Annotated in this window: 52 protein-coding genes, 1 tRNA gene and 2 other annotated features (2 of these 55 cut by a window edge); of the genes, 13 read left to right on the forward strand and 40 right to left on the reverse strand. The window is 27.3% G+C overall.

Features of this window, described 5'->3' with window-relative positions; all coding sequences use genetic code 11:
• Positions 1 to 279 carry the start of a 16S rRNA (cytosine(1402)-N(4))-methyltransferase RsmH gene (rsmH, locus tag CLTHE_RS07640; protein ID WP_080022722.1) on the reverse strand. Its footprint begins 654 nt before the window's first position, so 279 of the gene's 933 nt are visible here — the first part of the coding sequence; it begins with the start codon at positions 277 to 279; the stop codon falls past the left edge of the window.
• A gap of 14 nt (positions 280 to 293) precedes the next feature.
• Positions 294 to 722, reverse strand: coding sequence for a division/cell wall cluster transcriptional repressor MraZ (gene mraZ / locus CLTHE_RS07645; protein ID WP_080022723.1), 429 nt, complete (start codon positions 720 to 722; stop codon positions 294 to 296).
• A gap of 185 nt (positions 723 to 907) precedes the next feature.
• Between mraZ and CLTHE_RS07650 the strand changes: the two genes are divergently transcribed.
• Positions 908 to 1004: transfer RNA gene (locus tag CLTHE_RS07650), tRNA-Sec, on the forward strand.
• Between the two features lie 32 nt (positions 1005 to 1036).
• Here CLTHE_RS07650 and ychF read toward each other — a convergent pair.
• On the reverse strand, positions 1037 to 2134 hold the full coding sequence (gene ychF, locus CLTHE_RS07655; RefSeq protein WP_002597677.1) for a redox-regulated ATPase YchF: 1098 nt from the start codon (positions 2132 to 2134) through the stop codon (positions 1037 to 1039).
• 157 nt (positions 2135 to 2291) lie between these two features.
• Between ychF and pdaA the strand changes: the two genes are divergently transcribed.
• Positions 2292 to 3065, forward strand: coding sequence for a delta-lactam-biosynthetic de-N-acetylase (gene pdaA / locus CLTHE_RS07660; protein ID WP_080022724.1), 774 nt, complete (start codon positions 2292 to 2294; stop codon positions 3063 to 3065).
• A 34-nt stretch (positions 3066 to 3099) separates the two neighbouring features.
• Here pdaA and CLTHE_RS07665 read toward each other — a convergent pair whose 3' ends face one another.
• From CLTHE_RS07665 to ytxC, 18 genes are all read right to left on the reverse strand, one after another.
• On the reverse strand, positions 3100 to 3729 hold the full coding sequence (locus CLTHE_RS07665) for a cyclodeaminase/cyclohydrolase family protein (protein WP_080022725.1): 630 nt from the start codon (positions 3727 to 3729) through the stop codon (positions 3100 to 3102).
• 186 nt (positions 3730 to 3915) lie between these two features.
• The gene (locus CLTHE_RS07670; RefSeq protein WP_002597674.1) at positions 3916 to 5007 is read right to left on the reverse strand and encodes a tetratricopeptide repeat protein; all 1092 of its coding nucleotides are present in this window, start codon (positions 5005 to 5007) and stop codon (positions 3916 to 3918) included.
• Positions 5008 to 5065: 58 nt separating this feature from the next.
• On the reverse strand, positions 5066 to 6793 hold the full coding sequence (locus CLTHE_RS07675) for a phospho-sugar mutase (RefSeq protein WP_080022726.1): 1728 nt from the start codon (positions 6791 to 6793) through the stop codon (positions 5066 to 5068).
• Positions 6794 to 6930: 137 nt separating this feature from the next.
• Positions 6931 to 7527 (reverse strand): 50S ribosomal protein L25, encoded by a 597-nt coding sequence (locus tag CLTHE_RS07680; RefSeq protein ID WP_080022727.1) that lies wholly within the window; start codon positions 7525 to 7527, stop codon positions 6931 to 6933.
• 99 nt (positions 7528 to 7626) lie between these two features.
• On the reverse strand, positions 7627 to 8064 hold the full coding sequence (locus tag CLTHE_RS07685; protein ID WP_080022728.1) for a 2-thiouracil desulfurase family protein: 438 nt from the start codon (positions 8062 to 8064) through the stop codon (positions 7627 to 7629).
• Positions 8065 to 8147: 83 nt separating this feature from the next.
• Positions 8148 to 9098, reverse strand: a complete 951-nt coding sequence (locus CLTHE_RS07690) for a carbohydrate kinase family protein (protein WP_080022729.1) — start codon at positions 9096 to 9098, stop codon at positions 8148 to 8150.
• 440 nt (positions 9099 to 9538) lie between these two features.
• Positions 9539 to 11896 carry an endonuclease MutS2 gene (locus tag CLTHE_RS07695; protein ID WP_080022730.1) on the reverse strand — a complete coding sequence of 786 codons (2358 nt, stop codon included), beginning with the start codon at positions 11894 to 11896 and terminating at the stop codon, positions 9539 to 9541.
• A 3-nt stretch (positions 11897 to 11899) separates the two neighbouring features.
• On the reverse strand, positions 11900 to 14242 hold the full coding sequence (locus tag CLTHE_RS07700; RefSeq protein ID WP_080022731.1) for a U32 family peptidase: 2343 nt from the start codon (positions 14240 to 14242) through the stop codon (positions 11900 to 11902).
• A gap of 102 nt (positions 14243 to 14344) precedes the next feature.
• Positions 14345 to 16084, reverse strand: coding sequence for a cell division protein ZapA (gene zapA, locus CLTHE_RS07705; RefSeq protein WP_080022732.1), 1740 nt, complete (start codon positions 16082 to 16084; stop codon positions 14345 to 14347).
• A gap of 141 nt (positions 16085 to 16225) precedes the next feature.
• Positions 16226 to 18607 carry a phenylalanine--tRNA ligase subunit beta gene (pheT, locus tag CLTHE_RS07710; RefSeq protein ID WP_080022733.1) on the reverse strand — a complete coding sequence of 794 codons (2382 nt, stop codon included), beginning with the start codon at positions 18605 to 18607 and terminating at the stop codon, positions 16226 to 16228.
• Between the two features lie 23 nt (positions 18608 to 18630).
• Positions 18631 to 19650, reverse strand: coding sequence for a phenylalanine--tRNA ligase subunit alpha (gene pheS / locus CLTHE_RS07715; protein WP_080022734.1), 1020 nt, complete (start codon positions 19648 to 19650; stop codon positions 18631 to 18633).
• 60 nt (positions 19651 to 19710) lie between these two features.
• Positions 19711 to 19936: a binding site (T-box leader), on the reverse strand.
• Between the two features lie 58 nt (positions 19937 to 19994).
• Positions 19995 to 20777: a TrmH family RNA methyltransferase gene (locus CLTHE_RS07720; protein WP_080022735.1), complete on the reverse strand. Its 783-nt coding sequence runs from the start codon at positions 20775 to 20777 to the stop codon at positions 19995 to 19997.
• 13 nt (positions 20778 to 20790) lie between these two features.
• Positions 20791 to 21459: a potassium channel family protein gene (locus CLTHE_RS07725; protein ID WP_080022736.1), complete on the reverse strand. Its 669-nt coding sequence runs from the start codon at positions 21457 to 21459 to the stop codon at positions 20791 to 20793.
• Positions 21460 to 21474: 15 nt separating this feature from the next.
• Entirely contained in the window at positions 21475 to 22821 is a 1347-nt protein-coding gene (locus CLTHE_RS07730) for a TrkH family potassium uptake protein (protein ID WP_080022737.1), read from the reverse strand.
• A gap of 126 nt (positions 22822 to 22947) precedes the next feature.
• Positions 22948 to 23307, reverse strand: a complete 360-nt coding sequence (gene rplT, locus CLTHE_RS07735) for a 50S ribosomal protein L20 (protein ID WP_002597661.1) — start codon at positions 23305 to 23307, stop codon at positions 22948 to 22950.
• A 28-nt stretch (positions 23308 to 23335) separates the two neighbouring features.
• Entirely contained in the window at positions 23336 to 23533 is a 198-nt protein-coding gene (gene rpmI / locus CLTHE_RS07740; RefSeq protein ID WP_002597660.1) for a 50S ribosomal protein L35, read from the reverse strand.
• 22 nt (positions 23534 to 23555) lie between these two features.
• Positions 23556 to 24077: a translation initiation factor IF-3 gene (gene infC, locus CLTHE_RS07745; protein WP_002597659.1), complete on the reverse strand. Its 522-nt coding sequence runs from the start codon at positions 24075 to 24077 to the stop codon at positions 23556 to 23558.
• 192 nt (positions 24078 to 24269) lie between these two features.
• On the reverse strand, positions 24270 to 25118 hold the full coding sequence (gene ytxC, locus CLTHE_RS07750) for a putative sporulation protein YtxC (protein ID WP_080022738.1): 849 nt from the start codon (positions 25116 to 25118) through the stop codon (positions 24270 to 24272).
• A gap of 162 nt (positions 25119 to 25280) precedes the next feature.
• On the opposite strand from ytxC, the gene CLTHE_RS07755 reads away from it, so the two are divergent.
• Complete coding sequence (locus CLTHE_RS07755; RefSeq protein WP_080022739.1) at positions 25281 to 25982, forward strand: DUF6873 family GME fold protein; 702 nt, start codon at positions 25281 to 25283, stop codon at positions 25980 to 25982.
• A 198-nt stretch (positions 25983 to 26180) separates the two neighbouring features.
• On the opposite strand, the gene hslO is transcribed toward CLTHE_RS07755, so the two are convergent.
• The 3 genes from hslO to CLTHE_RS07770 form a co-directional block, all read right to left on the reverse strand.
• Positions 26181 to 27068: an Hsp33 family molecular chaperone HslO gene (gene hslO, locus CLTHE_RS07760; RefSeq protein WP_080022740.1), complete on the reverse strand. Its 888-nt coding sequence runs from the start codon at positions 27066 to 27068 to the stop codon at positions 26181 to 26183.
• A 3-nt stretch (positions 27069 to 27071) separates the two neighbouring features.
• Positions 27072 to 27815 carry a class I SAM-dependent DNA methyltransferase gene (locus tag CLTHE_RS07765; RefSeq protein WP_080022741.1) on the reverse strand — a complete coding sequence of 248 codons (744 nt, stop codon included), beginning with the start codon at positions 27813 to 27815 and terminating at the stop codon, positions 27072 to 27074.
• Positions 27816 to 27887: 72 nt separating this feature from the next.
• Positions 27888 to 28145: an alpha/beta-type small acid-soluble spore protein gene (locus tag CLTHE_RS07770; protein WP_002597654.1), complete on the reverse strand. Its 258-nt coding sequence runs from the start codon at positions 28143 to 28145 to the stop codon at positions 27888 to 27890.
• Between the two features lie 184 nt (positions 28146 to 28329).
• Here CLTHE_RS07770 and CLTHE_RS07775 point away from each other — a divergent pair, with 184 nt between their 5' ends.
• Genes CLTHE_RS07775 through dapB form a run of 3 tightly spaced genes read left to right on the forward strand, consistent with a single transcriptional unit; the run spans position 28330 to position 30978 of the window.
• Positions 28330 to 29316, forward strand: coding sequence for an aspartate-semialdehyde dehydrogenase (locus CLTHE_RS07775; protein ID WP_080022742.1), 987 nt, complete (start codon positions 28330 to 28332; stop codon positions 29314 to 29316).
• Positions 29317 to 29332: 16 nt separating this feature from the next.
• Positions 29333 to 30211 (forward strand): 4-hydroxy-tetrahydrodipicolinate synthase, encoded by an 879-nt coding sequence (gene dapA, locus CLTHE_RS07780; protein WP_080022743.1) that lies wholly within the window; start codon positions 29333 to 29335, stop codon positions 30209 to 30211.
• Positions 30212 to 30222: 11 nt separating this feature from the next.
• On the forward strand, positions 30223 to 30978 hold the full coding sequence (gene dapB, locus CLTHE_RS07785) for a 4-hydroxy-tetrahydrodipicolinate reductase (protein WP_080022744.1): 756 nt from the start codon (positions 30223 to 30225) through the stop codon (positions 30976 to 30978).
• Between the two features lie 47 nt (positions 30979 to 31025).
• Here the strand turns inward: dapB and CLTHE_RS07790 are convergent, their stop codons facing one another.
• From CLTHE_RS07790 to CLTHE_RS07820, 7 genes are all read right to left on the reverse strand, one after another.
• Positions 31026 to 32696 (reverse strand): peptide ABC transporter substrate-binding protein, encoded by a 1671-nt coding sequence (locus CLTHE_RS07790; RefSeq protein WP_080022745.1) that lies wholly within the window; start codon positions 32694 to 32696, stop codon positions 31026 to 31028.
• A gap of 59 nt (positions 32697 to 32755) precedes the next feature.
• Positions 32756 to 33733, reverse strand: a complete 978-nt coding sequence (locus CLTHE_RS07795; protein WP_080022746.1) for an ABC transporter ATP-binding protein — start codon at positions 33731 to 33733, stop codon at positions 32756 to 32758.
• 1 nt (position 33734) lies between these two features.
• Positions 33735 to 34757, reverse strand: a complete 1023-nt coding sequence (locus CLTHE_RS07800; RefSeq protein ID WP_080022747.1) for an ABC transporter ATP-binding protein — start codon at positions 34755 to 34757, stop codon at positions 33735 to 33737.
• 12 nt (positions 34758 to 34769) lie between these two features.
• Entirely contained in the window at positions 34770 to 35711 is a 942-nt protein-coding gene (locus CLTHE_RS07805) for an ABC transporter permease (RefSeq protein ID WP_080022748.1), read from the reverse strand.
• Between the two features lie 12 nt (positions 35712 to 35723).
• On the reverse strand, positions 35724 to 36653 hold the full coding sequence (locus tag CLTHE_RS07810; protein ID WP_080022749.1) for an ABC transporter permease: 930 nt from the start codon (positions 36651 to 36653) through the stop codon (positions 35724 to 35726).
• A 417-nt stretch (positions 36654 to 37070) separates the two neighbouring features.
• Positions 37071 to 38204: a pyridoxal phosphate-dependent aminotransferase gene (locus tag CLTHE_RS07815; RefSeq protein WP_080022750.1), complete on the reverse strand. Its 1134-nt coding sequence runs from the start codon at positions 38202 to 38204 to the stop codon at positions 37071 to 37073.
• Positions 38204 to 38740 (reverse strand): cob(I)yrinic acid a,c-diamide adenosyltransferase, encoded by a 537-nt coding sequence (locus tag CLTHE_RS07820; protein WP_002597644.1) that lies wholly within the window; start codon positions 38738 to 38740, stop codon positions 38204 to 38206. The genes CLTHE_RS07815 and CLTHE_RS07820 overlap by 1 nt, the downstream gene beginning before the upstream one ends.
• A gap of 147 nt (positions 38741 to 38887) precedes the next feature.
• Here CLTHE_RS07820 and dapD point away from each other — a divergent pair, with 147 nt between their 5' ends.
• Entirely contained in the window at positions 38888 to 39598 is a 711-nt protein-coding gene (gene dapD / locus CLTHE_RS07825; protein WP_002597643.1) for a 2,3,4,5-tetrahydropyridine-2,6-dicarboxylate N-acetyltransferase, read from the forward strand.
• 35 nt (positions 39599 to 39633) lie between these two features.
• On the opposite strand, the gene CLTHE_RS07830 is transcribed toward dapD, so the two are convergent.
• Positions 39634 to 40305, reverse strand: a complete 672-nt coding sequence (locus CLTHE_RS07830; protein ID WP_080022751.1) for a single-stranded DNA-binding protein — start codon at positions 40303 to 40305, stop codon at positions 39634 to 39636.
• A 137-nt stretch (positions 40306 to 40442) separates the two neighbouring features.
• Positions 40443 to 41159: a polysaccharide deacetylase family protein gene (locus CLTHE_RS07835; RefSeq protein WP_080022752.1), complete on the reverse strand. Its 717-nt coding sequence runs from the start codon at positions 41157 to 41159 to the stop codon at positions 40443 to 40445.
• A gap of 127 nt (positions 41160 to 41286) precedes the next feature.
• Between CLTHE_RS07835 and CLTHE_RS07840 the strand changes: the two genes are divergently transcribed.
• Positions 41287 to 41823, forward strand: coding sequence for a DUF4364 family protein (locus CLTHE_RS07840; RefSeq protein ID WP_002597640.1), 537 nt, complete (start codon positions 41287 to 41289; stop codon positions 41821 to 41823).
• A 19-nt stretch (positions 41824 to 41842) separates the two neighbouring features.
• On the opposite strand, the gene CLTHE_RS07845 is transcribed toward CLTHE_RS07840, so the two are convergent.
• The gene (locus CLTHE_RS07845; RefSeq protein ID WP_080022753.1) at positions 41843 to 42694 is read right to left on the reverse strand and encodes a YncE family protein; all 852 of its coding nucleotides are present in this window, start codon (positions 42692 to 42694) and stop codon (positions 41843 to 41845) included.
• Positions 42695 to 42846: 152 nt separating this feature from the next.
• Here CLTHE_RS07845 and CLTHE_RS07850 point away from each other — a divergent pair, with 152 nt between their 5' ends.
• On the forward strand, positions 42847 to 43092 hold the full coding sequence (locus CLTHE_RS07850) for a TIGR03905 family TSCPD domain-containing protein (protein WP_080022754.1): 246 nt from the start codon (positions 42847 to 42849) through the stop codon (positions 43090 to 43092).
• Positions 43093 to 43137: 45 nt separating this feature from the next.
• Here the strand turns inward: CLTHE_RS07850 and CLTHE_RS07855 are convergent, their stop codons facing one another.
• On the reverse strand, positions 43138 to 44445 hold the full coding sequence (locus CLTHE_RS07855) for a bifunctional folylpolyglutamate synthase/dihydrofolate synthase (protein WP_080022755.1): 1308 nt from the start codon (positions 44443 to 44445) through the stop codon (positions 43138 to 43140).
• A gap of 255 nt (positions 44446 to 44700) precedes the next feature.
• Here CLTHE_RS07855 and CLTHE_RS07860 point away from each other — a divergent pair, with 255 nt between their 5' ends.
• A complete protein-coding gene (locus CLTHE_RS07860; protein ID WP_080022756.1) occupies positions 44701 to 45915 on the forward strand; it encodes an FprA family A-type flavoprotein in 1215 nt (404 codons plus the stop codon).
• A gap of 38 nt (positions 45916 to 45953) precedes the next feature.
• Here the strand turns inward: CLTHE_RS07860 and CLTHE_RS07865 are convergent, their stop codons facing one another.
• Together CLTHE_RS07865 and CLTHE_RS07870 are read right to left on the reverse strand one after the other, a co-directional pair.
• On the reverse strand, positions 45954 to 48599 hold the full coding sequence (locus CLTHE_RS07865; protein ID WP_080022757.1) for a valine--tRNA ligase: 2646 nt from the start codon (positions 48597 to 48599) through the stop codon (positions 45954 to 45956).
• 45 nt (positions 48600 to 48644) lie between these two features.
• Positions 48645 to 48863: a binding site (T-box leader), on the reverse strand.
• 77 nt (positions 48864 to 48940) lie between these two features.
• Positions 48941 to 53170: a 2-hydroxyacyl-CoA dehydratase gene (locus CLTHE_RS07870; RefSeq protein WP_080022758.1), complete on the reverse strand. Its 4230-nt coding sequence runs from the start codon at positions 53168 to 53170 to the stop codon at positions 48941 to 48943.
• Positions 53171 to 53363: 193 nt separating this feature from the next.
• Here CLTHE_RS07870 and CLTHE_RS07875 point away from each other — a divergent pair, with 193 nt between their 5' ends.
• Complete coding sequence (locus CLTHE_RS07875; protein ID WP_002597633.1) at positions 53364 to 53717, forward strand: tetratricopeptide repeat protein; 354 nt, start codon at positions 53364 to 53366, stop codon at positions 53715 to 53717.
• A 33-nt stretch (positions 53718 to 53750) separates the two neighbouring features.
• Here CLTHE_RS07875 and CLTHE_RS07880 read toward each other — a convergent pair whose 3' ends face one another.
• The 3 genes from CLTHE_RS07880 to CLTHE_RS07890 are packed head-to-tail and all read right to left on the reverse strand — an operon-like array spanning position 53751 to position 56712.
• The gene (locus CLTHE_RS07880; RefSeq protein WP_080022759.1) at positions 53751 to 54812 is read right to left on the reverse strand and encodes a transglutaminase domain-containing protein; all 1062 of its coding nucleotides are present in this window, start codon (positions 54810 to 54812) and stop codon (positions 53751 to 53753) included.
• Positions 54813 to 54824: 12 nt separating this feature from the next.
• A complete protein-coding gene (gene recX / locus CLTHE_RS07885; RefSeq protein ID WP_080022760.1) occupies positions 54825 to 55460 on the reverse strand; it encodes a recombination regulator RecX in 636 nt (211 codons plus the stop codon).
• 4 nt (positions 55461 to 55464) lie between these two features.
• Complete coding sequence (locus CLTHE_RS07890) at positions 55465 to 56712, reverse strand: M16 family metallopeptidase (RefSeq protein ID WP_080022761.1); 1248 nt, start codon at positions 56710 to 56712, stop codon at positions 55465 to 55467.
• Between the two features lie 167 nt (positions 56713 to 56879).
• Here CLTHE_RS07890 and CLTHE_RS07895 point away from each other — a divergent pair, with 167 nt between their 5' ends.
• Both CLTHE_RS07895 and CLTHE_RS07900 read left to right on the forward strand, forming a co-directional pair.
• Positions 56880 to 57551 carry a response regulator transcription factor gene (locus CLTHE_RS07895; RefSeq protein ID WP_080022762.1) on the forward strand — a complete coding sequence of 224 codons (672 nt, stop codon included), beginning with the start codon at positions 56880 to 56882 and terminating at the stop codon, positions 57549 to 57551.
• On the forward strand, positions 57551 to 57671 hold the 5' end (the start) of the coding sequence (locus CLTHE_RS07900; protein ID WP_080022763.1) for a sensor histidine kinase. 1394 nt of this gene lie beyond the right edge of the window; only the first 121 of its 1515 coding nucleotides appear in the window; its start codon is at positions 57551 to 57553; its stop codon lies off the right edge, out of view. The genes CLTHE_RS07895 and CLTHE_RS07900 overlap by 1 nt, the downstream gene beginning before the upstream one ends.

The raw sequence follows: 57671 nt of genomic DNA on the forward strand, positions 1-57671 counted from the left end.
ACCTTCTATTTCTAATTCTTCTATAACAGACCCTATTCTATAGAAATTACTATGTACTAATTTTTTATTTTCATAGTCTTTTAATCTTTCCCCTGCAGCTTTTAAAGCATCTTTATCTTGATCTATTCCTATAAGAGTTCCATCTTTTGATAATCTTTTTATTATTTCTGATGAATGTCCTGCTCCACCTAATGTACAATCTACATAAATTCCATTTTCTTTTATATTCAATCCTTCTATACATTCGTCTAAAAGAACTGATACATGTTTAAATTCCATTCTTTTGTCTCCTTTTAAATCCCTAGACTACTCATACTTTCTGATATTGAATCAAAATCTATATTAGAATCATTATATTCAATCCAACTTTCTTTGCTCCATATTTCGATTCTAGTTAGTACTCCTATACTTACTATTTCCTTTTCTATTTTAGCATATTCTTTTAGATTTTGTGGAATTAAAGCTCTTCCCTGTTTATCCATTTCTATTTCACATGCTCCTGAAAAAAAGAATCTTACAAAAGCTCTAGCATTTTTATCTGTTAAGGGTAATGTTTTTAATTTTTCTTCTAGTTTGGTCCATTCATTTATAGGATATACGTAAAGACAACCATCTAACCCTTTAGTTATAACAAACTTGCCATTTAATTCTTCTCTTAACTTTGAAGGAATTATCATTCTATTTTTACTATCTAAGGCATGATTGTACTCTCCTATAAACATATTTTTCTCCTTTTATACTTTATCGTGATTTTAATATAGTTTCAACTATTTTTAACCACATCCAACCACTTTTAACCACTTAATATATTTATTCTACCAAAAGTCTCCATTTCCTCTTTTTTTGTTAATTTTTTCTGAACAAGTTTGACTTTTATTTTTTTCTTATGTAAAATTTAAATAGTTATGGGAATAGATAAGTTCTGGTGGGCTTACCGGTCTTCAAAACCGAGTTGTGGTGCTAATACCATCATGGGTAGGTTCAATTCCTACATATTCCCGCCAATAAAAAAAAGGATGCTTATTGCATCCTTTTTTTATACGTTAAATCTGAAGTTTACTACATCTCCATCTTTCATAACATATTCTTTTCCTTCTAATCTGAACTTACCTGCTTCTTTAGCAGCTGCTTCTGATCCACATTCTATTAAATCATCATATGCTACAACTTCTGCTCTTATAAATCCTCTTTCAATATCTGAGTGAATTTTTCCAGCAGCTTGTGGAGCTTTAGTTCCTTCTTTTATTGTCCAAGCTCTAACTTCTTGAACTCCAGCTGTTAAATAACTTATAAGTCCTAATAATTTGTAGCTAGCCTGAATTAATTTATCTAATCCTGATTCTTCTAATCCATATTCGCTTAGCATTTCCATTTTTTCTTCATCTTCAAGACCTGATAATTCTTCTTCAAGTTTTGCACTTACTACAACTGTACCTGAATTTTCATTAGCTGCAAATTCTTTAACTTTCTTAACATATTCATTTTCTAAATTTCCGCTCATCATATCATCTTCTGATATATTACATGCATATAGAACTGGTTTTGAAGTTATTAACATAAAGCTTTTTATAATTTTTTCTTCATCTTCTGTAACTTCTAAAGTTCTTGCAGGTTTATTCTCTTCTAAGTGAGCTTTTAATCTTTCCATTAATGCATATTCTATTTTTGCATTTTTATCTCCTGATCTTGCAAGTTTAGCTCCTTTTTCCATTCTTCTTTCAAGAACGTCAATATCTGCAAATATAAGTTCTAAACTTATTGTTTCAATATCTCTAATTGGGTCTACTGATCCTTCTACGTGAACAACATTTCCATCATCAAAACATCTTACAACATGGACTATAGATGCAACTTCTCTTATATGAGATAAAAATTTATTTCCAAGACCTTCTCCTTTTGAAGCTCCTTTTACTAATCCAGCTATATCATAAAACTCTATTGCAGTATAAACTTTCTTTTTTGTGTTATACATTTTTTCTAATACATCTAATCTTTTATCTGGAACACTTACAACCCCTACATTTGGCTCTATAGTACAGAATGGATAGTTAGCTGATTCTGCTCCTGCTTTTGTTATTGCATTAAATAAAGTACTCTTACCTACATTAGGTAAACCAACGATTCCTAACTTCATCTATGTACATTCCTTTCTTTTTTAAACTATACTTATAAATTATACTCTACTACCCCTTTTATTTCAACAAAGTACATAAACTTTATTTTAAAATAAAATTTTCCATGTTTATTTATCAATTATTTTTTCCATACTAATTTTGAAAGGAGGTTTTTTTATGAGACATAAAAAAATTTTTTTGATAGGATTAGTATTAATAATTTCTATTCTAATGATACCTTTTACAAAAGTTTTTTCTCAATCTAACAGTGAATATAGTTGGTATTTTGTTTCTAGAGGTAAAAACACTACTCCAGAAGCTCCAAAAGAATCAGCTTCATTTTTATCAGAAACCGATTCATATTTTTTAGGGGATACTTCAAAAAAAGAAATCTTTCTAACTTTTGATGAAGGATATGAAAATGGTAATACTGAAAAAATACTAGATATTTTAAAAGAAACTAATGTAAAAGCTACTTTTTTCGTTGTTAAGCCTTATATAACTTCATATCCTAATCTAATTAAAAGAATGGTAGATGAAGGTCATATTGTTGGTAATCACTCTTCTAAACACTTATCAATGCCAACTCTAACAAACGAAGCTTTCAATAAAGAGTTCAAAGATGTAGAAGATGCATATAGAGATGTTACTGGGAAAGAAATCCCTAAATTCTTTAGACCACCAATGGGAAAATACTCTAAAGATTCTCTTATTAAAACTAAAGAACTAGGTTATAAAAGTATTTTTTGGAGCTTTGCTTATAGAGATTGGCTTGTAGATTCTCAGCCTAGTCCAGAAGAAGGTAAAAAGAAAATTTTATCTTCTGTTCATCCAGGATGTATAATGCTTTTACATGCTGTATCTGATACTAACGTTAAAATTCTAAAAGATGTTTTAACTACTCTTCAAAATGAAGGATATACTTTTAAAACTTTAAATGATTTACCTTAAAAAAAATGTTCAGCAAAATTTTTGCTGAACATTTTTATTTTACAGAACTATAAACTAATTTCATTATTTCATTCTTTTTTTCTAATGAAACTTTCATGGTATTTTCAATTTCTTCTTCTATTTCTTTTTTAAAATTTAAATCATTTATATATTTTAAATTTACCATAACATTTAATATTGAACTTTCTATTGTTGAATGAAGTAATATTGCAGAAACGCCTCCATCTGAAACTAGCATTTTATTTCCATATGTTACTCCAAATTTTATGTTTTCATAAAATTTCAAAGCCTCTCTTGACATTTTTAATGGAGCCATAAGAGCTCCTATAGTTAATTTTTGTATTTTTTCTTCTCTATCTTCTTTTTCTTTAGGTATCTTATAACCATTCATTAATTCACTAAAAGCTTTTCTATCCTCTTCCATAAGTTCAATTGATCTTTTTATAAACTTTTCTGATTCTATTTTGAATAATAATAATTCCTCTTTTTTATTTTCATCTAATTTTTCAAAAGATTTTTTCCCAACAGTTAATGAATATACCATTGAATTTAATGCACCTGATAAAGCTCCAACTAAAGCAGCTGTACTCCCTCCACCTGGTGCTGGAGAATCTGATGCTAAATCATTTATAAACTCTTCTATTTTATAATCTTTAAATATCATGCATACACCTCAATTTATTTTTTTATATTATATCATTAGCCCTATATTAAAGAAAGACAATATTTAAAATAAAACTCTGCAAAATTTATTGCAGAGTTTATTTTTTATTCATTATTATATAATTCTCTAAATTTGTTTAAATATACATGACTATTATACATATGTCTATTAATTATATATTTAATATTATTTTTTATCTAAAAATTTTCTTATTTTTATTACTATTTCATCATCTTTATCTAATTTTTCTGCTATTTCTAAATGAGCTTTAGCATCTTCTAATCTTCCTAAGTTTATATAGCACATTATTAAATTTGTACATATTTCAACTTCTCTTGAAGCTTCAAAAGCTTTTCTTAAATATTTTTCTGCTTCTTCGTAAGCTCCTAAACACGCATAATTTATTCCTATTTCATTTACAACTTCTAATATACCACTATCTATTCTTAAACTTTCAAGAAGATATTCAATTGCTTTTTCATGTTTTCCTATTTTTCTATATCCAACTCCTAGATAATAATATATAAGTGGATTTGTATCAAATTTTTCAACTAAATCAAGAAATATTCCTATTGCCTTTTCAGTATCTTTCTCTAAAAGTTCTATTGCTTCTTCATATGAAGTTATGTTTTCTATATCTCTCATTAACATTTCAATTTCAGGTGTTTGTTCCCCACCTCTAATCAAATATTCATTTACTTCTACTCTAGCACCTTGGTAATCTCCTAAATCTCTATAAATTATACTTTTATAAAGATATGGCTCTTTTAATTTTTCAAAATTTTTCTTAGCATATTCTATATCTTCTAATAATATGTCTTCAAAATCTTTATTTTCTTCTCTTATAGACACACCTATAAGAAGTAATTTTTTCATATATTCTTCTTCTTCAAATGAAGTTAATAAACCTTTTAAAATAAGATAAGCATCTACTAATTTATCTTCATTTACTTTTTTAGCAACTAAAGATTTACCACATTCCTCTGCTTCTGGTATTTGCATCATAAGCTTTATATAATCATTTCTAAAACCTATTTCTTTATCTGCACCTAAAGTTAATAAAATTCCTTCTATTATATAATATATTGGAAGATTATTTATTTTTACTTTATCTCCTATATTTTCAGTTAAATATTCAGATGATATAGGTAAAAATAAATCTTCTTTTTCAAATTGTATGTATTCTGGTATTTTAACCATTTTTTTAAATCCTTCTTTTTCTACTTCTAAAAAAAGAAGTTTTCCTAATTTTTCTTTAAAAACACTTCTGTAATCCATTATTTCACCTCATAAAAATTATGCTACTATCTCTAAAAGATAGCAGCAATATATTAAATTATTTTAAGTTTTCATTTATTAGAGCCATTACATTTTCTTTAAAAGATTTCATTTTCATTTCTGCATTTTCGTTATCTGTACCTTTAACAGCAAGATATACTTTCATTTTTGGCTCTGTACCTGAAGGTCTTACAACAAATGATGAACCATCTTCAAGTATAAATTTAAGAACATTTGATTTAGGTAAATCTATTACTTTCTCTTCACCTAATTTGAAATTTTCTTCTTTGCTTAACTTATAATCTAATTTAAGATCTATTTTATTTTCAGATATATTCTTTATATCTTTAACTCTTAAATTATCTATACATGAAGCTATTTGTTCTTGACCTTCTTTTCCTTTTAATTCTATTGATACTAGCTCTTCTTTAAAGAATCCAAATTTATTATAAAGATTATTTAAAGCTTCTGCAAGACTTAATCCTTTTTCTTTATAATAAAGGGTCATTTCTGCTATTAACATACTAGCAATTACAGCATCTTTATCACGAACGAAGTCCCCTGCTAAGTATCCATAACTTTCTTCAAAGCCAAATAAATATTTCTTTTCCCCAGTTTCATTATATTCTCTTATTTTTTCACCTATATATTTGAATCCTGTTAAAACATCCATTATTTCTACTCCATAATGGTTTGCTATTTCTCTAGCTCCTTCTGTAGTAACAATTGTTTTTATAACAAGACCATTTAAAGGAAGTTTTCCAGTTTCTTTTAAACTACTTAAAACATAATCAGTTAATAAAAGGCCTGTTTGATTTCCAGTTAAAACTTTATAATCTCCTGAAGCTTCTTTTACAACTACACCTATTCTGTCACAATCTGGATCAGTTCCAAATATTATATCTGGGTTTTCTTCTTTAGCCATATTTAAAGCAATTTCAAATACTTTTGGATCCTCCGGATTTGGATATGGTGCTGTTGGGAAGTTTCCATTTGGTTTTTCCTGTTCTTTAACTACAATAAGATTTTCATATCCTAACTCTGATAATACTCTTCTTACAGGAATATTTCCACTACCATGTATAGGAGTATATATTATTTTTAAGTCTTTTGCCTTTGATTCTACCAACTGATTTCTTATTGTTAAAGCTTTTACCTTATCTATATATGTTTTTAAAACATCTTCTCCTATATAAACTAGTAAACCTTTTTCTATAGCTTCTTTCTCATCCATATTTTTTATATTACTAAAGTCTTTTACATTATTTACACAGTCTATTATTTTATTTGCTTTTTTATCAGTTACTTGACCACCAAATTCATCATAAACTTTATAACCATTATATTCTTTCGGATTATGAGATGCTGTTATAACAACTCCACCTTTACAATCTAAATGTCTAACTGTATATGATAAAATAGGAGTTGGCTGTAAAGTTTCATATAAATATACCTTTACATTATTTCCTGCAAGTGTTAGCGCTGTAGCTTTTGCAAATTCTTTTGACATGTTTCTTGAATCATATGCTATTGAAACTGAAGGATTTTCAAAATTTTTATTTAAATAATCTGCAAAACCTTGTGTTGCTTGTGATACAGTATAAATATTCATTCTATTAGTTCCTGCACCAATAACACCTCTTAGTCCACCTGTTCCAAATTCTAAAGCTTTATAAAATCTATCTTCTATTTCTTTTTCATCTGTAATTTTTCTTAATTCTAATTTTATTTCTTCAGAAATTATATTTGAATTTAACCACTCATTATATTTTTCTCTATAATCCATTTTTAGACCTCCTACAATTCTTACATTTTTCATTATACTATATATATAAATTAATACAATCATTTTATTAATTGTTATTTTTTTGCAATAAATTTAGGAGACTCATATAATTTGAGTCTCCTAAATTTATATCTTTTCTATTTATCTGAATAGTTAACTACATCAAGTTCATTAATTTGAGATACTGTTTTCTTTTCGTTGCTTATTGAAGCAATTACAGAATCTATATTTTCAATAATTGAAATTTCATTTCCTACTTCTAAATCTGAATATCTATATACAGAACCAGATATTCCTTTAGAAATATCTATTTTAATATTCTTTGGTACATTATCAACTTTACATGATATTTTTACTGAATCTTTTTCTTTTTGAAGAACTACACCTTTACTAATAAGTCTTTTTTCTCCAATATACTGTATTGGTACTTCAGTTTCTATTTCGCCTTGGTTTTTAATTTCTCCAAGGTCAATATGAATTATTTTATGAGTTACTGGATCTCTTTGTACTTCCTTTATAAGTGCTTTCTTTTCTTCATTATCTAAACTAAAATTTAAAACTCCATGCTCTCCTATATTTGAAACTTCTCTATTTAATTCTAATTCTGAAACTTCAAACATAAAATTTCCAATTTCTTTTCCATAAAATACTCCTGGAACTTTACCTTTATGTCTACATTTTTTCCCACTATTTATTATACTGTTATCTCTTTTCTCAATATTTAATCCGCTCACTATTAAAAGCCTCCTTAAATTTTATCTTTTAAAAACTCTTTTTAATTATTCCTCTAACTAGAATTTTTTATTCAATAAAATTTAAAAAGTTAATTTATATTATTTAATTTTATCTTTTAAATCTTCAATTTCATTTTCTGAAAAAATTTTAATTCCATTTTCCTTAAGAAGTTTTGCTGTTAATCCTTCTCCTAATATTTTTGTTCCATTAAAGTTTCCATCATATATAAAATTACTTCCACAAGATGGACTTCCTTCTTTTAGTAAGGCATATTTTGCTTTTGTTAATTGTGCTATTTTTAGAGTTTCTAATGCTCCTTTTTCAAAATGAATTGTTACATCTTTTCCTGAATTATCAATAACTTTATCTTTTATTATTTCAGCTGGATTTCTAGGAGTTGTTAATCCCCCCAATTGCTCAGGACACACAAGCATATAATCATGTTTTTCTAATATTTCTTTTATTTTTTCATTATAATTATTAGCTCCATTATATTTGCAATTTACTCCACATAAACAAGCACTTATTAAAATCATAAACTTTTCTCCTCATTATATAAAATTTTTAATAATATATATTTTAACATAAAAAGAGAGCCACTTAAATTTGTGGCCCTCTTTTATAGTTCTGTTTCTTCCCAAACTATTTTGTCTAAATAATAATCTACATAATCTTCACACATCTTTGGATTAATTGTATCCTCATGAGAGATAGTAACGATTGACATTGCTATTGCATATTTTACTGTTTCTTTTATAGATAATCCTTTCATATAACCATATCCAAGACCAGCTACAAAAGAATCTCCAGCCCCTGTAGTATTCTTTACTTGAACATCTATAGCTTTTATCTTTCCTTCTTCTTTAGCATTAAGATAATAAATTCCATCTGCATCAAGACTTATAAAAACATTAGTTACTCCTTGATCTAAAAAATATCTTCCTGCTTTTTTTAAGTCTTCATCATTTTTAATCTTAAATCCACAAAGAATTTCTGCCTCATATCTATTAGGCTTTATTGTATGAAAATACTTAACTAAATGTGGTAATTTCTCTGCTTTAACTGCTGAAACAGGGTCTAATACAAATTTAGTTTTTCCTTTATATGTAGTTAAAATATATTCTAATAATTCCGCATCATCAGCATCTAAAATTGTATATTCTGCATTTTTTATTTTTTCACCTTTAGAATCTATAAAATCTCTATCCATAGCTCCTAAACTTTCCATATCAACTATTGCTGAAATCATTTCTCCAGTTTCATCTAATATAGCCATATATGTAGGTGTACATCCATTATCTAAAAGAAGTGAATCTTTCATATCATAGCCTATTAATTTAGAATTTTCTAAAATACTTCTTCCATTTTCATCATCTCCAATAATGGAAATAAACTTTGTATTAACTCCAACTCTTGCAAGATTTTCTGCTATATTTCTGCATACACCACCTAAAGAAATTTTTATATTTCCTGGGATAGAATCTTTTTCTGTGTATTTATTTCTACAAAATCCTAAAATATCAACTATTGAAGCTCCCATTACTAGTATGTATGAATCATTATTCGTCATTTTGTATATCGCTCACTTTCATTTCCCAAATTTTAAAAGACATTAATATTATAGTTTAGGTGTTACAAAAAATAAAGTTTTTTTTCATTTTTTTATTTTTTTTTACATTTGTATTTGTAAAATAACAATATCTATATATATTAAAATAAATCTAATTAAACACACAATTAAAAAAATACGAATTTCCATTTAAATTTATAACCATTAGTTCCTATTAATTCATTATAATTTAAAACATTTTTATATACTTCTTTTAAATCTTTTATATTTTTGTGTAAATATCCCTCATAAATAAAAAAACTTGATACGTTCCATCATTTTGTTTTAATAAAATGATTAATCAATAAAAAACCGTACTCCTCTTAAAACAAAGGAATACGGCTTAAAAATAAGTAGTCTCTTTTTAAAATATCTACTTATTCTATTCAATTAATATTTAGTTATTTTAAAGTTACAACAGTAACTCCATCTCCACCTTCTCCATAAACTCCTAATCTGTATTCTTTAACATGAGGATGTCTTTTTAGCATGTCATTTATAGCTTTTCTTAATACTCCAGTTCCTTTACCATGAACTATTGTTACTTCACCTAAATTTCCTCTATATGCATCATCTAAATACTTATCAGCTTTATAACAAGCTTCTTCTGAATCTAATCCTCTTAAATCAACACTAGTTTCTACAGAAGCAATGTTTAATTTTAATTCTCTCTTTTTCTTTTCTTTTTTCGCTTTTTTACCTTCAATCATTCTTAAGTCTTTTGCTTTAACAGATATTTTCATTATACCTGCTTCAACTTGAACTTCCCCTTTACTATCAGGCTGTGATAAAAGAATAACATTTTGATTTAATGATGGAAGATATACTTCCATTCCTAATTTGAAGTCTTTTACTTTTTCCCCTTTTTCTTCTTCCTTCTTATTTATACCTTTTTCTTTCTTTTCTAAGCTATCTTTTAATTTCTTTCTTTCTTCTTCTAGTCTATTACGACCACCACCTGAAATTCCCATCTTCTCTAATTCACGCATAGCTTTAAGAATTTCATCTGCTTCTTCTTTTGCTTCTCTTATTATTTCTTTTGCTTTAACTCTAGCTTCATCATAAGTTTTATCTCTTACAACTTCTACTCTCTTTAACTTTTCTTCATATTTTTTCTTTAATAAAGCAGCTTCATTTCTCATATATTCAGCATCTCTTGCATCTTTTTGAGCTTTTATACTTTTTTCTTGAAGTTCACTTATAAGTTCTTCAAATTTCATATTATCTTCTGATACAAATTGTTTTGCTTTATCTATTATTCTTTCTTCTAATCCTAATCTTCTAGATATTTCAAATGCATTTGATTTACCTGGAATTCCTATAATAAGTCTATATGTAGGTTTTAATGTTTTAACATCAAACTCTACTGAAGCATTTTGAACATCTTCTGTTTCTAATGCATATCCTTTTAATTCACTATAATGTGTTGTAAGAGCTATCTTAACTCTTCTAGCTTTTAATTCTTCTACAATTCCAACAGCTAATGCTGCCCCTTCTACTGGGTCTGTTCCTGCTCCTAATTCATCAAAAAGAACTAATGCACCTTCACTTGCTTCTTCTAATATTTTTACTATATTAGTCATATGTGATGAGAAGGTAGATAAAGATTGCTCAATACTTTGCTCATCTCCTATATCAGCAAATATTTCATCAAACATTCCTATTGATGATCCTTCCATTACAGGAATTAATAATCCACTTAATGCCATTATATGAAGTAATCCTATAGTCTTAAGAGTAACTGTTTTTCCCCCAGTATTTGGACCAGTTATCATTAATGCATTTATTCCTTTTTGAAGATAAATATCAGAAGCTACAACTTCTTTTTTATCTATAAGTGGATGTCTTGCAGAAATAAGATTAAAACTTCTATCTTTATTTATTTTAGGCATAGTTCCATCTATATCAGAAGCATAAGCACCTCTTGCAAAAATAAAATCTAAAATTCCTAAAATTTTATTGTTTGTATTACAAATTCCTTTATTTAAACCTACTTCATTAGAAAGATTAGTTAGTATTTTATTTATTTCAGCTTTTTCTTTTAATGTTAATTCTTTAATTTCATTATTTAAATTAACAATTTCCATAGGCTCAATAAAAACAGTTGCTCCTGTTGAACTTTGATCATGAACTATACCAGGAACTTTGCTTTTAAACTCTGCTCTTACAGGAAGAACATATCTGTCACCTCTCATAGTATAAAGGCTATCTTGAAGATATTCAGATGTTTTCTTTACAAAATAATTTATTTTATCTCTAACTGAATAATTTCTTTCTTTTAATTCTCTTCTTATTTTATAAAGTGTTGTTGATGCTTTATCACTTATCTCATCTTCACCTATAATAGCATTTTCTATTCCTTTTTCTAAATTTGGAATAGGCTTTAAAATAGAAACTAAATCCTCTATTTTTTCATAAGCTTTTTCTTCTTCTTTTCTATAAACATAATCTTTAAAATTTCTAGCACATCTAAGCATTCCACCAATATGCATAAGCTCACCTGGAGTTAATACTCCACCTTTACTTGCTCTTAAAATGCTCTCACGCACATCATGTAATCCTTCAAAAGGAGGTGCTCCTTTTGAAGTTATAATTTCTAAAGCTTCTTTTGTTTCATTTAAAACACTTAAAGCTTCATATTCAGTCTTATATGGTTTCAAATTTTCTATAAGTCTTCTACCACCAACTGTTTTAGAATATTTTTTTAACTCTTCTAAAACTTTATTAAATTCTAAAACTCTACTAGCTTTGCTATTCATTTATTATTCTACACCTCTTCTATAATGCCCTTTAGTGTAGTTTTCTGAAATAACTTCTCTTTTTCCTTCTAATTGATCTAAAATACAATTTACTTCTTCAAAGCTTTCATCTGTAAAATCTAATCTTAAACAGTCAATTCCAAGAGATTTAATATCTTCTTTTTCAGCTATTAAATTTAATGGAAGATTATTTAATATATGACTTCTACAGAATATATCAGTTTTTACATTAAAGGACTCATTCATTCTGTCTATTAATCTATAATTTTCTTTTTCACATGGTCTTGAACATTCACATTTTGAACTTTTACCACCAAATGTACTTCCAATAGGGCAATATTCACTTATCATAAGCTCACTTTTACCATAAATCATATATGCAGTCTTAGCTTTCTTTCCTTTTAAGACTTCTTTAATTTCTTTTCTATTTAACTCTTCACTTATAGTTATAAGATTTATATCTTCTGAATAAAATTTAAGTGATTTTGAGTTAAAGATATTCATCTTATAATCTCCTATAATTTCTAGTTGATCTTTATAAAGATTTATAATTCCTAAGTTAGCAGTTAAAATACCTTTTATATAAGGTTTATATTCCTCTATTTTTTTTACTACAAGATCAAATTCACTTTTAACTATACTTGGTAAAGCTAAGTAAACATTTTTTTCTTTGCTTAATTCTTTTATATTTTCTAATCTTAAGCTATCTCTATTTCTATTAAATACATCAACAGCTATGTTTTCCACTCTATCTTTAACTGCTTCTAATTGATCTATCTTAGCTACTCTAACTAAAGTTTTGATATCTATATCTTTAGGTATTACATTTCTAACTTCTTCTATATTATATCTTCTTCTTCTATATTTTGAACATTCACTTTTTACTATCTTTTGTAATAACTCTCTTCTTAATTCATTTAATTCTCCAATTCTCATAAATCCATCATTAAATTCTTTAAATATAACTTTTTCAATTTTATAAGGATATTCACCTGATTTACATAATGCTTTTTCTATTCTTTCCATATCTAATGGACTTTTTGAAGGAATTTGTACCTCTTCTCCTGAAACTTCATATTCAGTTCCATTAAAAATAGTTTTTAATTTAATATTATCTAAAGCTTTAAAATAAACTTCAACTTCTAAAGGTAATTTTTTATAATAAGGTTTCACAGTTTGGCTTAAATCATCTGTTAGTGTCTTATTAGACATTCTATAGATTTGATCACCTTTTTTATATTGTGTTGGGAAAAGTTTAACCTTATCTCCTTTTTTAGCTTCTTTAACCTCTTCATTATTAAGAAGTATTTTACTTAATGAGAATCCACCATCTGAAACTCTCATTCCATCTCCAAGTTGAATATCCTCTTCTAGAATTATTTCACCATTTTTATCTATCTTTCCTATAAATATTCCTGTGTTTCTAGGGAAAGAAAAACTCATCATATCTCTTCCAACATTTTTATTTAAATAAGCTTTTGAAAAACCACCTCTATTAAATAGTTGTAATAACTCACTCTTTCCTTTTTGAAGGTCATATTCTACTTTTTTAAGTTCTTTATCAACTGCTTTTCTATAATTTCTTACAACACCAGCTACATATTCTGGTCTTTTCATTCTTCCTTCTATTTTTAATGAATATGTACCACTATTTATTATCCCTTTAACATCTTCTAAAGTGCATATATCCTTTGGAGATAAAAGATATCCACTTTTCTCTTCTGGACTTTTATCACCTTTTAAAACATATTCCATTCTACAAGGTTGTGCACATCTTCCTCTGTTCCCACTTCTTCCACCAATCATAGAACTCATAAGACATTGTCCTGAATAAGATACACATAAAGCACCATGAACAAACATTTCAGTTTCTATTTTTAAATCTGTTGAAATATGCTTTATTTCATCCATAGAAAGCTCTCTTGATAAAACTATTCTATGAAATCCTTTATCTTTAAAATAAATAGCTCCTTCTCCATTATGAATACTCATTTGAGTTGATGCATGTATTTCAAAATCTTTATATCTTTCACGTATAAGCTCATAAAGCCCTAAATCTTGAATAATTAAAGCATCTACTCCTATTTCATAAAGATATCCTACATACTTTATTGCTTTTTTTAATTCTTCTTCTTTTAAAAGTGTATTCATTGTTACATATACAAAAACGCCATAACTATGAGCATAATCTACTGCTAATTTCATTTTTTCATTATCAAAGTTTGAGGCATAAGCTCTTGCTGAAAACTTATCTCCTCCTAAATATATAGCATCTGCTCCATTATTTATTGCAGCATACAAACTTTCCATACTTCCTGCTGGCGCTAAAATTTCTACCTTTTTCATATTTCTTTATCTCTCCTAGTTTATATCTACATTCATCCTTAATTCTTTTAATTTTATCATAATTAAAAGCAAAATAAAATACTGGGCTAAAACCCAGCAATTTTATTTTTTCTTTAATAAAACAGGTTGATTTTTACTTTTTTCAACTGCAAGTTCTATATTTTTTTCTTCTAATTTATTTTCTAAATCTATAGTTTTATATTTATAGCTTTGAAGTTTAAGTCTAGTTGCTTTTCCAGCTTCAAATATATTATTTCTATCTTTCTTTAATTTTTCTGTTTCTTTCTTAAGCTCTTCTATTTCTTTTATATTTATTTCAATTTCTGAATTTTTCTTTTCTATTTCCGCTTCTATACTTTTTATTTTTTCATTTTTATCATTTAATTCTCTCTCTAATTCTACTTCTAAAGAATTTATTTTATCACTAAGATTTAAATTTAATTTCTTTTCTTCATTTAATTTATTTATCGTTTTTTCATATTTTTTATTTGTTTCATCAATTTCATAATTTAAAGCTTTTACCTGAACTTTAAGTTTCTCTATATTTTCTTCACACTCTTTTATATAGCCATTAGAAATTTTTATTTCTTCTTTTAATTCATCTCTGTTTTCTTTAAGCATGTCCATTTCATCTTTAAGAGATGCCTTAGAATTATTTAAAACCTCTATTTCATTTTCTAGATTTTGTATTTCTTTTCTACTTTCTAATAATTGTTTATCTAACACATTTATCTTATAATCTTTTTGATCTAATGTATCTTTTAAGTTTTTATTTTTATTATTTAATTCTAATATTTCATTTTTGTACATCTTTTCCATAGAATTAAACTTATTTAGAAGATCTTTTAACTCTTTTTCTTTTTTAGATAAATCTGTATTCTTATTATTTAATTTTTCATTATATTCTCTTGCTAAATTCTCTAAATTTTTGCTATTTTCATTTTTGATATTTTGAATAGTTTTATTATTTTCTTCTTTTATATTTTTAATCTCATTTTCTTTTGAAATTTTAACAGTTTTAATTTCATTATCCTTTATAGCTTTAAGATTTCTTAATTCAGTTTCTTTTGCTTCTTTTAATTTTAATATTTCATCTTCTTTTAATTTTTTAAATTCTAAACTTTCCTTTTTTAAACGTTCTTCTCTTATTTTAGATTCATTTATTTCTTTGTCTTTAAGATTTATTAATTTTTCTTTATTTCTTAAATCCTCATCTTTTTTATTTAAAGAGGAGTTTAAATTAGATATTCTTAAATTCTTTTCATCTCTTTCTTTTATAAGTTTATTTTCATTTTCTTTTAACTTATTTAAATTATTACTTAAGTTTCTCTTATCTTCTTCTAAAGCCTTTTTATTTGCTTTTAAATCTTCTATTTCTTTTCCTTTAAGTTTTAATGTATTTTCTAATGTATTTTTTTCATTTAAAATATTATTTAATTTATTTTGAATGCTATTATTTTTATTTAAAAGCTCTTCTCTATCCTTTTTTAATCCTAATAATTGATTATCTTTTGTCTCATTTAATTTTTCATTTTCTTCTTTTAATCTATCTATATTCTCTTTTAACTCTTCTATTGATTTAAAAAGAGTAGTTTTCTCACTTGTTAATCCTTTATTTTCTTTTGTGAATTCTTCTATTTTATAATCTAATTTATTTAATTCATCTGCCATATTTACACAAGCTAAAACTGATGCTTGTGAAGTACTAAGAACTGGATTCTTAGCTAAAATTTCTTTTATTTTTTCATCAACATAAGCTGCTATATCTCTTAAATATTCTTCATTCTCTTTACCTTTTAAATTATAATCTACACCATTTATATTAACAGTTATCTTTTTCATACCTGATACACCTCAAAATTAATTTATTCTCTTTAATTATATTGTATATTTGACCTTTTAACAATTATGTTAAGTAAATTTTAATCTAAAAAATAAGTAAAAAAGCCAATCTTCTAAAGAAGATTGGCTAAAAATATATTTTTATCTTAAAACTGCTCCTAATTTATGCTCAAGAGCTCTTAATATTTTATCATGAACTTTATTTACATCTTTATCTTTTAATGTTTTTTGTGGATCTCTATATGCTATTGCATAAGCAATACTCTTTTTACCTTCTGGAATTTGTTCTCCTTTATAAATATCAAATAACTCTACTTTCTCAACTATGTTTCCACCAGCTTTTCTTATTGTATCTTCAATATCTTGAACTAAAATATCATCTTCTACTAAAAGAGCTATATCTCTTGTTACAGCTGGGAATTTTGGAAGTGGAGAATATTTTTTATCTAAAACTGAGTTATCATATATTGCATCTAAATCTAATTCAGCTACATAACAAGGTGTATCAATTCCAAAGTTTTCATTTACATCTGGATGTATTTCTCCAAATACCCCTGCTTCTATTTTTCTTCCAACTATTAATTTAGCAGTTTTTCCAGGATGGAAACTATTATTTTCACTTTCTCTTAAGAATTTAACTCCTTTTACTCCAAGTCCATCAATAAGATTTTCAACTACTCCTTTTATATTTAAGTAGTCTATATCTCCGTACATACCTATTGTTAAGATATTTTTCTCAACAGGTAATTCTTCTGGATCTTCTGTTGGAATATAAACTTTTCCTATTTCGAAAAGGAATGCTTCACTATTATTTCTAGTATAATTTCTAGCTAAAGATTCAACAATTGAAGCTATAGTTGTAGTTCTCATTACACTATAATCTTCTCCTAATGGATTTTTGATTTTAACTACTTTTCTTTTTACATCATCTTCAGCAAGGCAAATTTTATCAAAAGCTTTTGGTGATATAAACGAGTAACTTATACTTTGATTTAATCCACTACTTGTCATTATTTGAATAGTTTTTTCATTTAATAACTCATTTCTATATTTAGGTTCTCTTTCAGTTTGAACTTTAAATATAGTTCCTTTTACATTATTATATCCATAAATTCTAGCAACTTCTTCTGCTATATCTTCTTTTATATTTAAATCTATTCTAAATGTTGGAATAGTTATAACTAAGTTATCTCCATCTATAACTGTTTTTTCATCTAAAAGATCTAAACATTCTTTCATTTCTTCTTTTGATATATCTGTTCCTAAGAATTTATTTATCCATTTATAATCAACTGTTATAGTTTTTTCTTCTTTAACTTCATTATATATATCAATAGTTCCTTGGACTATTTCACCTGCACCTAATTCACAAATTAATGCACAAGCTCTATCTAAAGCTAACTTCGCTAAATTTGGATCTATATCTTTTTCAAATCTTGTAGAACTTTCTGTTCTTATTCCTAATTTTTTTGAATTAACTCTTATATTAGTTCCATCAAAGTTAGCACATTCAAATATTATTTCAGTAGTATCAGATTTTACTTCTGAATTTAATCCACCCATAATACCAGCAAGAGCAATTATTTCTTCTCCATCTTTTATACATAATGTAGTATCATCTAATTCTCTTTCTACTTCGTCTAAAGTTGTAAATTTATCTCCATTATTAGCTTTCTCTACAACTATTTCTCCTGATTTTATCCATCTTCTATCAAAAGCATGCATAGGTTCACCAGTTTCAAGCATAACAAAGTTTGTTATATCAACAATATTATTTATAGGTCTTACACCTGCTTCTAATAATCTATCTTGAATCCATTTAGGAGATTGTTCTATTTTTATATTTTTAACCATTCTAGCCATATATCTTCTACAAAGAGAATCTTTAACTGACACTTTTAAGAAATCATTTATATTTTCTGCTCCTGTAACTTTATATTCAAGATTAGGCATTTTATAACTAGTTCTAAGAGTAGCTGCTGTTTCTCTAGCCATCCCTATCATACTTAAACAATCTGGTCTATTTGAAGTTATATCAAAATCTAAAGTTTCTTTTTTAAGTCCTAAATATTCTTTTATTTCTTTTCCTATTGGAGCATCTTCTGGAAGAATCATAAGTCCATCTACTTCATCTTCTCCCTTTAATCCAAGTTCAGCTTCTGAGCAGAACATTCCATTTGAAACTACTCCTCTAAGCTTTCCTTTTTTTATTTCTGTTCCATCAGCAAGAGTTGATTTATGAAGTGCTACAGGAACTTTATCTCCAACTTTCATATTTGTTGCTGCTGTAACAATTTGTAAAAGTTCTTCTTCTCCTATATCAACTTGACATATACTTAATCTTTCAGCTTCTGGGTGTTTTTCAATTTCTTTAAATTGACAAACTACAACTCTATTTATTTTATCACCTTGAACTATTATTCCTTCTAGTGCTGATCCTGATAATGTTAATAAATCACCAAGTTCTTTAGCATCTACATTTATATCTGCATAATCTTTTAACCAACTATATGGTACTTTCATTTCTTTCCCTCCTATTATAACTATTAGAATTGATCTAAGAATCTCATATCACTTTCATATAATAGTCTTATATCATCTATTCCATATTTAAGCATAACCATTCTATCTACTCCAAATCCAAAAGCAAAACCTGAATATACTTCTGGATCTATTCCACAGTTTCTTAAAACTTCAGGATGAACCATTCCACATCCTAAGATTTCAATCCAACCACTGCCTTTACAAACTTTACATCCTTCTCCATTACAAACAAAACAAGTTGCATCCATTTCTGCTGATGGTTCTGTAAATGGGAAATGATGTGGTCTAAACTTAGTTTTAACTTTTTCTCCAAACATTTTTTTAGCAAATAATTCAAGAGTTCCTTTTAAATCTGCAAAAGTAACACCTTTATCAATTACTAGCCCTTCCATTTGATAAAAAATAGGTGAATGTGTAGCATCTACATCATCTGATCTATAAACTTTTCCTGGAGATATCATTTTTATAGGAAGACTTTGTTTTTCCATTGTTCTTACTTGAACTGGTGAAGTTTGAGTTCTTAATACAAAATTATCATTTATATAAAATGTATCTTGTTCACTTCTTGCTGGATGATTTTTTGGTATATTTAATGCTTCAAAATTATATCTATCAAGTTCTATTTCTGGTCCTTCTTCAATAGTGAATCCCATAGAAACAAATATATTTTTCATATTTTCAAGTGTTAGATCTAAAGGATGTCTTTTTCCTAATCTAGCTTTTTTTCCTGGAAGTGATATATCTATAACTTCATTTGCTAATTTTTCATTTTTTTCTTTTCCTTTTATTTCTTTAGCCACAGCTTCTAACTTTTCTTCTAAAACTGCTTTTACCTCATTTACCATTTTACCTACTAATGGTCTTTCTTCTGGTGAAACATCTTTCATACCTCTAAGTATAGTTGTAAGCTCACCTTTTTTTCCAAGATATTTTACTCTTATTTCTTCAACTTCTGCTGAAGATGTAGCTTTTTCGATTTCTGATAATGCTAAAGCTTGAATTTCTTTAAGTTTTTCTTGCATTTTAAATCTCCTTTCTCTTTCTAACATATATTTTTCTACATAAAAAAACCGCCCCTTATAACAAGGGACGGAAAAATCCGCGTTACCACCCTAATTGGCTTATCTATTTAAATTAAATAAACCCAACTCGTATAATTTAACGGTTTCCCGCTAGCTACTACTAAAAATTTCACAGCTAGAGCTCCTGAGTGAACTTCAATATATCTAATCTTAAAAAAACTTCCAGTCTATGATTTTTTCTCCCTAAAAGTTAGTATATACCTACTCTCTCTATCATTACTTTTTTTTATTAAATTTACTACATAAATTATACATTCCTTTTATTATAATTTCAAGGAAATGTTTTATTTAGACATATTTTGTCTTACTTTTTCATAAAGAATTATAGAAGTTGCTACTCCGACATTCAATGATTCTGCTTTACCTGGCATTGGTATTTTTACTTTTACTGTTGAAAGATTAAATATTTCATCTGAAACACCATTTCCTTCATTTCCTACAGTTAAAACAATATTTCCACTTAAATCTTCTTCAAAGAAATTATTACTTTCTTTAAGTGAAGTAGCTATAATTTTATAATCTCTATTCTTTAAATCCTTAATTATAGAAAAATTTTCATCATCTAAATATATATTTACATAGAATATTGATCCCATTGTAGATCTAATAACTTTTTCATTATATATATCAACTGTTCCCTTAGTCAATATAATTCCTTCAACTCCTGCTGCATGAGCTGTTCTTATTATAGTTCCTAGATTACCTGGATCTTGAACTTTGTCACATAGAAGATAGAAACTTCCTTCTAGTTTTTTAGATTCATTTTTTAGTTTAACTATACTTCCAATCCCCTGTGGATTTTCTGTATCACATATATCTAGAAATAGGGTTTTTGAAATACCAAAAACCCTACCTTTATAATTATATTTTTCTAAAATTTCTAGGACTTTTTCTTCAACTTCTTTAACAAATACTATAGCTTCTAATTCAACATTTGCTTTTAAGGCTTCTTCTACTAATCTAAACCCTTCTATAAAATATTTTTTAAGTTTATTTCTGTATTTTCTCTCCTTAAGCTTTTTTGTTTCTTTATAAAAGCTATTATCTTTACTTTCTATATAAACCAAAGTCCCACCTCTATTAATTTAACTTGATTATCATGCCTTCTAACTTATTTAAGTCATCTGCTGATCCTATAGCAACTAATATATCTTTTTCATGTATAACATCATCTGGAGAAGGAGATAAATTTATATCATTATCATTTTTTATAGCCATTACATTTATGCCATATCTACTTCTTAATTTAAGTTCTCTTACAGTTTTATTACTCCATTCTTTTAAAGCTTGAATTTCCATTATACTATAATCAGGTGATAATTCTATAAAATCCAATATACTTTCTGAAACAAGATTATGGGCTACTCTAACTCCCATATCTTTTTCAGGTAATATAACCTTATCAGCTCCAATTTTATAAAGAACCTTTGCATGTAAATCACTATTTCCTTTTGCTATTATATACTTAACTCCTAATTCTTTTACAAGTAATGTTGCCATTACACTTGCTTGTATATTAGAACCAATTGTAACTACTGCAACATCAAAATTCCCAAGACCAAGACTTCTTAATGCATTTTCATCAGTTGCATCTAATTGTACTGCATGTGTAACTTTATCTGATATATCTTGAATTAAATCTTCATCTTTATCTATTACCATTACTTCATGTCCAACATTAAATAAAGTTTCTGCTACGGAAGATCCAAATCTTCCAAGTCCTATTACAACAAATTGTTTTTTTGCCATAACTTAATCATCCCCTTAACCAATTAATATCTTACCTTCTGGATATTTGTGGCTTTGCTTAACTTTATTTCTAATAAAAGCTAATGCCACTGTCATTGGACCAACTCTTCCAAGATACATTGTTATCATTATAACTATTTTCCCTATAGCATTTAACCTTTGTGTAACTCCTGTAGTTAGACCAACTGTTCCAAATGCTGAAGTAGCTTCATATAAAAGATCTATAAATGATTCATTAGGTTGAGTAATTGCAAGTATCATAGTTACAACAATTACTAACATAATTCCTATCATAAGTAAAGCAAATGCTTTATATACAAGATCTTTTGAAAATCTTCTACCAAAAGCTTCAGTATCTTCTCTACCTTTTATAACAGATATTACTGTTAATATTATTATACCAAAAGTAGCTGTTTTTAATCCACCAGCTGTTGAGCCCGGTGAACCTCCTATAAACATTAAGATTATAGTAAGAAATTTACCTGATATAGTCATTCCATCTGTAGAAACACTATTGAATCCTGCTGTTCTTGGAGAAACAGAAGCAAAAAATGAATTTAACCACTTTTCACCAGAATTCATATTTCCTAAAGTTGCACTATTATGCATCTCAAAAATAAACATTAAAACAGTTCCAACTACTATTAAAATAATTGTAGTTACAATTACTATTTTTGAGTGAACTGACACTTTTCTAATTCCTCTATAGTTATAAATTTCAAGCCATACAGTAAACCCTAATCCGCCTATTATTATAAGAGCACTAATAGTCAATAATATAACAGGATTATTCACATAACTTGTTACGCTACTAAAATGCCCCATAAGATCAAATCCAGCATTACAAAAAGCTGAAATAGAATGAAATATACTAAAATAAATTCCTTTTAAAACTCCAAATTGAGGAATGAACTGAGTAGAAAGTAATAATGCTCCAAAAAATTGAACTGCAAAAGTGAAACCTAATACATACTTAACCATTTTAACTAGACCTTGTATACTAAAAGTATTCATTGCTTCTTGTACAAGTAGTCTATTTTTCAATGTGATTTTTTTACCTAATAATACTGCAATAAAAGTAGCAAAGGACATAAATCCTAATCCACCAATTTCAATTAATAACATTATAACAGTCTGTCCAAACATATTAAAATATGTTCCTGTATCTAGAGTTATTAATCCTGTAACACAAACTGCTGATGTTGATGTAAAAAGAGCATCTAAGAAGTTTGTAGACTTACCACTCGTGGATGATATTGGCAAACTCAAAAGTATTGCCCCTATAAGTATTACTATTGCAAAACCTAATGATAAGACTTGTACTCCACTCAAATTAAATTTTTTTATAGTTTTTTTCTCCATTACTCACCTCATAGTTGCTTTTATTTATATACTCCTATTATACACAATTTTCAAATATTTTATTTACAAAATTTTAATTTAAAAAAATATAAAGAAAATGCGACCTAAGTCGCATTCTTATGTTAATTAAGCATTTATTTGTTTTTTAGCTAATTCTACTAATTCAGCAAATGCTGCAGCATCGTTTATAGCGATTTCTGATAACATTTTTCTGTTTATGTCAACACCAGCTAATTTGATTCCGTTCATGAATCTTGAGTATGAAAGTCCATTCATTCTAGCTGCTGCATTTATTCTTACGATCCAAAGTCTTCTGTAATCTCTTTTCTTTAATCTTCTTCCAACATATGCATTTCTTAATGCTCTGATTACTGATTCGTTAGCAGTTTTAAATAACTTACTCTTTCCACCGTAGTATCCTTTTGCAAGCTTTAAAACTTTTTTATGATTCTTACGAGCGTTAACTGCTCTTTTTACTCTTGCCATTCTTTAAAAACCTCCTGTATCCTAATTCTTATAGGTATGGTAATAATTTCTTCATTACTTTTTCTTGTGTACTATCTACGTATCCACCTTTTCTAAGATTTCTCTTAGTTTTTTGGCTTTTTTTAGTTAGTATGTGGCTTTTGAAAGCTTTTGCTCTTTTAAGCTTCCCTGTACCTGTCTTTCTAAATCTTTTTGCTGCACCTCTATGTGTCTTCATTTTTGGCATGATAAAATCCTCCTCTCAAGTGTTATGCCTTTTTAGGGCCTAAAACCATTGTCATATTTCTTCCTTCTTTTTTAGCTGGCTTTTCAACGATACATACGTCTTCTAGCTTACCTAAGAAGTTATTTAGAATTCTCTCACCAATGTGAGTTAATTCCATTTCTCTTCCTCTAAATCTAACAGTGATTTTAACTTTATCCCCATCTAATAGGAACTTTCTTGCATTTTTAGCTTTTATTGCAATATCATTTTCTTCAATTGTAAGACTACATCTTATTTCTTTTATGTTAATGATTTTTTGCTTCTTCTTTGCTTCTTTTTCTTTTTTTGATTGCTCATATATGAATTTTCCTAAATCCATTATTTTGCAAACTTGTGGATTTGCATTTGGTGATATTAACACTAAATCTAAATCCTCTTCATATGCTTTATTTAAAGCATCCTTAACTGACATTATTCCAAGTTGTTCTCCAGTGTTTGAAATAACTCTTGCTTCTTTTCCTCTTATTTCTTCGTTAGCAATATAATTTTTACTAATGGCTTCCACCTCCGTCTTTAACTAATAAAAGAATACATATAATAAAAGGACGGCATTAAGCCGTCCTGAACTATCTAAACTAAAAAGATAATTTAAAACCAAGCGAACATCTACCGAGTTGCTGGTGAGAAACGGCTGTTTCTTCTTAACAAAACTTATTGTATATTATTTATTTTTTATTGTCAACACTTTTTTTTATTATTAATCACAATAAATTATTCTTTCTTCAAAAACTTTATCTAAAGTCCTCATAAATTCTTTATTTAAACAATTTTCTCTACCCATAATCAATATTTCTTTAGGCGCATTTGTTATTAATCCACTTATTATTACATCTTCAATATTTGCATCTATTCCTATTTTACTATCTCCAATTTCTTTAGTAAATTGATTAAATATATCTTTTCCACCTTCATCTTCTACTCTGTATTTCCCATCTTTATCAATTATTATATTTATCTTATTCATCTTGCTATCTTGAATCTCAACAAAATATTTTAATAATTTTATGAATTCTTTATATTCTTTATCAACCATATATCTTTGTATTACTTTATCTATTATTTCCTCTATGTCTCCTCTTAAGCTCCTCATTCTAAATGTTATAAATCCATTTATATTAAGTTCATTATTTTCTTCTAAACATTCCTTTATTTTTTCTATTATTTTATTTATTTTATTTTCACAAAAAACTCCTGTTTCATCTTCTATCTTATTTTCTCTATATAGAACTTTCATAATTAAAATTTCTATCTCTAATATTTCATCTTGTCTAAGAAAAAAATAAGTATCTTTTATAAGCTGAAACATTTCTCTTTTTTTATAATCTCTTATCACCATTCTATATAAAATATCACTTATATAAAATTTTATTTTTTGGTGCACACTCTCACTTTCATCCTCACACATAACTTTTATAATATGAGTTTCACCTTCTATCTTTTCAACTAATCCTATTACTATATTTTTTGTTTTAAGTAGGGTTTTCAAATCTTGTAACTCTTTTATAAAATCCAATTCTCCCATGTAAGCCAATTTCAGTACAAGCATAGAGTTCACTCCCTTCTAGTAATAGTATGTATTTAAAATTATTTGTATATACAAACATTAATTTAACATATATTCCACAATTAAACTCTTTTCCTATAACTTGATTTTTTAAGTTTCTAGTAGTAACTTAGAATCAAATATATAAATTAAAGGAGGTATATTGTGTTTTGCTTTGTTGACTATAGAATAACTTCTACTGAATTAGAGAATTTAAAAAAATTAGGACTTTCTCCAATTTTAGTTCCTAAATGTCCTTCACTTTATCCTGCTATAGATGGTCATGTTGATATCCAATTATCATTAGTAAATTGTAAAAAACCATTTTTAATAGTACAAAAAAATATTGATCAAAGTTTTTTAAAAATATTAAATGAAAAAGAAATTCCATATATTCTTTCTCAAAGTGAGCTTAAAGAAAATTATCCTTATGATATTCCTTTAAATGCACTTATTACAGAAGACTTTATATTACACAATTTTAAATTTACAGATGAAAAACTTTTATCATCCTGTTCTCACTTAAAAAAAATAAATGTAAAACAAGGATATTCAAATTGTTCTATACTTAAAGTATCTAGAAACTCTTTTATTACATCAGATATAAAATCATGTGAAGAGTTAAAAAATAACGGTTATGATGTTTTACTTCTTCCCCCAGGTGATATAGAACTTCCTGGTTTAGATTATGGTTTTATAGGTGGTGTAGGTGGCTTAATAAATGAAAATACTATGGTTTTTTTTGGTTCTTTAGAATATTATAAGTATGGAAATGAAGTAAAGAAATTTTTACATACCAATAAAGTTTCCTATATTAACCTAAAAGACGCTCCATTAATTGATCGTGGTGGAATATTCCTTATTTAATTCTTCTATATAATACTCGTACGTATAATAAATGTTTCTAAATTTAATTAGATAAAGCTAAACGAAAATTTATCTTTATCTACAATATTTAATTATTTTTTCTTTACCACTGTATTTTAACCAATAAAATTCAAAAAATACTTTGAAAATAAAAAAAGCTATCGACAAAATCCTCGATAGCTTTTTATTATTATCTAATTATTTATTTTTTGCTTTTTCTAAAAGTTCTCCTATTTTTTCATTTGTAAATATATATGCTTTACCACAGAAATGACATTTTATCTCTTCTGATTTTCCATCTTTATATATATCTTCAAGTTCTTTTGCTCCAATACTTATAAGAGCTTTTTCAACTCTTTCTTCTGAACAATCACACTTATATGATGGTTCTATTTCTTCTAAGAAATTAATATCCATATCCTCAAATATCATTTCTAAAATCTCTTTTATATCTTTTCCTTGATCTAATAAAGTTGTTATTGGTGGCATCTCTTCTAATCTATATGTTATTACGTCAGCTAATAATTCATCTGCATCAGGCATCATTTGTATAATAAATCCACCTGAGCATTTTATGCTTAAATCTTTATCTACTAATACACCTAAAGATACAGCTGATGGTGTTTGTTCTGAAACAGTGAAATAATAAGCAAAATCTTCTGCTATTTCTCCTGTGTATATAGGCACTTGTCCCACATATGGATCTTTAAGACCTAAATCTTTTATAACATATAACATACCATCTTTTCCTATTGCTCCACTTACATCAAGCTTTCCATTAGGCTTTAAAGGTAAATCTATAATAGGATTTCCAATATATCCTTTTACTGATCCATCAAAATGTCCTGTAACAGTTACTCCTTTTGCTTCACCTTTACCATCTATTTTTAAAGTAACTACTTCTTTTTCGCTTTTTAAAAGACATCCCATAAGGCTTCCTGCTGTTAACATTCTTCCTAATGCTGCTGATGCAACTGGAGTACAATTATGTAATCTTGTTCCTTCATTTACTAAGTTAGTAGTCATACCTCCTATGAATCTAACCATTCCATTCTTTGCTGTTCCTCTTATAATTTTATCTTTCATATACTATACCTCCATTTTTTTAACTACATAAAGAATTCTTTCAGAATATTCATTTACATCTTCATTAGAATATCCATCCCATTTTTCTAATACACTTAAATTTGCCATTTTTAAATAATTTTCTATTTCTTCTTCTTTATATGCTCTTTCATAATGTTCTTCTTCGAATCTTTCATAAAGTTCTCCTTCTTTAATAAAGAAAGTTAAGAACATATTTGTTATTGAATCTTCAAATGTATTTTCCCAACTATAAAAAACTTCTTCTGAATTATAAGTATAAATATTATTTCCTAATACTTCTGAAAGCTTATAATAGGAATTTATATCAAAAATAAAAATTCCATCCTTCTCTAAGTGATTATACACACTTTTAAAATAATTTACTATTCCTGAATCTTCTATTATATAATTAGTAGAATCTAATACACATGTTATCAATGAAAACTTATGATTAAGATTAAGCTCTGTCATATCTTGTCTTACTATTCTACTTCTTATCTTTTCTTTCTTAAATTTTTCAAAAGCTTCTCTTAGCATTTCTTCAGATAAATCAACTGCAAATGCTTCTTTAAATTGTTTCGCTATTTCTATTGAAACATTACCTGTTCCACAAGCCAAATCAAGATAGCTTTTTTTATTTACATTATATCTTTCACATATATCTAATACTTTATCACCAATTTTTTTATAATCTATATCTTCATTTATAAGTTCATCATATATTTTTGCAAATTCACAATATGCCATAATAGTATAATCCCCCAATCGGTTTAAACAAATATAAACATATATTATAATTATTATCCTATTTAGTCAAACTTAAGATTTTTTTCTCCCTAAAATTTGGTCATTAGTTGGAATTTTAAGTTCTTTTTTTCTTTTTGTCATAAGCCCACCTATTCTTCCTGTTTCTTCTGAAGTTAAACATCCCCATCCTAACTTTTCAACTTTATCTTTTAACCCTAACTCTTCTGCTATTTCATATTTAAGCTTTTCTCTAAGTTTTTCCGCTTCAGTCAATTCTTTATTTGTTTTTAATTTAGATTTTATTATTTTTTTTAATGGTGTTTTGCTCATTTTTTATTCCCCTTGCACTCATTTTATGTTTATTATTCCCATTATTTTTTCCTTTATTCTAAATAAAAAATTTTTCACTTTTATTTTTTCACTAATTCTTCCATAAGCCTTGATATTTCTCTTATAAAAACTTATAGTTATTGTATAAATATTTTTATAAATATAATTTTTAGGAGGGATTAATTTGTATAACGTTGCTATTGTTGGGGCAACTGGTAATGTAGGAAGGAAATTCCTTGAAATACTAGCTGAAAGAAACTTCCCAATAAAGAATCTATATCTTTACGCATCTAAAAGATCAGCTGGAAAAAAGATGACTTTTAAAGGTAATGAATATACAGTAATTGAAACTTGTAAGGAGAATATTGAAGATAAAGAATTAGATTTTGCTTTATTTTCTGCCGGAGGTGATACAAGCTTAGAGTTTGCACCTATTTTCTCAAAAACTGGAGCTGTAGTTATTGATAATAGTAGTGCTTGGAGAATGGATCCTAAAGTACCACTTGTAGTTCCTGAAGTAAATCCTGAGGACATAAAATGGCATAATGGAATAATTGCTAATCCAAATTGCTCAACTATACAAGCTATGCCTGTATTAAAAGCAATTGATGATGCTTATGGTCTTAAGAGAGTTATATATTCTACTTATCAAGCAGTTTCAGGTGCTGGTATGCAAGGAATAAAAGATTTAGAAGATGGACTTAAAGGAGTTGAACCAAAAAAATTCCCTTATCCTATTGCAGGAAACTGTCTTCCTCACATAGATGTATTTTTAGAAAATGGATACACTAAAGAAGAAATGAAAATGATTGAAGAAACTAGAAAAATTCTTCACAATCCTGATTTAAAAATTACTGCTACCACAGTAAGAGTTCCAGTTTTAAATTCTCACAGTGAAAGCATTAATTTAGAACTTAATAAAGAATTTGAAGTTTCTGATATTATTTCTCTTTTAAACACAGCAAAAGGTGTTGTTGTATATGATAATATAGAAGAATTAAAATATCCTACACCACTTTCAGTAACTGGTAAAGATGAAGTTTATGTTGGAAGAATAAGAAGAGACTTCAGCATAGATAATGGATTAAACTTATGGGTTGTAGCTGATAATATTAGAAAAGGTGCTGCTTTAAATGCAGTACAAATTGCTGAATTAATGATAAACAAGTAGAAATGGAGGATTTCAAATGACAATTTTTGAAGGTTCAGGTGTTGCTTTAGTTACACCTTTTACAGAAGATGGAGTTAATTTCGAAAAATTAAAAGAACTTCTTGAGTGGCATATTAAAGAAGGAACAGATTCAATAATAATATGCGGAACAACTGGTGAAGCTACTACAATGACTTTAGATGAAAAAAAAGAAGTTATAAAGTTTACAGTAGATATTGTTAACAAAAGAATTCCTGTTATAGCAGGAACAGGTTCTAACTGCACAGCCTCATCTATAGCTATGAGTAAATGGGCAGAAAGTATTGGTGTTGATGGACTTTTAGTTATTACACCTTACTATAATAAAACTAATAAAGCTGGACTTATTAAACATTTTGAAGCCATTAATGCTTCTGTAAATACACCAATTATTTTATATAATGTACCAGGTAGAACTAGCATGAATATGTCACCAGAAGTATTAAAAGAACTTTCAAAATTAAAAAACATTGTAGCTGTAAAAGAGGCTAGTGGAGATATAAGTCAAGTTGCAAGAATAAAAGCTCTTTGTGGTGACACTTTAGATATTTATTCAGGTAATGATGATCAAATAGTTCCTATTATGTCTCTTGGAGGAAAAGGAGTTATTTCAGTACTTGCTAATGTAATGCCTAAAGAAGTTCATGAAATGACAAAAGCTTATTTAGATGGAAATTGTAAAAAAAGTACTGAAATTCAAATAGAAACTTTAGAACTTGCTAATTCTCTTTTCTTAGAAACTAATCCAATCCCAGTTAAGACTGCTCTTAATTTAATGGGATTAGAAGTTGGACCTTTAAGACTTCCATTATATGAAATGGACAAAGCATTAGAGGATGTTATGAAGAAAGAATTAGAAAAACACAATTTAATTTAAGGAGATTTAAAATGGTTAAGATTTTATTAAATGGTTGTTCAGGTAAAATGGGAACTGTTATAAGCAAAATTGCAGAAACTGATTTTGATAATTTAGAAATTGTTGGTGGAATTGATAGAAATGACAATTCTTTTTCATACCCAGTATTTCATTCTCCTGAAGAAGTCAATATAGAGTATGATGTTCTTCTTGATTTCTCAAGAGCTGATGCTTTAAGAGGATTATTAACTCTTACAGAAAAAACAAATAAACCTCTTGTTATATGCTCAACTGGATTTACTCAAGATGACTTAAAATTAATAGATGAAAAAAGTAAAACATTACCTCTTTTCAAATCTGCTAACATGTCTCTTGGAATAAACTTAATAAATTCATTATTAAAAAAGGTATCTCCACTTCTTTATGGAAACTATGATATTGAAATAGTTGAAAAACATCATAATCAAAAGGTAGATGCTCCAAGTGGTACAGCAATATTACTTGCAGATACAATAAAAAATTCATTAAGTGAAGAAACTCAATATGTACATGGTAGAGATGGGCATAAGAAAAGAGAAAAAAATGAAATAGGAATCCATGCTATTCGTGGTGGTGGAATTGTTGGAGATCATGATGTTATATTTGCTGGTCTTGGAGAAGTTATTACACTTTCTCACAACGCTATTTCTAGAGATGTATTTGCTATAGGAGCACTTAAAGCTTGCGAATATATGGGTAATATAAATAAGCCTGGTCTTTATGATATGAATGATGTAATAGGACTTTAATAAAAAAACATCTAGATATTTATCTAGATGTTTTTTTATTATTTAAATTATTCTATTGTTACTCTATCAAAATAAATTTGACCTAATGTGGATGCGTGAATTCCTTTAATATTTTTATTTATTCCATAAGTTTTTGTATAATCATATAATGGAATTATTGGCATTTCATCAAGAAGAATATCTTCTGCTTTTCTCATATATTCAAATCTCTTATTTTGATCTGGTTCTGTCTTAGCTTTTTCTATTAATTCATCATATTCTTTATTATTAAAATGAGCATCGTTATTACCCCAACTAGCTTGATTTCCTTCTTCTCCACTTACCCACATATCTAAGAATGTCATTGGATCAACATAATCTGCTGACCATCCATGTCTTGCAATTTGATAATCTCCTTTATTTCTTGTATTTAAAAATACAGCCCATTCTTGATTCTTAAGTTCAACTTGAACACCAATTTCTTTCCAATTTTGTTGTATAATCTCCATAACTTTTCTATGTCCATCACCTTCTGAATTATACAATACTTCAAATTTAGGAAGTCCTTTTCCTTCTGGATATCCTGCTTTTGCTAATAACTTTTTAGCTTCTTCTTTATTTCCTTTGAAATCCATTGGATCAAATTTATTTTTCTTAAAGTCTTTTCCTGATGGATCTTGTATTCCTGCTGGAGTAAAACTAGCTGAAGGAACTTGTCCAGATTTAGTTACTTTAGTAACTATTGAATCTCTATCTATAGCTAATGCTAATGCATTTCTAACATCTTTGTTTTGAAGTGCTTTTTTAACTTCAGAATTTAATTTATCAGTATTATTATTAACATTTAGGCAAACGAAATAAGTTCCTAGATTAGGGAAAGTTTGAACTATTCCTTCTTCTGTTCCTGACTTAATCATTTCAGATGGAACATTTCCTATTACATCAAATTCTCCATTTTGTAAAGTTGCATATGATGTATTTTCATCAGCTACCATTTTATAAGTAATTCCAGAAATTTTTATATTATCTTTATTCCAATAATTTTCATTTTTTACAAATTCATAAGAATCTTTCATTTTAAATTCTTTTAATTGGAAAGGACCATTTGAAATATAAGTTTCCCCTTTTTCTGTCCAAGTATTATTTCCTTCAACAACATCCTCTCTTAATGGCATATATGAAGCAAATGCAGTTAACCCTAAGAAATATGGAGTTACAGAATGTAATTTAACTTCTAAAGTATTATCATCAATTACTTTTATTCCAACCTCTTCTGCTTTTGCTTTACCTTGATTATATTCTTTTGCTTTATCAATATAAAACATTTGATATGCATATTCAGCAGCTGTATCTTTATTTAGACATCTAAGCCATGCATATTGGAAATCTTTCGCTGTTACAGGTTTTCCATCTGACCATTTAGCATCTTTTCTTAATTTAAAAGTATAAGTTTTTTGATCTTTTGAAATTTCATAACTTTCTGCTACTCCTGGAATTGCTTTATCATTTTCGTCTAGCCTCATAAGCCCTTCAAAAGCATTTCCTATAACTGTGCTTCCTTCTACAGCTGTATTTAATGCTGGATCAATTGTTTCAATAACAGCTCCAACATTATAAACTAAAGGTTTACTAGCATCTTTTCCCCCTTCTGATGCTCCTCCACATCCTGCAAAAATTCCTGCACAAATCGTAACTGTTATAGCCAATGTGCATAAACTTTTTATTTTTCTTAATTTCATAAATTTTCCCCCTTTTATTTTTAAATAATATATATTTCCTTAACGAAAATTTATATCCCCTAATATAAATGACATGCTACAAAATGTCCTTTTTCCACTTCTTTTAAAGTTGGAGTTTCACATGCACAAATTTCTTTAGCCTCTTTGCACCTTGATTTAAATCTACATCCAGGTGGTGGATCTATTGGAGATGGTATATCTCCCTCTAAAACTATTCTTTTATTATTTTTAGAATAATTAGGATCTGGAACTGGTACAGCTGATAAAAGAGCTTTTGTATAAGGATGTTTTGGTTTTAAATATACATTATCACTTAATCCTTTTTCTACCATTTGCCCTAGATACATAACTCCTATGTGAGTTGAAATATGTTTTACCATAGATAAATCATGAGCTATAAATAAATAAGTTAATCCAAGCTCCTCTTGAAGCTCTTCAAGCATATTGATAACTTGTGCTTGTATAGAAACATCTAATGCTGATATTGGCTCATCACAAACTATTAATTCAGGTTCTACCGCTAAAGCTCTAGCTATTCCTATTCTTTGTCTTTGCCCTCCTGAAAATTCATGAGCGTACCTATTTATGTGACTTCCATTAAGTCCAACTTTATCTAAAAGATATCGTATTCTTTCTTCTCTCTCTTTTCCTTTATAAAGACCATGAATATCTATAGCTTCTCCTATAATATCTCCTACTGTCATTCTTGGATTTAAAGAAGCATATGGATCTTGAAATATCATTTGCATTTTCCTTCTAAGAGGAAGCATTTCATTATCTTTTTTATTTTCTATATTTTCTCCATTAAAAATTATCTCTCCTGAAGTTGGATTATAAAGCTTTAATATAGTTCTTCCTGTTGTAGTTTTTCCACATCCGGATTCTCCAACTAGTCCTAAAGTTTCACCTTTCTTTATTGTAAATGAAACATTATCTACAGCCTTTACAAAACTTTTTTTTGAAAAAACCCCTTTATTAGCAGGAAAATACTTACATAAGTTTTTTACTTCTAAAATAATTTCATTTTTTTCACTCATTTTATCTTCCTCCTACTTTATCTAATTCATTTAAAGTTCTATCTACCTTTGGAGCATTTTTATGGCAAAGCCAACATCTAGATTTATGCTCATCCTCTAAATCAAATAAAGGAGGTAAATTTTCCATACAAATTTTCATTGTATAATCACACCTATCTGCAAATGGACATCCTACTGGTGGTTTTAAAAGATCTGGTGGTTGTCCATCTATTGGTATTAATTTTTCTTTTTCTTTTTTCATAGGGTCTGGAACACTCTTTAAAAGCCCCCATGTATATGGATGTTTTCCTCTATAAAAAATATCCTCTGCACTTCCAGTTTCAACTATTACTCCACCATACATTACATTTATTCTTGAACAAAGGTCAGCAACTACACCTAAATCATGAGTTATAAGTATAATTGCAGTATTTAATTTTGATTTTAAGCTTTTCATTAAATCTAATATTTGAGCTTGTATAGTTACATCAAGGGCTGTTGTAGGCTCATCTGCTATTAATAATTCAGGCTCACACATAAGACTTATTGCTATCATAGCTCTTTGTCTCATTCCTCCTGAAAATTCATGTGGATATTGTTTCATCCTTTTTTCAGGACTTGGAATTCCAACTAGACCTAACATTTCTATGCCTTTTTCCCATGCTTCTTTTTTTGAAGCTTTTTTATGTTTCATATAATGCTCTATAAGTTGTTCACCTATTGTATATAAAGGATTTAAAGATGTCATAGGATCTTGAAATATCATTCCCATCTTTTCTCCTCTTATTTCTTCCATTTGTTTTTCTGAATATTTACTTATATCTTCTCCATTAAATAAAATTTCTTTACAATCTATTTTTGCATTTTCAGCAAGCAACTTCATTATTGACATCATAGTTACTGATTTTCCACATCCTGATTCACCAACTATTCCTAAAGCTTCTCCCTTATTAACATGAAAAGTTACTCCTCTAACTGCTTTTACATCACCTATATGAGTCTTAAATGAAGTCTTTAATTCTTTTACCTCTAAAATTTTTTCCATTTCATTTACCTCCTATCTTTGATGTTTTGGATCTAATGCTTCTGTTAACCCATCTCCAAGTAAGTTAAATGCTAAAATTATTATACATATAACAAGAGCTGGGAAAAATAATTGATAAGGATGAATTGTTATTACACTTTGTGCTTCACTACAAAGTGTACCAAGTGATGCTCTTGGAGCATTTATTCCAAGCCCAATATAGCTTAAAAATGCTTCTGTAAATATTGCTTGTGGAATCAATAAAGTCATAGTTACTATAATTGACCCTATACAATTTGGTATTAAATGTTTAAATAATATTCTCCTCTTTGAAGCTCCTAAAGCTTTTGCTGCAAGTACAAATTCTTGCTGTTTTAATTGAAGAATATCTCCTCTTACTATCCTTGCCATACCTACCCAATAAGAAATTGAAAGAGCTATCATTATACTAATTATTCCCGTCTTATCAAATTCTGATCCTTTTAATACTGCCATTATTAAAACAGCATATATCATTGTTGGTATTGAATAAAGACAATCTACTATTCTCATCATTATAGTATCCACTTTTCCACCAAAGAATCCTGCAATAGCTCCATATATTACACCTATAAAAAGATTTATTATGGCTGCTCCTACTCCAACTATAAGAGAGTATTTTGCCCCCATCATAACTCTTACAAATAAATCACGGCCTAAAGTATCTGTTCCAAATATATGTGATCCTCCAGGTCTTTGGCTAGTAGCTGCCATATCTTGTGCATCATAAGCATATTGAGAAACCATTGGTGTTACAATAACCATAATAACTAAAAGTATTATCACAATAAGTGAGCCTAATGCTACTTTATTAGTTTTTAATCTTCTCCAAGCATCTTTCCAATATCCAACACTTGGCCTAACATTTTTCTCAAATTGTTTTTCCTCCTTAGAAATAGGAGTAAACATATCTTCACTAATTTTTAAATTTTCCATTTGTTTTTCCTCCTAACTTTCTAAGTTTGATAATTTTATTCTTGGATCAATAATTACATATAAAATATCTACTATTAAGTTACAAACAACTATTAATGTACTAAAAAATACCACTACTCCTAAAAGCATTGTATAATCTCTGCTTGTTATTGTTGATACAAATTCATTTCCAAGTCCAGGTATTCCAAATATTTTTTCTACTACAAATGATCCAGTAAGAATTCCTGCAATTAATGGTCCCATATAAGTTACTATAGGTATAAGTGAATTTCTCAAAGCATGTTTAAATATTACTACTCTGCCACTTAGCCCCTTTGCTTTTGCTGTTCTTATATAATCTGATTTTAAAACATCTATAAGTTTACTTCTTGTAAGTCTAGTTATAAATGCCATCGAAGATCCCGCAAGAGCTATAACTGGCATAATATAATTTACTGGCTTATCTAACCCTATAGCAGTTGGTATTATTTTTAATTTAACTACTAAAACATAAATTAATAATGAGCTTATTACGAAACTTGGAATTGTTATTCCTAAAGTTGCTATAAACATACATAATCTATCTGGCCACTTTCCTGATTTAAGAGCAGATACTATTCCTAATAATACTCCTGTAATAAGTGATACAATAACTGCAACTATTCCTAATTTTGCTGATTTAGGGAAAGAATACTTTATAGTGTCTGAAACTTGTCTTCCTCTAAATTGCATTGATTCTCCTAAATCACCTTTTAGAAGATTGCTCATATACATTTTATATTGTTCTCCTATTGGCTTGTCCAATCCATATTTTTCATTTAAAATTTCTTTCATTTCTGCCGTTACTTTCTCACCATCAAACGGACCACCTGGCATTAATCTTATTAGGAAAAATGTTAAAGTTACTACTACCCATATAGTAACAATACTTATTAATATTCTTTCTCCTATGTATTTTGCCATATTAACCCCTCCATTCTTTCTCGCCATTTACACTGGCTAATTTATTAATAATTATATTATATTCAACCTTAATGTCAAATTACTTTGATAAATATCTCGCTTCATTTTTAACATTTTAATAAAAAATGTTCATTTTTTAAATTCACTCACTTTTTAAACGAAATTTTTTGATTACGTTTTCATTTGCTATTCTAAAGGATTTTTATCCTTTTTATGGAATTAAATTCTATATTCAATTTATATCATAATGTTAAAATTTTACTTATTTATATTTATTTTTTTCATTTTTTCTTTTTCCATTCCAATCTTACACTTCTTATTTTTTGTACATATAGTACAAACATTATTACTCTTTCTAATAATTAAAATAAGACTAGGATATATCCTAGTCTTATTTTAATAACATAATTTTATATATTATAATCTCTTTATAAAATCCTCTATTTTATCTAAAGCTAATTTTAATTCTTCTATTGAATAGCAATAAGATATTCTTATATATCCTTCTCCACCTTCACCAAAAGCCTCTCCAGGTACACAAGCTACTTTTTCTTCATTTAACAATTTCATACAAAACTCATATGAGCTTAAATTAAATTTTTTAATTGATGGAAATACATAAAAAGCTCCTTTAGGTACTGTATGTTCTAACCCCATTTTAGTAAGTCTTTCACAAACAAAATCTCTTCTATTCTTAAATTCTTGTTTCATTTTCTCTACTTCACTTACTCCATTTTTTAAACCTGAAATCATTCCATATTGAACTATAGATGTTGCACATGATACTCCATATTGATGTACTTTCATTATTTCATTCATTAAATCTTTTTTAGCACATACATATCCAATTCTAAGTCCAGTTGCTGAAAACATCTTTGAAAATCCACTTATATATATTACTTTATCTAAAATTTCATCTTCTTGTGCAATTGAATAATAGTCATCATAAATTATAGATGCATATATTTCGTCAGTTATAACTATTATTTCTCTATCTTTAATTAATTTAATTAACTTGTCTCTTCCTTCTTTATCTAAAATAGCACCTGTAGGATTTGTTGGAAAAGAAAGTACTAAAATTTTTGAATTGCTTTCATCTAAACTTCTTTCTATTTCTTCTATGTTAAGAGAAAAGTCTTCATTTAACTTATAATTAAATACTTTTCCACCAATTATTTTTACTATACTTTCATAAGCTGGATATGCAGGAGTAGGTATTAATACATTTTCTCCTGGATTAACTAAACTTTGAAATACAGAATATAATCCTTCACTTCCGCCAACTGTTATACATATATCTTCTTTTGAATAATTTATATTTAAAGTTTTTAAATATTTTGATATTTCTTCTCTTAATTGGATTATCCCAGCATTTGGAGTATAAGTTGTTTTATCTTCATCTATAGCTTTTTTCATCTCTTCTTTTATACAATTAGGTGTATTAAAATCCGGTTGACCTAATGTTAATGAAATTGCATCTTTAACTTTTACTACCTCATTATAAAATTTTCTTATTCCTGATATTTGTACTGATTTAACATTTTCATTCATTAAAATTCTATCCCCTTTCTACTTGGAATCCCCTTTTCATAATAATGTTTTATCATTTTCATTTCTGTAACTAAATCTGCTTTTTCAGCTATTTTATCTGGAACATTTCTACCTGTCATTATAATCTCCATATTTTCTGGTTTATTTTCTATTATGTATAGTACTTCTTCTTCAGTTAAAAATTTATTTTTTAAAACTCCCATAATTTCATCTATTATAAGGACATCTGTATCATTTTTTTCTAATCTTTCTAATATAAAATTATACCCCATTCTTATTTCTTTTTTTAAAAGCTCTATCTGTTCTTCATTTAAATTCCAAACAAAATCTTTTTTAGTTTCAAATCTATATATTTTAAAATTTTCTCCAAGTTCTTCTATTGTTTTTAATTCTCCAGTATATCCACCTTTTAAAAATTGTAGCATTTTTACTTTAAGCCCATTTCCATAAGCCCTAATTCCTTGACCTATAGCAGCTGTAGTTTTTCCTTTTCCATTTCCAGTATATATTTGAACTAATCCTTTTTCTAACTTCATATTTATCACTCCTTTTGATTATTTTACATTATTACCACTATACTCGCAAATGCGATTTTTTTTCGTTTACCTCTTTAAATAAAGCTGACTTTTTATTATAATTAAATACATATATAAATATTCGACATTATTAGAAGGGATGATACTATGGAATATAATTTTACTGATCCATATGAAATCGCAAGATTCATAAAAGAAACTAAAAAATCTACACCTCTTAAGATTTTTGTTAATGGTAATCTTAAAGATGCTAACTTAGATAAGATAGAATGGTATGGAACTGATAACTTCTATATATTAATTGGTGAATCAGACATACTTACAGAAGTAATTCTTGATAATAAAGATAAAATTAAACATTTTAGAATTGAAAATGATAGAAGAAACTCTGCTATCCCTATGCTTGACATAAAAGAAATTGATGCAAGAATAGAACCAGGTGCTATAATTCGTGATAGAGTTGCAATTGGTAAAAATGCTGTTATTATGATGGGAGCAGTTATTAACATAGGTGCTGAAATTGGTGAAGGAACTATGGTTGACATGAATGCTGTTATAGGTGCTCGTGGAAAACTAGGAAAAAATGTTCACTTAGGAGCAGGTGCTGTTGTTGCTGGTGTTCTTGAACCACCAAGTAAATCACCATGTGAAATAGGAGATAATGTTTTAATAGGAGCTAATGCTGTTATTCTAGAAGGAATAAAAATCGGAGATGGTGCTGTTGTTGCAGCAGGTTCTGTTGTTACTGAAGATGTTCCTGCTGGAGTAGTAGTAGCTGGTTCTCCTGCAAAAATAATAAAATCTGTTGATGATAAAACAAAAGATAAAACACAACTTTTAGATGATTTAAGAAAATAATAAAAAAGCAAGTACAATATTGTACTTGCTTTATTTTATACTGCTCCTTCTTCATTATTTTGAAGAACTGCATCTGTACTCTCTTCAGAATCTCTAACTCTTTCCATTTTTGATATAGAAACTTCATATGCAACCTTTTTTATAACTTCTGTGTCAGAAATTTTCTTTTGGTATTCTCTACTTTGAAGTCTACCCCAAATTCTTATATTATCTCCAACCTCTAGCATTTTGCAGAATCTTGAATTTCTTCCCCAAGCTATAGTAGGAATATAATCTGACTTATTATAAGCTCTATTTACTGCTAATAAAACGTCTGCAATTTCTCTTCCAAATGGAGTTGTTCTATATACTGGTTCTTTACAAATATAACCATCTAAATAAATTTCATTTGGATTTTTACTTCTTTCTAAACAAGGCTCTATATTTCTTGCAAAAACAGTTAATATAAGCTTATTTGTCCCATCCATAAATTTATTGTATGATCTTAGCTGCCCATCAACAACTACTTCAGTTCCCACACTTATGTCTACTCCTGTTAAAAGTCTTTCTGAAACAGTTATATTTAATATATCTACTGAATCACTTAATCTCATAACTTCTAAATCAAAAGTATAAAAACCTTCCCCATACATTTCATGACTAAATTTTTTTTCTGAAACTATCTTTCCTTCTAAGTAAATCTTATTGTTTAACATTAAATTATCCATTGTAACCCCTCTCTCCCTTTGTACTAAAAGATTTGTGCTCTTATAAACCCCAACACAAATATATTTCCATTATAATACATCATGAACTTATTTATCAATATTTTTTAAAATTTATTTCATTTTTATTTCTTTTATGTCTATTTAGTTAACTTTTTTGATAAACAGTTAAATTCATATCCTTCATTTTTTAATTCTAATATTAATCTTTCTATATTTTCTGGAGTATATTTTCCATTATTATGATATAAAATTATTGAACCATTTGTTATTTTACTTTTCACATTCTTATACTCTTTCTCAGCCCCCTCATTTAACCAGTCCTTTGAATCAACATCCCATCCAACTGGAATATATCCTAAATTATAAACCTTTTCAACAGCTTCTTTTGAAAATGCTCCACTTGGAAATCTAAATAATTTTGTATCTACATTTACTGATTCTTTTAATATGTTTTCTGTGTCTTTTATTTCTTTTTCCATTCTTTCCTTTGATATCTGAGTAAAATCAGGATGAACATAACTATGGTTTCCTATATCATGTCCTTTTTCTACTATAGCTTTTAGTTTAGGTAAATTTCCATCAGGATATTTTATCCATTTCCCCATGATAAAAAATGTTGCCTTAACATCATGCTTTTCTAAAATCTCTAAAATTTTATAAGTATTATCTTTTTCTGCCCAATTTATATCAAAGGTAAGAAAAACTTCTTTTTTTTCTGTATCTATTTTATATATCGGCTCTTTTTTTATTATATTTATATCGTTTACTAATTTTATATTACTTTTTACTTTTATTCCGATAACTAAAAATAATATTATACAAAAAAATAAACTAATTCCTTTTATAATTTTCATATTTTCCTCTTATATAATTACTATATTACATTATATTAACTAAATTTTTATTTAGTACTAAATTACACTATATAAAAATTTATGCTATAATTACTATATATTTTCAAAATAAAGTGGAGGTTTTAGTATGCATGAAGAAAGTTCTTTAGAATTAGCTGAAAATAAGTTATTGGTTTTATATATATTAAAAGTACTTAAACAACCAATTACTAATTCTCAACTAACTGAGATTATTTTAGAAAATAGTTTCATTAATTATTTTACTCTACAGCAATATATAAGTGAGCTTCTTGAAGCCCAATTTATAAATTATATTGAAGTTTCAGATAAAAACCTAATAAGATTAACTGAAAAAGGTGAAAATGTTCTTTCATTTTTTAAAGATAGAATATCCGCTTCAAAATTAAATTCAATAACTGAATATATAAAGTCTCATATAGATCTTATAAAAAAAGAATTAACCATACATAGCGATTATACAATAACTAAAAATAATAATTTTTTAATTCATATAAAAGCTCTTGAGGATGATTCTCCATTAATTGACCTTAAACTTTCAGTTCCAACAAAAAAACAAGCCACTTATGTTTGCAATAAGTGGCAAGAAAATCCTTCTGAAATTTATAATCAAATAATTAAGCTTCTATTCAATGAAGAAAATTAATAGAAATCATTGCACTAGGCTAATTTCCTAATGCAATGATTTTTTTATGCATAGTATTTTCATCAATTATAAATATTCTTCCTGAATAATAATCAGAAACAATAATATTTTCATCTATTTTAAGTATTTCTCTGGGCATACCTCCTAATATAAATTTATAACTATCTTTATTTTTTAAATTTACTACTCTTATACTTCCATCTCCAAAATTAGCCGAATACACAAAACCATCTTTCTCAAATATATCAATTGGAAACGCTCCGATATTATATTCATTTAAAAGAGAAAAATCATTTAATGAATAAATTTTTAGCTTTCCTTCCATATTCTCTTCAAATGTATTTTCACAGACATATATGTTTTTCTTATCTTTTGATAAATATATTTTTGTTGGAGAATTCTTTAAATATATTTCTCTTTCAACTTTTTTTGTCTCATTATTTATTATAGTTATACTATTACTATTCATATTAGATACATATACATATTTTTTTTCACTATCTATTGAAATAGAATTTGGATAATCTCCAACTTTTATTTCAAAATCTATTCTCTTTTCTTTTTCATTAAAGATTATTAATGAATTCGAATCTCCACATGTTACATAAATATAGTCATCTCTCCATTTAATATCATTAGGATATTTTCCTATTAAAAAATTATCTTCTTCTATAAATTTTCTTGTATTTATAAAAGTTATGCTATCTGAATAGCAATTTGCTGTTACCCCCCTTTCGCCTCTCACATCAATACTTATAGGCCCAATCTTCTCTCCCCCAAGCTTTAAGGGCAATGTGTCCACACTCATTCTATCAATATTAATTCTGGTTAAACTATCATTATCAGTATTACACACAATAATATTTTTCATAGTATTTATTTCTCCTTAAAATTTGGAAGTTTCATTTAATCTATTGTATGTGAAAAAATTACTTATGGGAACAAAATACTCCATTTTTCTCCTTTATTATTTTTGTATATAGAATTATAATATATTAGTAAATATTTTTAGGAGGGGTACTAATGTTTATATATAAAACACAAGGAGTTTGTTCAACTGAAATCCATATTGAAACTGAAGGAGATATTATAAAATCAGTAGAATTTATAAAAGGTTGCCCAGGTAATCTTTTTGGAATATCATCTCTTGTTAAAGGAATGAATATTGATTCTGCTATTGAAAAATTACAAGGTATTAAATGCGGAAATAAGGATACTTCTTGTCCAGATCAATTATCAATAGCTTTAAAGGAATTAAAAAATAAATAAAATAAAAGAGTTAACTTTACAAATATAAAAGTTAACTCTTTTTATTTATTTTCTATTTAAACTTTTTCTAATTATTCCTCTCATTTCTCCTATCATATATAAAGATCCAGTTGCAATTATTAAATCATCTTTGTTAGCTTTATCATATATATATTTAAATCCATCTTCATAGCTTTTAAAACTTACCACATTTTTATTTATTTTTTCTATCTCTGTCTTTAATTCTTCTGCAAGTTCAGCTCTTTCACTATGAGGAGTAAGAGCTACTATTTCTTCACAACCTGGAACAATACATTTTATCATCTCTTCTACTTGTTTATCTGCTAATATACCAATTAATAAATATTTTTTATTATATTTAAAATATGTTTCTATATTTTCCTTTAATCTAGATATTCCATCTATATTATGAGCACCATCTATAATTACTGTTGGACTTTCTCCTAGAGTTTCTAATCTACCATTCCAAACTACGTTCTCCATAGCCCTCTCTATGTTCTTAGGCTCTTTATTTTCTAAACTTAATACTTCTTCAACAACTCTAACTGCTACTAATCCATTTAAAATTTGATGTTTTCCTAATAAACTCATATTCAAAATATAGTCCTTAATAGATCCTTTAATTAATATCTTTTGATATACTCTACCATTTATTTTTTCTATATTTATAAATTTACTATCTTCAGCATTTAATTTTATTAATTTTGAATTTTTAGCCTTTGCAGTCTCTTCTATTATTTCCATAGCATTTTTAATCTGAGGATATGTTATAACTTTTATTCCCTCTTTAATAATTCCACATTTCTCTCTTGTTATCTCTTCAATAGTATTACCAAGTATATTCATATGATCTAAACTAATCGAAGCTAAAACTGATATTATTGGATTTATTACATTTGTAGCATCTAATCTTCCACCTAATCCAACTTCAACTACTGCATAATCTACTTTTTCATCATAAAAATATTTAAACATTATACAAGTTATTATTTCAAACTCTGTTGGATTGCCTAATCCTTCTTCTTTTACAATATCAACTACATCTTTTATTTTTTCAACATAAAATGCTAACTTGTCTTTTTCTATATTATTCCTATTTATTTGAATTCTTTCCTCAAACTCTTCTAAGAAAGGTGATGTATACATTCCTACATTATATCCTTCTTCCATTAACATCTTAGTTATCATAGCTGTAGTAGAACCTTTTCCATTTGTTCCACCTATATGTATTACTTTTAAATTCTTTTGTGGATTTCCTAATAATTCTAATAATCTCTCTACTCTTTCTAATCCATAATTAGAACCAAAATTTCCAACTTTATGTATATAATTCATTGCTTCTACATAATTCATAATTTCTCCTCCACATTTTATTAGTATTTTATTCACAAATATCAAATATAAATTTAACTTACTTAACATTTTAAACCAAAATATTATCTAAATAAAGGTTTATAATAATACTATAAAATATTTTTGCTTTTTTATCTAATTTAAATTTTACTTTAATAGTTTGTTTACTTAACTGATAAAATTTGTTATACTTATTTGAGTAATAAGTATTATTGTTTAATAAAATTTATTATTATTATTTGTGAGGTGTTTAGGATGAAGTTTAAAGAAATAAAGAAAGATATTTATTGGGTTGGTGCTTTAGACCCAAACTTAAAAGTATTTGATATTATAATGTATACAAAATTTGGAACAACTTATAATTCATATCTTGTTAAAGGAAATGAAAAAACAGCGCTTTTTGAAACAGTTAAAGAAAAATGCTTTGATGAATATTTAAAAACTCTTCAAAGTTTAGGAATAAAAGAAAATGAAATTGACTATATTGTTGTTGATCATACTGAACCTGACCATGCTGGATCAGTTGGAAAAATATTAGAGCTTTCTCCAAAAGCTAAAGTAGTTGGTTCTTCTCAAGCTATAAACTACTTAAAAGAAATTATAAATAGAGATTTTGATTATATAATAGCTAAAGATGGTGATGAACTATCTCTTGGTAATAAAACATTAAAATTTATTTCTGCTCCATTTTTACATTGGCCAGATTCTATGTATACTTATATAAAAGAGGACAATGTATTAGTAACTTGTGACTCTTTCGGAAGCCACTACTCAAGTGAAAATGTATTTAATGATTTAGTTGAAAACAAAGAAGATTATTTAGAAGCTCTTAGATATTATTATGATTGTATCTTTGGACCATTTAAACCATTTGTTCTTAAAGCTATAAATAAGATTAAAGATTTAGATATAGATGTTATCTGTCCTGGTCATGGTCCAGTATTAAGAGATAATCCTATGGAAATAGTAAATATCTACAAAGAATGGAGTACACCAGTTAAACCTTCTATAAATGGTGATAAAAAAGTTACTATAGCTTATGTTAGTGCTTATGGTTATACTGCTGAAATGGCAAAAGCTATAGCAGATGGTATAAAGAAGAATCATAATGTTGAAGTTAAACTATATGATGTAATTTATCATGAAACTGCAGATATAATTAAAGATATAGAAGAATCAGATGGTATATTATTTGGTTCTCCTACTATAGTTAATGAATTATTACCTCCAATTAGAATTCTTATGGCAAATTTAAATCCTATTATTCATGGTGGTAAATTTGCAGCATCATTCGGTTCTTATGGATGGAGCGGAGAAGCAGTTCCTAGAATGGATAATAGATTAAAAGAACTAAAAATGAAACTAGTAGCTGATGGATTTGCTATTAAATTCAGAGCTTCTGAAGATCAAATTAAACAATTAAATGAATTCGGAGAAAATTTCTCTAAAAAAATGTTTGGAGAAATATAATAAAAAAAGGTAGATTTTAAATCTACCTTTTTTATTTATTAATTTAATGCATTTATTCTAACTTTTACTGCTTCTAACATTTGAACATACTTTTCTCTTTTTTCTTTTTCTCCATTAACTACTGCTTCTGGAGCTTTAGCTACGAAACCAGCATTTGAAAGTTTTTTATCTATTCTTTCGATTTCGCCTTCTAATTTTTTAAGCTCTTTATTTAATCTTTCAAGTTCTTTTTCTTTATCAACTAAGTCAAGAAGTGGCATAAATAATTCTCCACCTTTTACTACAAGTGATACTGCATTTTCTGGAACTTCTTTTTTATCTTCTATAAATGTTACTTCATTTGCAGATGCAAGCTTTTCTATATACCCTTTACCATTTAAGAATGCTTCTTTAGCTTCTTCTCCAATATAGCAAATTACATTTGCTTTTCTTGAAGGTGGTACATTCATTTCAGCTCTTACATTTCTTAGACCTTTTATTCCCTCTATTACATATGCCATATTTTCTTCTGCATTAGAATCATTTAATTCCTCTTTGTATTCTGGCCAAGCTGAAAGTGTTATAGTTTCTTCTTTATCATTTAAGTGAGTAAATATTTCTTCTGTTATAAATGGCATTACTGGATGTAATAATTTTAATCCTGTTTCTAATACAGTATATAAAACATTAAATGTTATACCTTTTGCTTTTCTATCATCACCATATAATACTGGTTTAACAAGTTCTATATACCAATCACAGAACTCAGTCCACATGAAATCATAAACTTTTTGAAGTGCAATTCCAAGTTCAAATTTATCCATATTTTCTGTTACTTCTTTTATAAGAGTATTCATTTTAGATAATATCCATTTATCAGCTAAAGTATATTCTTTTGAATCTTTAAATTCATCCATAAGTTCTCTATCAAGATTCATCATAACAAATCTTGATGCATTCCAAATTTTATTTGCAAAGTTTCTAGCTGATTCAACTCTTTCAGGATAATATCTTATATCATTTCCTGGAGCATTTCCTGTAACAAGCATAAATCTTAATGCATCAGCTCCATACTCTTCTATTACTTCCAATGGATCTACTCCATTACCAAGAGATTTACTCATTTTTCTTCCTTGAGAATCTCTTATTATTCCGTGTATAAGAACATTTTCAAATGGACTCTTATCCATATTATGAATTCCACTAAATATCATTCTTGCAACCCAGAAGAATATTATATCATATCCTGTAACTAGAGTATTTGTTGGATAGAAGTACTCTAAATCTTCTGTTTTTTCTGGCCAACCTAAAGTTGAAAAAGGCCATAATGCTGATGAGAACCAAGTATCTAATACATCTGTTTCTTGTTCTAAGTTTTCACTTCCACATTTTGAACATTTGCATACTTCTGTTTCTGAAACAATTATTTCATTACAGTCTTTACAATACCATACTGGAATTCTATGTCCCCACCATAATTGTCTTGAAATACACCAATCTTGAATGTTTTCCATCCAGTTAAAATAAGTTTTTTCAAATCTTTCTGGTATGAACTTAGTTTCTTTATTTTTTACAACTTCTATTGCTGGTTTTGCAAGACTTTCCATCTTTACATACCATTGTTTTGAGATTATTGGCTCAACAACAGTTCCACATCTATCATGTGTTCCTACATTATGTGTATGAGGTTTAACTTTAACTAAAAGTCCTAAATCTTCAAGATCTTTTACCATAGCACGTCTAGCTTCATATCTATCCATACCTTGATATTTTAGACCTTTTTCATTTATTATTCCTTTATCATCCATAACTCTTATAATTTCTAAGTTATGTCTCTTTCCTACTTGGAAATCATTAGGATCATGAGCAGGTGTTATTTTTACAGCTCCTGTTCCAAATTCTAAATCAACGTAATCATCACCAACTATAGGAATTTCTCTATTTACAAGTGGAAGTATAAGAGTTTTTCCTATTAAATGCTTGAATCTTTCATCAGCTGGATTTACTGCAACTGCTGTATCTCCTAGTAAAGTTTCTGGTCTTGTTGTTGCTATTTCTAAATATCCTGAACCATCAGCTAAAGGATAATTTATATGCCAAAAATGTCCTTCTTTTTCTTCATATTCTATTTCTGCATCTGAAAGAGCAGTTTGACACTTAGGACACCAATTTGTTATTCTATTTCCTTGATATATAAGTCCTTCATTATATAACTTAACGAAAACATGTTTTACTGCTTTATCTAAATGTTCATCCATTGTAAATGCTTCTCTTGTAAAATCAGCAGAACAACCCATTTTTTTAAGTTGAGTTCTTATTCTTTCTCTATATTCATCTGTCCATTCCCAAACTTTTTCTAAGAAAGCTTCTCTACCCATTTCTTTCTTTTTAAGACCTTGCTTTAAAAGTTCATTTTCAACTTTAACTTCTGTTGCAATTGAAGCATGATCTTGTCCTGGTAACCATAAAGTTGAATAACCTTGCATTCTTTTAAATCTTATAAGCATATCTTGAAGTGTATTATCAAGTGCATGACCTAAATGAAGTTTACCAGTTATATTTGGTGGTGGCATAACTATTGAATAAGGTTTCTTACTCTTATCTACCTTTGGCGTAAAATATTTTTTTTCTTCCCAATTTTTATAAATTCTATCTTCAAACTCTTTAGGACTATAAGTAGTTTGAAGGTTATTTATTTCTGACATCTAAATTCCTCCTAGTTTTATAAAATAAAAAGAGCTTTCATCCTATGAAAGGACGAAAGCTCGTGGTACCACCTTTATTCATAGAAAATTATACTATTTTCTATGCACTTAATTAATTAACGATTTAAAACCGTTCCTAGCTACTATTATTTCACAAGGAAAGCTCCAAAGCTACCTTCAGAATAATTCCTATAAAGGGCTCTCACCTAATCCCTTCTCTCTTTAATATTTCTTATTCTTACTCCTCTTTTTCTAAGCCTTTTTTTATACAATTATAATTTATATAATATGTTATATTATAATTTTCTTTTTGTCAATATTTCTGTTTTTTACTAAAAATATTATTTTTCTTCTTTTAATTTCTTAAATGCTACAGATAGCATAAGCTTAATTCTATTTACTTGGTTTACTTCTGAAGCTCCTGGATCATAGTCAACTGCAACAATATTAGCTTGTGGATATTTAGCTTTTAAAGCTTTCATCATCCCTTTACCAGTTACATGGTTTGGAAGACATCCAAATGGTTGCATACAAACTATATTTTCTGAACCTGACTCTATAAGTTCTATCATTTCTCCTGTTAAGAACCAACCTTCTCCAGTTTGATGTCCTAATGAAAGTATTTCTGATGCAAGCTTTCCTAAATCTCTAATATCTCTAGGTGCTTCAAATCTCTTACTCTTATCTAGTTCAGCTTTCATAACTTTTCTATAGCTATCCATATATTTCATAACAAGCATACTTATATTTCTTTCAAGTTTTCCTGTTCCTAGGAATTTTTGCTTAAAGTCGCTATCATATGCTGAATAGAAGAAGAAATCAAGTAAATCTGGAACTACTGCTTCTGCTCCTTCTCTTTCTAATAAGTTTACAATATCATTATTTGCAGTTGGATGATATTTAACTAAAATTTCACCAACTACTCCTACTTTTGGTTTCTTAATATCTAATAATTCTAAATTATCAAAGTCTTTTATTATTCCTCTGATAATATTATTAAATTCTTTTTTACCACCATTTTTTATATTTTCTTTTGCAATTTCATTCCATTTATCATATAACTTATTTGCTGATCCTTTAACTTTTTCATAAGGTCTTGTTTTATATAAAACTCTCATGAATAAATCTCCATATATAAGTGCCATAAGGGCTTTCTTAACAAATTTAAGAGTTATCTTAAATCCTGGTTGTTTTTCAAGTCCAACAGCATTTAATGATAATACTGGTATATTTTCATAACCTGCATTTTTAAGAGCAAGTTTTAAGAATCCAATGTAGTTAGTTGCTCTACATCCTCCTCCAGTTTGACTTATTATAACTGAAGTATTATTTAAATCATATTTTCCTGATTTTAAAGCTGCAATTATTTGTCCAACTACTATTATTGATGGATAACATGCATCATTATTAACAAATTTTAATCCTTCATCAACTGCATGAGTATCATTTGCTGGTAATATTTCTATATTAAAGTCAGCTGCTCTACCTGCTACTTCTAATTTATCAAAGTGAATTGGAGACATTTGTGGAACAAGTAAAGTATGAGTTTTTCTCATTTCTTTTGTAAATACTATATTTTTGTATGAATTATCTTCATATACTGGTTTATAGTTATTTCTATCTCTCTCTTCAATAGCAGCTTTAAGAGATCTTATTCTTATTTTCGCAGCTCCTAAGTTATTTCCTTCATCTATCTTTAATACTGTATAAATTTTACCTTTTTCAGCTAATATTTCATTTACCTGATCTGTTGTTACAGCATCAAGTCCACAACCAAATGAGTTAAGTTGTATCATTTCAAGTTCATCACAATCTCTTACAAAAGCTGCTGCTCTATAAAGTCTTGCGTGATATGTCCATTGGTCAACTACTCTTAATTTAGTTGTTAATTTTCCTAAATGAGAAATACAATCTTCTGGTATTACAGCCATTTTAAATGAGGCTATAACATCCGGTATACCATGATTTATTTCTGGATCAACATGATATGGTCTACCTGTTAAAACAATACCTTTCATATTGTTTTCTTTTAAATATTTAAGAGTTTCTTCACCTTTTTCTCTTAAATCACGTTTATAAGCTTCTCTTTCTTCAAATGCCTTTTTGACTGCCATTTTAGCTTCATCTAATGTTACATTAAACATTTTAAATTCTTGAACAATTCTTTTTGCAAGAACTTTTTCATCATTTAATGAGAAGAAAGGAGCCATATAATTAATATTTTTTTCTTTTATTGCATCCATGTTATTTTTAATAACTTCTGGATATGAAGTTACCATAGGGCAATTATAGTGATTATTTGAATCGCTAAATTCTTTCTTTTCATAAGATATACATGGATAGAAGATATTTTTAAATCCTCTTTCAATAAGTGCTGCAACATGACCATGAACTAATTTAGCTGGATAACAAGCTGAATCTGACGGTATTGTATCTATTCCTTTTTCATAAAGTGATTTAGATGATACAGGTGATAATTGTACTCTAAAACCAAGTTCAGTTAAAAGTGTAAACCATAAAGGATAGTTTTCATACATGTTTAATACTCTAGGTAATCCTATAGTTCCTCTTTTAGCTTCTTCAACTGATAATGGTTTATATCCAAAAGTTCTCTTGAATTTATATTTATAAAGATTTGGTACTGTATCTTTCTTTATTTGAATACCTAATCCTCTCTCACATCTATTTCCTGAAATAAATTCTTCATCAGTAGTAAATTTATTTATAGTTAAAAGACAGTTATTTCCACAAAGACCACATCTTCTAAATTCAGATGTCATATCAAAATCTTTTAATTGATCTTCTTTTAATATAGTAGATTCTTCTCCTTCTACATATCTTTCCTTAGAAATTATAGCTGCTCCAAAAGCTCCCATAAGTCCTGCTATATCTGGTCTTACTGCTTCTCTTTCAGAAATCAACTCAAATGTTCTTAAAACTGCATCATTGTAGAAAGTTCCACCTTGAACTATTATTTTTTCACCCATTTCTTTTGGGTCTCTAATTTTTATAACTTTATATAAAGCATTTTTTATAACTGAGTAAGAAAGACCTGCTGAAATATCTCCTACTGAAGCTCCTTCTTTCTGAGCTTGTTTAACTTTTGAATTCATAAACACTGTACATCTTGATCCTAAGTCAACTGGACTATCTGAATCTAATGCTGATTTTGCAAAATCTTCAACTTCTAACCCTAAAGATTTTCCAAAAGTTTCTATAAAAGAACCACATCCTGATGAACATGCTTCATTTAAAAGTATGCTATCAATTACTCCATTTTTTATTTTTAAGCACTTCATATCTTGACCACCAATATCAAGAATAAAGTCTACTCCTGGCAAGAAATGATCTGCTGCTTTATAGTGAGCTATTGTTTCTATTTCTCCTAAATCCATATGTAAAGCTGATTTTATAAGAGCCTCTCCATATCCTGTAACAGTAGCTTTTGCTATTTTTGCTTCTTTAGGTAATTCAGAATATAATTCTTTCATAATATCTACGATTTTCTTTAATGGATTTCCTCCATTTCCACCATAGTATGAATAAATTATTTCATCATTTTCATTTATTAAAACTACTTTTGTTGTTGTTGATCCTGCATCTATACCTAAGAATACTTTTCCTTTTGCATCTTTTATATCTGCTCTCTTAGCTTTTGCTTTATTATGTCTTTCGTTAAATTTATTAAACTCTTCTTCAGTTTTAAATAATTTGTCTAATCTTAATACTTCATCATCCTTAGCATCGCTCATTCCATTTACTTTTTCTATTAAGTCTACGAAATCTATAGGATCTTCTTCTTTTGATAAAAGAGCTGCTCCCATTGCAACAAATAGCTGAGGATTTTCTGGAAATATTATTTCCTCATCAGTAAGCTCTAAAGTTTCTATAAATCTTTTTCTTAATTCTGATAAGAAATATAAAGGTCCTCCTAAGAATGCTACATGCCCTTTAATAGGTTTTCCACAAGCAAGTCCACCAATTGTTTGATTAACAACTGCTTGAAGTACTGATGCTGCAATATCTTCTTTTTTAGCACCTTCATTAATAAGTGGTTGAACATCTGTTTTTGCAAATACACCACATCTTGAAGCAATAGGATAAATAACTGTATAGCTTTTAGCTAATTCATTTAACCCTGTAGCATCAGTATTTAAAAGTGATGCCATTTGATCTATGAAAGCTCCTGTCCCCCCAGCACAAGAACCATTCATTCTTTGTTCTATTCCACCTTTTAAATAAGTTATTTTTGCATCTTCTCCCCCTAGCTCTATAGCTACATCTGTTTGTGGAATTACATTTTCAATAGTTTCTGTACATGCTATAACTTCTTGAACAAACTTTACTCCTAACCAATTGGCCATAGAAAGTCCTCCTGATCCAGTTATAGTTACAGATAATTTTAAATCTCCAAATTTTTCAAAACATTCCTTCATAATGTCTATTATGGTTTGCTTTATGTTTGAAAAATGTCTTCTATATTCACTAAAAACCATTTGGTCTTGTTTATCTAATAAGACAACTTTAACTGTTGTAGACCCTACATCTAGCCCCAGTTTAAATTTTTCCATTGTTTACACCTCTTTATTTTTAAATTAAATCGCATATATTGATATTATATAATATTTAATTCTAAATCAACTATAATTGTAAAATTTAAAATTAATTTAAAATATCATATTTTTTTATTTTATGTATATAATATACAAATAATGCCCATAATGTAAATAATTATAACAGACATTCTATCTAGGAGGTTATATTTTGAATTATTTTAATGAAGGTAACAGATTATATAATACTCATGAGTATAAAAAAGCTATTGATTTTTACAAAAAAGCTGTTAAATCTAATGATAATCAAGCATGCTCATATTATAATGCAGGTGTATGTTTTATAAAGTTAAAAGAATATTCTTCTGCAATTGATATGTTAAAAAAAGCAATTGATATCCAAAGGGAAAGTAAATATTTTTTCAATCTTGGATATTGCTACGCTATGCAAGATATTCATAAAAAGGCTTTAATTTACTTTAATATGGCTTGGGCATTAAATAATAGTGATGAAGAATGTGAAAAGGCAATAAAACTTTTAATTTCAAAATATAAAAAAGATTAGGAGGTTTTTAAATAAAACTCTCCTAATCTTTTTTTAATTCCATTGTCCTGCTATACTTTCTTCTTTATGATCTTCATTAAAATTACTATTATTAAAGTAATCTCCTGCTTTATAGAAAGTTGGATCAACATTTATCCATTTACCTAAACTTTTTATATATACTTGATTCCATGCATGACTTATATATTCTTTTCCATTAAATGCTGTTCCAGTAATAAGTCTTACAGGTAAATCTACAGCTCTTGCCATTGCTACATAAAGACATGCATAGTCAAAGCAAATTCCAGTTCTTGTATTAAAAGCTACTATTGCTCCACTTTTAACATTTTTATCTCCATTCATAACTTCTTCTGCTTTTTTGTCATCATAAGTTATGTTACTTCCTATCCAAGCATAAATTATTCTCGCTTTTTCTAAATCTGTTTTTGCATTTCTAGTTATTTCTAGTGCTTTTTCATTTATAGCCGAATCACTTTTTACTCCTTGTGATAATGTGACTCCATTATAATAAACAATTGTAGGAATATTAGAATCTTTTATAAGCCCACTTTTTATTTCGCTTATTTTTTGTGTATCAACATTTTGTTCTAATATATTATAAACTTTTATATTATTAAAGATATTTATCTGTTTATCTATTACTCCACTTTTATTTATAAAGATAACCGCTATAAATATAAGAATTAATGTTAAAAAACCTTTTATAGCTCCAAGAAAAGTAGATATTATAAATCTAAAAACACCTTTGTCCTCTAAAAATTCTATCTGTTTCCAAATTAAAAATCTATTTATTATTCTAAAAAGATTATATAAAATTGAATTAATTACTAAAAAGCTTCCTATAAGTAGTCCCATTTTTAATAAATACTCTATAATATGACTTAAGTTTAAACTAGATACAAAAGTATTTATCCAATTATTTAATGGTTTAAAAAAATTAAATATTATAAATATAGATACTATTAATGAAAAACTTCCTGTAACTTCATTTAATACATAATCAAATTCTTTTATTCTTAAGGAATTGTATGCGGCTTTTAATGCTGGTAATAATATTACAATTAAACATATTAATATCGGTATATTTCCTTCCATTATTCCTCCATTTTAGTATTCATTATCATTTAGTATTTTATTTATTATTTCCTTTGATGTTGAAAAATCATAACCTCTTCCTACTAAATATCTAAATAATTTGTCTTTTAATTTATATTTGTCTGTCTCTCTCTTTTTTAATAAGTTATATTTTTTTTCACAAAGATACAAACCTCTTTCTAATTCTTCTCCATTATCAAATTCTTGAAAAATCTCTTCTATTATATCTCTGCTTATACCTTTTCTTTCAAGTGAAAATCTTATTTTATTTTTCCCTTGATTAAAAAGTTTATCTTTTACATACATTCTTGCATACTTTACATCATCTAAAAAATTATATTTTATTAGAAAATCTATTGCATAGTCTATTTGTTCATCTAAAAATTCTTTTTCATGTAATTTATCTCTAAGTTCTTTTTCTGTTTTATAACTTCTCTCTATTGTCCTAATAGCACTTTCCTTACATTTTGAAAAACCTTCTTTTACTGCTATTTCTCTAATTTCATCTTCATTTATTTCAGAATTTACTTTTAAACCCATTTTATAAATTAATTCTAAATCCATAGCAAATGAAAAGTTATTATCTATATATACATTTACTCTATTTTTATTTCTTTTTCCCTCTTCTAATTTTGTTATTTTTCCCAAAAGTTTAGTCCTCTTTTCTTCTTAATATATGAACTGTTGGACTTTTCAACACTTTACTTCCAACCTTTTGTATTTCTTCCTTTTTAATAAGATTTAATCTATTCATGTCCTTAACAAATTCTAATAAATCTTCTTCTGATAATTCTTGATGAAGAATATAATTGCAAAGCTCTGATGAATCTTCTAAAGTGCTTATTACAGCAGTTTTATGAACTTTTTTCATTATATCTAAGTCTCTATCATTAAAAGTTATTTTACCATTTGTAATATCTTCTATAATAGAATCTATTACTTTTTCTGTTTTTTCAACATCTTCATCTCCTACAGAAGTATAAATATAAAGGCTTTTTGAATCTTTGCTTATATCTAAATGTGTAAATATATCATAAGCATATCCTCTATTTTCTCTAACTTCTCTAAAAAGAATTGAATTTGAACTTTCTCCTAATCTATGATTTAAAATTCTAAGAGGTAATTCATCTTCTTTTGATAAATCATCAAAAGTATATAAATAAATTATAGTGCTTTGCTCTATGTCATCTTTATAACTTATTTTTCTTATACATTTATTTTTTTCTTTTATAGGAGATATTTTATTTACTTTTTTGTCTTCCCAATTTGAAAATGATCTTTTTATCATATTTAATGCATCTTCATGTTCAAGTGAAGTAACTATTGTAACTATTGCATTGCTTGGGACATAAAATTGATTAAAATGATTTACTATATCATCTCTGTTAAAAGCTTTGACATTTTCCTCAAGTCCTATAACTTCCCATTTTAAATATCCCTTTTCAAATGCTATTTCATTTGTCTTTTTAAAACTTAAATCTTCTATATCATCTCTTCCAGTTCTAAGTTCTGCTAAAATAACACTTCTTTCTTTTTCTATTTCTTCTTCTTCAAAAACAGAATTTATAACCATATCTCCTAATAATTTTGTTGCATTTTCCATTTCTTCCTCTAAACAACCTATAGTATATACAGTAGCATCATAATCTGTATATGCATTATACTCCCCACCTAAAGATTCTAATTCTCTATTAAGTTCTTCATTGTTTAAATTCTTAGTTCCCTTAAAAAGCATATGTTCTACAAAATGACTTATTCCTTTTTCTTTTATACTTTCAAACATTGCTCCTATTTTAAATCCTATATTTATAGCACCTATTTGCGTGTCTTTCTTAACTGTTATTACTTCTAATCCATTCTCCAATTTATGTTTTTTTATATCAAAATTTAACTTAATCATATCCCACTCCCATTACAGTTTTATTGTCAGTTTAAATATAATATCTTTTTATGTATTTTACTACAAAAATGATAAAACCTAAAGCAGTTTATAAAAACATATGTTTTACAAGGTATTTTTTTTATATATAATGTAATTAATACTATATTTAATTAGGAGGTTTTTTTATGGGGAATAGAGTGCTAATAATTGAAGATGAAATAAAAATTAGATTTTTAATACGCGACTATTTTCTTAGTGAAAACTTTGATGTTTTAGAAGCAAATAATGGTGCTGAAGGTCTTAAACTTTTTAGAGAAAACAAAGTAGACATTATTATATTAGATATTATGATGCCTGAAATGAATGGACTAGAATTTTTAGAAATAATAAGAAAGGTTTCAACTATTCCAGTTATTTTATTAACTGCTAAAAGTGAAGAGGAAGATAAACTTCAAGGATATGAATTTGGTGCAGATGATTACATGACTAAACCATTTAGTCCTAAAGTATTATTAGCTAAAGCTAAGGCTTTACTTAAAAGAACTAGTACACAAGTTGATTCAAGTACTAAAAATTTTAATGGCATTCTTATAAACAAGCTGTCTCATGAAGTTTATATACATGATAAAGAGGTTTTACTTTCACCAAAGGAATATGAACTTCTTGTTTATTTAACTGATAACGAAGGAATTGCTCTTTCAAGAGACAATATATTAGATCATGTATGGGGGATTGATTATTACGGAGATATAAGAACTGTAGATACTAATATTAAAAGATTAAGAGAAAAATTATCTGATAAATCTTCTTCTATAGTTACTGTTCGTGGCAGTGGCTATAAATTTGAGGTGAAATAATGAAGTTCTCATTATCTAAAAAGCTTTCTTTATCAAAAAAAATATTTTTTATAACTTTTTTTATATTAGTAACTTTATTAATATTAATCCTTGTAGCTCAAACTTTTATATTTGAGAGCT

Origin of the sequence: Clostridium thermobutyricum DSM 4928 (genome assembly GCF_002050515.1) — a bacterium.
In the GTDB taxonomy this organism is placed as follows: domain Bacteria; phylum Bacillota; class Clostridia; order Clostridiales; family Clostridiaceae; genus Clostridium; species Clostridium thermobutyricum.

Bases quoted from the DNA above. Each gene is read 5' to 3' on its own strand.
- CLTHE_RS07870 (WP_080022758.1), bottom strand. From the start codon at position 53,170: ATGGAAAAATTTAAACTGGGGCTAGATGTAGGGTCTACAACAGTTAAA.
- CLTHE_RS07805 (WP_080022748.1), bottom strand. From the start codon at position 35,711: ATGGAAAATTTAAAAATTAGTGAAGATATGTTTACTCCTATTTCTAAG.
- dapA (WP_080022743.1), top strand. From the start codon at position 29,333: ATGACAATTTTTGAAGGTTCAGGTGTTGCTTTAGTTACACCTTTTACA.
- CLTHE_RS07860 (WP_080022756.1), top strand. From the start codon at position 44,701: ATGAAGTTTAAAGAAATAAAGAAAGATATTTATTGGGTTGGTGCTTTA.
- CLTHE_RS07835 (WP_080022752.1), bottom strand. From the start codon at position 41,159: ATGAAAATTATAAAAGGAATTAGTTTATTTTTTTGTATAATATTATTT.
- CLTHE_RS07890 (WP_080022761.1), bottom strand. From the start codon at position 56,712: ATGATTAAGTTAAATTTTGATATAAAAAAACATAAATTGGAGAATGGA.
- CLTHE_RS07815 (WP_080022750.1), bottom strand. From the start codon at position 38,204: ATGAATGAAAATGTTAAATCAGTACAAATATCAGGAATAAGAAAATTT.
- CLTHE_RS07770 (WP_002597654.1), bottom strand. From the start codon at position 28,145: ATGAGCAAAACACCATTAAAAAAAATAATAAAATCTAAATTAAAAACA.
- CLTHE_RS07830 (WP_080022751.1), bottom strand. From the start codon at position 40,305: ATGGATAATTTAATGTTAAACAATAAGATTTACTTAGAAGGAAAGATA.
- CLTHE_RS07820 (WP_002597644.1), bottom strand. From the start codon at position 38,740: ATGAAGTTAGAAAAAGGATTAGTTCAAATATATACTGGAAATGGAAAA.
- rpmI (WP_002597660.1), bottom strand. From the start codon at position 23,533: ATGCCAAAAATGAAGACACATAGAGGTGCAGCAAAAAGATTTAGAAAG.
- CLTHE_RS07790 (WP_080022745.1), bottom strand. From the start codon at position 32,696: ATGAAATTAAGAAAAATAAAAAGTTTATGCACATTGGCTATAACAGTT.
- rplT (WP_002597661.1), bottom strand. From the start codon at position 23,307: ATGGCAAGAGTAAAAAGAGCAGTTAACGCTCGTAAGAATCATAAAAAA.
- ychF (WP_002597677.1), bottom strand. From the start codon at position 2,134: ATGAAGTTAGGAATCGTTGGTTTACCTAATGTAGGTAAGAGTACTTTA.
- CLTHE_RS07690 (WP_080022729.1), bottom strand. From the start codon at position 9,098: ATGACGAATAATGATTCATACATACTAGTAATGGGAGCTTCAATAGTT.
- CLTHE_RS07795 (WP_080022746.1), bottom strand. From the start codon at position 33,733: ATGAGTGAAAAAAATGAAATTATTTTAGAAGTAAAAAACTTATGTAAG.
- CLTHE_RS07855 (WP_080022755.1), bottom strand. From the start codon at position 44,445: ATGAATTATGTAGAAGCAATGAATTATATACATAAAGTTGGAAATTTT.
- mraZ (WP_080022723.1), bottom strand. From the start codon at position 722: ATGTTTATAGGAGAGTACAATCATGCCTTAGATAGTAAAAATAGAATG.
- CLTHE_RS07810 (WP_080022749.1), bottom strand. From the start codon at position 36,653: ATGGCAAAATACATAGGAGAAAGAATATTAATAAGTATTGTTACTATA.
- CLTHE_RS07665 (WP_080022725.1), bottom strand. From the start codon at position 3,729: ATGATATTTAAAGATTATAAAATAGAAGAGTTTATAAATGATTTAGCA.
- CLTHE_RS07725 (WP_080022736.1), bottom strand. From the start codon at position 21,459: ATGGCAAAAAAACAATTTGTTGTAATAGGACTTGGAAGATTTGGATCT.
- CLTHE_RS07730 (WP_080022737.1), bottom strand. From the start codon at position 22,821: ATGGAGAAAAAAACTATAAAAAAATTTAATTTGAGTGGAGTACAAGTC.
- CLTHE_RS07685 (WP_080022728.1), bottom strand. From the start codon at position 8,064: ATGATTTTAATAAGTGCTTGTTTATGTGGAGTAAATTGCAAATATAAT.
- zapA (WP_080022732.1), bottom strand. From the start codon at position 16,084: ATGAAAAAGATAACTGTTAATATAAATGGTGTAGATTATAATTTAAAA.
- CLTHE_RS07675 (WP_080022726.1), bottom strand. From the start codon at position 6,793: ATGGATTATAGAGAAAAATATAATGAGTGGTTAAATTCAAATATAATT.
- dapB (WP_080022744.1), top strand. From the start codon at position 30,223: ATGGTTAAGATTTTATTAAATGGTTGTTCAGGTAAAATGGGAACTGTT.
- CLTHE_RS07670 (WP_002597674.1), bottom strand. From the start codon at position 5,007: ATGGATTACAGAAGTGTTTTTAAAGAAAAATTAGGAAAACTTCTTTTT.
- ytxC (WP_080022738.1), bottom strand. From the start codon at position 25,118: ATGCTTGTACTGAAATTGGCTTACATGGGAGAATTGGATTTTATAAAA.
- pheS (WP_080022734.1), bottom strand. From the start codon at position 19,650: ATGCAAGAAAAACTTAAAGAAATTCAAGCTTTAGCATTATCAGAAATC.
- CLTHE_RS07800 (WP_080022747.1), bottom strand. From the start codon at position 34,757: ATGGAAAAAATTTTAGAGGTAAAAGAATTAAAGACTTCATTTAAGACT.
- dapD (WP_002597643.1), top strand. From the start codon at position 38,888: ATGGAATATAATTTTACTGATCCATATGAAATCGCAAGATTCATAAAA.
- CLTHE_RS07695 (WP_080022730.1), bottom strand. From the start codon at position 11,896: ATGAATAGCAAAGCTAGTAGAGTTTTAGAATTTAATAAAGTTTTAGAA.
- CLTHE_RS07865 (WP_080022757.1), bottom strand. From the start codon at position 48,599: ATGTCAGAAATAAATAACCTTCAAACTACTTATAGTCCTAAAGAGTTT.
- CLTHE_RS07895 (WP_080022762.1), top strand. From the start codon at position 56,880: ATGGGGAATAGAGTGCTAATAATTGAAGATGAAATAAAAATTAGATTT.
- CLTHE_RS07880 (WP_080022759.1), bottom strand. From the start codon at position 54,812: ATGGAAGGAAATATACCGATATTAATATGTTTAATTGTAATATTATTA.
- hslO (WP_080022740.1), bottom strand. From the start codon at position 27,068: ATGAAAGATAAAATTATAAGAGGAACAGCAAAGAATGGAATGGTTAGA.
- CLTHE_RS07700 (WP_080022731.1), bottom strand. From the start codon at position 14,242: ATGAAAAAGGTAGAAATTTTAGCGCCAGCAGGAAGTATGGAAAGTTTG.
- CLTHE_RS07840 (WP_002597640.1), top strand. From the start codon at position 41,287: ATGCATGAAGAAAGTTCTTTAGAATTAGCTGAAAATAAGTTATTGGTT.
- CLTHE_RS07845 (WP_080022753.1), bottom strand. From the start codon at position 42,694: ATGAAAAATATTATTGTGTGTAATACTGATAATGATAGTTTAACCAGA.
- pheT (WP_080022733.1), bottom strand. From the start codon at position 18,607: ATGAAAGTACCATATAGTTGGTTAAAAGATTATGCAGATATAAATGTA.
- CLTHE_RS07765 (WP_080022741.1), bottom strand. From the start codon at position 27,815: ATGGCATATTGTGAATTTGCAAAAATATATGATGAACTTATAAATGAA.
- CLTHE_RS07850 (WP_080022754.1), top strand. From the start codon at position 42,847: ATGTTTATATATAAAACACAAGGAGTTTGTTCAACTGAAATCCATATT.
- pdaA (WP_080022724.1), top strand. From the start codon at position 2,292: ATGAGACATAAAAAAATTTTTTTGATAGGATTAGTATTAATAATTTCT.